This is a genomic window from Halalkalirubrum salinum (assembly GCF_005543295.1).
Classification (GTDB): Archaea; Halobacteriota; Halobacteria; order Halobacteriales; family Haloferacaceae; genus Halalkalirubrum; species Halalkalirubrum salinum.
Map to the genome: position 1 here is coordinate 1 of NZ_SRSG01000014.1, position 47,820 is coordinate 47,820.

The 47,820-nt window shown below is 59.3% G+C and carries 49 protein-coding genes and 2 pseudogenes; 22 read left to right on the forward strand and 29 right to left on the reverse strand.

The genetic code is table 11. The features are described 5' to 3' along the window. Positions 1-41: 41 nt before the first annotated feature. The 5 genes from E5K03_RS05920 to ahbB all read right to left on the reverse strand — a co-directional run bounded on the left by E5K03_RS05920 (position 42) and on the right by ahbB (position 4,071). Positions 42-629, reverse strand: a complete 588-nt coding sequence (locus E5K03_RS05920; RefSeq protein ID WP_138005433.1) for an HAD family hydrolase — start codon at positions 627-629, stop codon at positions 42-44. After that, a complete protein-coding gene (locus E5K03_RS05925) occupies positions 611-883 on the reverse strand; it encodes a 4a-hydroxytetrahydrobiopterin dehydratase (protein ID WP_138005434.1) in 273 nt (90 codons plus the stop codon). The genes E5K03_RS05920 and E5K03_RS05925 overlap by 19 nt, the downstream gene beginning before the upstream one ends. A gap of 82 nt (positions 884-965) precedes the next feature. Next, the gene (hemA, locus tag E5K03_RS05930) at positions 966-2,306 is read right to left on the reverse strand and encodes a glutamyl-tRNA reductase (protein ID WP_138005435.1); all 1,341 of its coding nucleotides are present in this window, start codon (positions 2,304-2,306) and stop codon (positions 966-968) included. Further along, positions 2,306-2,992, reverse strand: a complete 687-nt coding sequence (locus tag E5K03_RS05935) for a precorrin-2 dehydrogenase/sirohydrochlorin ferrochelatase family protein (protein WP_138005478.1) — start codon at positions 2,990-2,992, stop codon at positions 2,306-2,308. Before E5K03_RS05935 ends, hemA begins: the two co-directional genes overlap by 1 nt. 17 nt (positions 2,993-3,009) lie before the next feature. Beyond that, complete coding sequence (gene ahbB, locus E5K03_RS05940; protein ID WP_138005436.1) at positions 3,010-4,071, reverse strand: siroheme decarboxylase subunit beta; 1,062 nt, start codon at positions 4,069-4,071, stop codon at positions 3,010-3,012. Between the two features lie 55 nt (positions 4,072-4,126). On the opposite strand from ahbB, the gene E5K03_RS05945 reads away from it, so the two are divergent. Genes E5K03_RS05945 through crcB form a run of 3 tightly spaced genes read left to right on the forward strand, consistent with a single transcriptional unit; the run spans position 4,127 to position 5,632 of the window. Beyond that, positions 4,127-4,879, forward strand: coding sequence for a hypothetical protein (locus tag E5K03_RS05945; RefSeq protein ID WP_138005437.1), 753 nt, complete (start codon positions 4,127-4,129; stop codon positions 4,877-4,879). Beyond that, positions 4,880-5,287 carry a fluoride efflux transporter FluC gene (locus E5K03_RS05950; protein WP_138005438.1) on the forward strand — a complete coding sequence of 136 codons (408 nt, stop codon included), beginning with the start codon at positions 4,880-4,882 and terminating at the stop codon, positions 5,285-5,287. It begins immediately after the preceding gene. Further along, positions 5,288-5,632, forward strand: coding sequence for a fluoride efflux transporter CrcB (gene crcB / locus E5K03_RS05955; RefSeq protein ID WP_138005439.1), 345 nt, complete (start codon positions 5,288-5,290; stop codon positions 5,630-5,632). Positions 5,633-5,676: 44 nt separating this feature from the next. Here crcB and E5K03_RS05960 read toward each other — a convergent pair whose 3' ends face one another. Then, the gene (locus tag E5K03_RS05960; protein ID WP_138005440.1) at positions 5,677-6,069 is read right to left on the reverse strand and encodes a DUF5778 family protein; all 393 of its coding nucleotides are present in this window, start codon (positions 6,067-6,069) and stop codon (positions 5,677-5,679) included. A gap of 158 nt (positions 6,070-6,227) precedes the next feature. Here E5K03_RS05960 and E5K03_RS05965 point away from each other — a divergent pair, with 158 nt between their 5' ends. After that, positions 6,228-6,869, forward strand: a complete 642-nt coding sequence (locus E5K03_RS05965) for a hypothetical protein (protein WP_138005441.1) — start codon at positions 6,228-6,230, stop codon at positions 6,867-6,869. Positions 6,870-6,951: 82 nt separating this feature from the next. Further along, positions 6,952-7,890, forward strand: a complete 939-nt coding sequence (gene uppS, locus E5K03_RS05970; RefSeq protein WP_138005442.1) for a polyprenyl diphosphate synthase — start codon at positions 6,952-6,954, stop codon at positions 7,888-7,890. Positions 7,891-7,924: 34 nt separating this feature from the next. Here uppS and E5K03_RS05975 read toward each other — a convergent pair whose 3' ends face one another. Next, positions 7,925-8,533: an undecaprenyl diphosphate synthase family protein gene (locus E5K03_RS05975; protein ID WP_138005443.1), complete on the reverse strand. Its 609-nt coding sequence runs from the start codon at positions 8,531-8,533 to the stop codon at positions 7,925-7,927. 81 nt (positions 8,534-8,614) lie between these two features. On the opposite strand from E5K03_RS05975, the gene E5K03_RS05980 reads away from it, so the two are divergent. Next, positions 8,615-9,934, forward strand: coding sequence for a DUF92 domain-containing protein (locus tag E5K03_RS05980; protein WP_138005444.1), 1,320 nt, complete (start codon positions 8,615-8,617; stop codon positions 9,932-9,934). A gap of 2 nt (positions 9,935-9,936) precedes the next feature. Here E5K03_RS05980 and dnaG read toward each other — a convergent pair whose 3' ends face one another. After that, positions 9,937-11,589 carry a DNA primase DnaG gene (gene dnaG, locus E5K03_RS05985; protein WP_138005445.1) on the reverse strand — a complete coding sequence of 551 codons (1,653 nt, stop codon included), beginning with the start codon at positions 11,587-11,589 and terminating at the stop codon, positions 9,937-9,939. 354 nt (positions 11,590-11,943) lie between these two features. On the opposite strand from dnaG, the gene E5K03_RS05990 reads away from it, so the two are divergent. From E5K03_RS05990 to E5K03_RS06005, 4 genes are all read left to right on the forward strand, one after another. Next, positions 11,944-12,147, forward strand: a complete 204-nt coding sequence (locus E5K03_RS05990) for a DUF3311 domain-containing protein (RefSeq protein ID WP_240729956.1) — start codon at positions 11,944-11,946, stop codon at positions 12,145-12,147. Continuing rightward, a complete protein-coding gene (locus E5K03_RS05995) occupies positions 12,140-13,642 on the forward strand; it encodes a sodium:solute symporter family protein (protein ID WP_138005447.1) in 1,503 nt (500 codons plus the stop codon). Before E5K03_RS05990 ends, E5K03_RS05995 begins: the two co-directional genes overlap by 8 nt. A 110-nt stretch (positions 13,643-13,752) precedes the next feature. Beyond that, on the forward strand, positions 13,753-14,583 hold the full coding sequence (locus E5K03_RS06000) for a YqcI/YcgG family protein (protein WP_138005448.1): 831 nt from the start codon (positions 13,753-13,755) through the stop codon (positions 14,581-14,583). A gap of 16 nt (positions 14,584-14,599) precedes the next feature. Continuing rightward, the gene (locus tag E5K03_RS06005) at positions 14,600-15,202 is read left to right on the forward strand and encodes a cysteine hydrolase family protein (protein WP_138005449.1); all 603 of its coding nucleotides are present in this window, start codon (positions 14,600-14,602) and stop codon (positions 15,200-15,202) included. 90 nt (positions 15,203-15,292) lie between these two features. Here the strand turns inward: E5K03_RS06005 and E5K03_RS06010 are convergent, their stop codons facing one another. The 5 genes and pseudogenes from E5K03_RS06010 to E5K03_RS06025 all read right to left on the reverse strand — a co-directional run bounded on the left by E5K03_RS06010 (position 15,293) and on the right by E5K03_RS06025 (position 20,769). Beyond that, positions 15,293-16,486, reverse strand: coding sequence for an inorganic phosphate transporter (locus E5K03_RS06010; protein WP_138005450.1), 1,194 nt, complete (start codon positions 16,484-16,486; stop codon positions 15,293-15,295). An 89-nt stretch (positions 16,487-16,575) separates the two neighbouring features. Beyond that, positions 16,576-17,670, reverse strand: coding sequence for a hypothetical protein (locus tag E5K03_RS06015; RefSeq protein ID WP_240729957.1), 1,095 nt, complete (start codon positions 17,668-17,670; stop codon positions 16,576-16,578). Between the two features lie 189 nt (positions 17,671-17,859). After that, positions 17,860-18,027 (reverse strand): hypothetical protein, encoded by a 168-nt coding sequence (locus E5K03_RS17120; protein ID WP_171006610.1) that lies wholly within the window; start codon positions 18,025-18,027, stop codon positions 17,860-17,862. Between the two features lie 132 nt (positions 18,028-18,159). After that, positions 18,160-19,410, reverse strand: coding sequence for an RNA-guided endonuclease InsQ/TnpB family protein (locus tag E5K03_RS06020; protein WP_138005451.1), 1,251 nt, complete (start codon positions 19,408-19,410; stop codon positions 18,160-18,162). A gap of 505 nt (positions 19,411-19,915) precedes the next feature. Then, positions 19,916-20,769: pseudogene (locus E5K03_RS06025) on the reverse strand (IS5 family transposase). A 257-nt stretch (positions 20,770-21,026) separates the two neighbouring features. On the opposite strand from E5K03_RS06025, the gene E5K03_RS06030 reads away from it, so the two are divergent. Next, entirely contained in the window at positions 21,027-21,323 is a 297-nt protein-coding gene (locus E5K03_RS06030) for a DUF6517 family protein (protein ID WP_138005452.1), read from the forward strand. After that, positions 21,323-22,504, forward strand: a complete 1,182-nt coding sequence (locus E5K03_RS06035) for a DUF6517 family protein (protein ID WP_138005453.1) — start codon at positions 21,323-21,325, stop codon at positions 22,502-22,504. Before E5K03_RS06030 ends, E5K03_RS06035 begins: the two co-directional genes overlap by 1 nt. A 116-nt stretch (positions 22,505-22,620) precedes the next feature. Here the strand turns inward: E5K03_RS06035 and E5K03_RS06040 are convergent, their stop codons facing one another. The 6 genes from E5K03_RS06040 to E5K03_RS06065 all read right to left on the reverse strand — a co-directional run bounded on the left by E5K03_RS06040 (position 22,621) and on the right by E5K03_RS06065 (position 28,202). Beyond that, entirely contained in the window at positions 22,621-23,415 is a 795-nt protein-coding gene (locus E5K03_RS06040; protein ID WP_138005454.1) for a class I SAM-dependent methyltransferase, read from the reverse strand. A 346-nt stretch (positions 23,416-23,761) separates the two neighbouring features. Continuing rightward, complete coding sequence (locus E5K03_RS06045; protein ID WP_138005455.1) at positions 23,762-23,977, reverse strand: hypothetical protein; 216 nt, start codon at positions 23,975-23,977, stop codon at positions 23,762-23,764. A gap of 203 nt (positions 23,978-24,180) precedes the next feature. Further along, on the reverse strand, positions 24,181-25,290 hold the full coding sequence (locus E5K03_RS06050; RefSeq protein WP_138005456.1) for a deoxyhypusine synthase: 1,110 nt from the start codon (positions 25,288-25,290) through the stop codon (positions 24,181-24,183). Between the two features lie 64 nt (positions 25,291-25,354). Further along, positions 25,355-25,630, reverse strand: coding sequence for a ubiquitin-like small modifier protein 1 (locus tag E5K03_RS06055; protein WP_138005457.1), 276 nt, complete (start codon positions 25,628-25,630; stop codon positions 25,355-25,357). Between the two features lie 59 nt (positions 25,631-25,689). Further along, positions 25,690-26,979, reverse strand: coding sequence for a TrkA C-terminal domain-containing protein (locus tag E5K03_RS06060; RefSeq protein ID WP_240729958.1), 1,290 nt, complete (start codon positions 26,977-26,979; stop codon positions 25,690-25,692). Then, positions 26,976-28,202 carry a potassium channel family protein gene (locus E5K03_RS06065; protein WP_138005458.1) on the reverse strand — a complete coding sequence of 409 codons (1,227 nt, stop codon included), beginning with the start codon at positions 28,200-28,202 and terminating at the stop codon, positions 26,976-26,978. Before E5K03_RS06065 ends, E5K03_RS06060 begins: the two co-directional genes overlap by 4 nt. A gap of 131 nt (positions 28,203-28,333) precedes the next feature. Between E5K03_RS06065 and E5K03_RS06070 the strand changes: the two genes are divergently transcribed. Beyond that, entirely contained in the window at positions 28,334-29,482 is a 1,149-nt protein-coding gene (locus E5K03_RS06070) for an NAD-binding protein (protein WP_138005459.1), read from the forward strand. Positions 29,483-29,515: 33 nt separating this feature from the next. Here the strand turns inward: E5K03_RS06070 and E5K03_RS06075 are convergent, their stop codons facing one another. The 4 genes from E5K03_RS06075 to E5K03_RS06090 form a co-directional block, all read right to left on the reverse strand. Beyond that, positions 29,516-30,241, reverse strand: coding sequence for a nucleoside phosphorylase (locus E5K03_RS06075; protein ID WP_138005460.1), 726 nt, complete (start codon positions 30,239-30,241; stop codon positions 29,516-29,518). Between the two features lie 67 nt (positions 30,242-30,308). Then, on the reverse strand, positions 30,309-30,794 hold the full coding sequence (locus tag E5K03_RS06080; protein ID WP_138005461.1) for a hypothetical protein: 486 nt from the start codon (positions 30,792-30,794) through the stop codon (positions 30,309-30,311). 197 nt (positions 30,795-30,991) lie between these two features. After that, positions 30,992-31,840 (reverse strand): DUF63 family protein, encoded by an 849-nt coding sequence (locus tag E5K03_RS06085; protein WP_138005462.1) that lies wholly within the window; start codon positions 31,838-31,840, stop codon positions 30,992-30,994. Positions 31,841-31,889: 49 nt separating this feature from the next. Next, on the reverse strand, positions 31,890-32,858 hold the full coding sequence (locus E5K03_RS06090) for an aldo/keto reductase (protein ID WP_138005463.1): 969 nt from the start codon (positions 32,856-32,858) through the stop codon (positions 31,890-31,892). 111 nt (positions 32,859-32,969) lie between these two features. On the opposite strand from E5K03_RS06090, the gene E5K03_RS06095 reads away from it, so the two are divergent. From E5K03_RS06095 to E5K03_RS06110, 4 genes are all read left to right on the forward strand, one after another. Continuing rightward, positions 32,970-33,854, forward strand: coding sequence for a DMT family transporter (locus tag E5K03_RS06095; RefSeq protein WP_138005464.1), 885 nt, complete (start codon positions 32,970-32,972; stop codon positions 33,852-33,854). 138 nt (positions 33,855-33,992) lie between these two features. Then, positions 33,993-34,256: an AbrB/MazE/SpoVT family DNA-binding domain-containing protein gene (locus tag E5K03_RS06100; protein WP_138005465.1), complete on the forward strand. Its 264-nt coding sequence runs from the start codon at positions 33,993-33,995 to the stop codon at positions 34,254-34,256. Beyond that, positions 34,253-34,666, forward strand: coding sequence for a putative toxin-antitoxin system toxin component, PIN family (locus tag E5K03_RS06105; protein WP_138005466.1), 414 nt, complete (start codon positions 34,253-34,255; stop codon positions 34,664-34,666). The genes E5K03_RS06100 and E5K03_RS06105 overlap by 4 nt, the downstream gene beginning before the upstream one ends. A gap of 139 nt (positions 34,667-34,805) precedes the next feature. Beyond that, positions 34,806-35,084, forward strand: coding sequence for a transcriptional regulator (locus tag E5K03_RS06110; RefSeq protein ID WP_138005467.1), 279 nt, complete (start codon positions 34,806-34,808; stop codon positions 35,082-35,084). A 6-nt stretch (positions 35,085-35,090) separates the two neighbouring features. Here E5K03_RS06110 and E5K03_RS06115 read toward each other — a convergent pair whose 3' ends face one another. Continuing rightward, on the reverse strand, positions 35,091-36,020 hold the full coding sequence (locus E5K03_RS06115) for a DMT family transporter (protein WP_138005468.1): 930 nt from the start codon (positions 36,018-36,020) through the stop codon (positions 35,091-35,093). A 138-nt stretch (positions 36,021-36,158) separates the two neighbouring features. Here E5K03_RS06115 and E5K03_RS06120 point away from each other — a divergent pair, with 138 nt between their 5' ends. Genes E5K03_RS06120 through E5K03_RS06140 form a run of 5 tightly spaced genes read left to right on the forward strand, consistent with a single transcriptional unit; the run spans position 36,159 to position 42,044 of the window. Continuing rightward, positions 36,159-37,760: an ABC transporter substrate-binding protein gene (locus E5K03_RS06120; RefSeq protein ID WP_138005469.1), complete on the forward strand. Its 1,602-nt coding sequence runs from the start codon at positions 36,159-36,161 to the stop codon at positions 37,758-37,760. A 30-nt stretch (positions 37,761-37,790) separates the two neighbouring features. After that, positions 37,791-38,783 carry an ABC transporter permease gene (locus tag E5K03_RS06125; RefSeq protein WP_138005470.1) on the forward strand — a complete coding sequence of 331 codons (993 nt, stop codon included), beginning with the start codon at positions 37,791-37,793 and terminating at the stop codon, positions 38,781-38,783. Then, positions 38,783-39,802 carry an ABC transporter permease gene (locus E5K03_RS06130; protein WP_138005471.1) on the forward strand — a complete coding sequence of 340 codons (1,020 nt, stop codon included), beginning with the start codon at positions 38,783-38,785 and terminating at the stop codon, positions 39,800-39,802. Before E5K03_RS06125 ends, E5K03_RS06130 begins: the two co-directional genes overlap by 1 nt. Continuing rightward, positions 39,799-41,001, forward strand: coding sequence for an ABC transporter ATP-binding protein (locus E5K03_RS06135; RefSeq protein ID WP_138005472.1), 1,203 nt, complete (start codon positions 39,799-39,801; stop codon positions 40,999-41,001). Before E5K03_RS06130 ends, E5K03_RS06135 begins: the two co-directional genes overlap by 4 nt. Further along, positions 40,998-42,044, forward strand: a complete 1,047-nt coding sequence (locus E5K03_RS06140) for an ABC transporter ATP-binding protein (RefSeq protein ID WP_138005473.1) — start codon at positions 40,998-41,000, stop codon at positions 42,042-42,044. The genes E5K03_RS06135 and E5K03_RS06140 overlap by 4 nt, the downstream gene beginning before the upstream one ends. Here the strand turns inward: E5K03_RS06140 and E5K03_RS06145 are convergent. From E5K03_RS06145 to E5K03_RS06165, 5 genes and pseudogenes are all read right to left on the reverse strand, one after another. Next, positions 42,032-43,291: an ABC transporter ATP-binding protein gene (locus tag E5K03_RS06145; RefSeq protein WP_138005474.1), complete on the reverse strand. Its 1,260-nt coding sequence runs from the start codon at positions 43,289-43,291 to the stop codon at positions 42,032-42,034. The two genes, E5K03_RS06140 and E5K03_RS06145, sit on opposite strands and share 13 nt — an antisense overlap. Then, entirely contained in the window at positions 43,288-44,481 is a 1,194-nt protein-coding gene (locus tag E5K03_RS06150; protein WP_138005475.1) for an ABC transporter ATP-binding protein, read from the reverse strand. The genes E5K03_RS06145 and E5K03_RS06150 overlap by 4 nt, the downstream gene beginning before the upstream one ends. Positions 44,482-44,483: 2 nt before the next feature. After that, positions 44,484-45,503 (reverse strand): ABC transporter permease, encoded by a 1,020-nt coding sequence (locus E5K03_RS06155; RefSeq protein WP_138005476.1) that lies wholly within the window; start codon positions 45,501-45,503, stop codon positions 44,484-44,486. Further along, a complete protein-coding gene (locus E5K03_RS06160; RefSeq protein WP_138005477.1) occupies positions 45,500-46,489 on the reverse strand; it encodes an ABC transporter permease in 990 nt (329 codons plus the stop codon). The genes E5K03_RS06155 and E5K03_RS06160 overlap by 4 nt, the downstream gene beginning before the upstream one ends. A 204-nt stretch (positions 46,490-46,693) precedes the next feature. Continuing rightward, positions 46,694-47,734: pseudogene (locus tag E5K03_RS06165) on the reverse strand (ABC transporter substrate-binding protein); the annotation flags it as partial. Positions 47,735-47,820 lie beyond the last annotated feature (86 nt).

Sequence of the window (47,820 nt, forward strand, 5' to 3'; positions counted from 1 at the left end):
GTCGCTATAGTTCGGTCAAGTTCTTCTACAGCCAGTACCCCTCAGTAAAATTTCACAAATAGGGTCTCCAGATTCACACTTCGCTTGGAAGTACGCGCTGCGCCGACATCGCTTTCAGCATCACCCGCGAGCACCCCCGCATCGGCGGCTGACACACCCAGTTCATCCATCGCAGCGTGGACGGGGGTCGGATCGGGCTTCCAACCAAGTTCCTCAGTACAACACACGATCGTATCGACGCGCTCGCGAAGGCCGAGCGTGTCAACAACCGGCGCTGTGAGGAACTCTTGACAGTGGGTGACGATTCCGATTGGGGCGTCGATCGTCGACAGTAACGCATCCGCGTCGGGATGGAGATACGTCGCGTCCGCCCGCGCCCGTGGATCCTCGATCGCGTGGAACGCAGGCCAAAAGACCCTTGGGTCGATCCCCCACGATCGAAGCACCGCATTTCGAGGGCCACCGAGGCCGTGCCACAGCACCTCAGCTTCCCGGTCGCTGAAGGGGCGATCGAGCCGCTCGCCGACGCGATCGAATACTTCGCGAGTGTAGGCAGGGTCGACGTCGACGAGCGTCCCGTCGAGGTCGAACAGCCAAAAGTCGTACCCGGTCACCGTTCGTCGTTGCACAGCTCCGCGAGTCTGATGTCGTCGTCGGTGATTCCGCCCGCTTCGTGGCTGGTAAAGCGAACCTCGACCGTCTTGTAGCCGATGATGATCTCCGGGTGATGGAACTCCTCTTCGGCGAGTTCGCCGACAGTGCCCGCAAAGCTCACACCGTCGAGATAGTCGTCGAACTCGTACGTCCGGACGATCTCGTCGCCGTCGCGGTCCCAGCCACGAGGCAACGCTTCGTCGATCTCCTCGTCAGATAGCAGTGACATACACCCAGATACGCAGGCGAGGAAAATAAGTATGCGCCATGGAACGATGCGCTACCCGTCTTTGCGCGTATAAGTCGATCAGTTAATCGTCGGATATGCGCTCGAGAACGTGTTGCGGGATCTGATCTGAGCCGGTTGGTATCTCCGAGCCGGCTATGTCCGAAGGAGACATCGGCGGGTCGTCGAATCCAGGATCGAACAGCTTCATTGCGGTCTGGATCGTCGTCCAGTCGTCTTCGCCGGCGGCTTCACGGAGGCTCTTGGTCGGCGCGGCGAGCAGCTGTCCGACCAGCGCGTCGGCGAGCGATTCGACAATCGCTCGCTGTTCGTCGGTGAGGTCGCCGTTTGCCTCGAGCTTCGTGAGTGCCGTTGCCACCTCGCGGGTCTTGACTCGTTCAGCCCCTTCGTACATCGCGCGGATCGCCTCGTCGGCCTGCTTGCGTTTGAAGCTCGCGAGCAGCCGATCGAACTCCTCGTCGATGATCGCCTCGACCGCCTCGGCGGCTGCTTCGCGATCGGATCGTGTTTCCTCAGTCACCGCTTCCAGTGAATCAATGTCGTACAGCGACACGCCGTCGATTGCGTCAGCCGCCGGTTCGATATCGTGTGGTTGGGCGATATCGATGCAGACAATCTGGTCTGTCTCTGTGAGGTCCGCCTGCGAAATGAGGTGCTCGGGGCTATTGGTCGCTGAAATCAACACGTCGACATCTGCGGCCGCCGCTTGGATGGCATCAAGGTGGACGGCGCTTGCATCAATGTCGAGTTCAGCCGCGATGTGTTCGGCGTGTGGGACGGTCCGGTTAGCGATCGTGAGTCGATCGACTCCCGCTGCAGAGAGCGCCCGTGCCGAGAGCAGCCCCATCTCGCCAGCGCCGACAATGAGCGCCGATGACCCGTCGAGATTGAGCTCCCGTTGGGCCAACTCCACAGCGGCGCTGCCGAGTGAAAGCACGCCCTGATTGATTGCTGTTTCCGTCCGTGCGGTCTCGCCGACGTGGACTGCCTTCATTAGCGTTTCGTCGAGAACGGTGGCAATTCCACCGACTGCACGGGATTCGTCGATCGCGGTTTTGAACTGGCCAATGATCTGGTCCTCGCCGAGTACGAGCGACTCCAACCCGGCGGCAACGCGCATCAGATGTCGGATGCTCTCCTCGTGGGACAGCCAGGTCACCGCGTCCGAGCGAACGTGGCTGACGCGATCTGAAAGGACCGATCGGCCATCAGCCGCGCTGTCGACAACGACGTACGCCTCCGCGCGGTTACACGTCTGCAGCGCAAACGCCTCGCTGACGCGGCGATCGGCAAGTAACTCGGAGACGACCGCACGGACACTGTCACCGCTGGCGGCGTCGATCTCCTCGACGCGCGCATCCACATGTGAAACGCTTACCCCGGTGATGATGCCTGTCTGGAACATTAGGTGTCACCCACAACCTGGTCAATGACGCGTTCGGCTTCTTGTTCGCCCTTCGAATCACCCGTATGTAAAGCCTTCCAAACCGCGTCGGATCGGACGACCGCCCTGATCGCCGCCCGGCGATCCGACGGCGAAAGCCCTCGGTCGCGCAGCGAATGCCTGAGTCCGCCAGAGAGTTCGGCCATCGCACCCGCGCCGTCGATCTCGGCTTCGATCCGCTCGCGGAGGTGTTTCGCCAGCGCCGGACTCTGCGCCCCAGTTGAGATCGCAACCGAGACCGGACCGTCCGTGACGGTTGCTGGAATCGTAACGCTTCCCGGATCACGGCTGCCCGATCGGACCGCGTTGTTTCTGAGCACACCCCTGTTGCGGGCTGCGTCAACCGCGGCCGCGTTTACCGCGTCGTTATCGGTCGCAATCACGACAAGCGCAGGCTCGAGACGATCGAGCCACGCGTCGACGTCTGCGGGCGACGGCGCAGCGCGGACCAGTTTGATCGAGCCACGGTCGTTGCCCCCATCCACAAATCGATCGTCGTCGACATCGTCGAAGCGATCGTCAAATTGGGGACTGACGACGACAACATCGGCTTCAGCGGCAAAGCGTCGCGCTTTCCGATAGCCGACGCTGCCGCCGCCGAATACAAGCACCGTTTCGTCTTCGAAGTCGTGATAAAGCGGTATCATTTCACCCGTCGGATTGGTTACTCCGTGTTTGCCTCGGCCCGTTCGGCGAGTCTGATTCCTGTCTTTTTCAGGATCTGGGTCGAGAACAGTGTGTCCCATGCCTCGGGTGTTACGTCCCAGTACTCGTCCATAGTATCGCGAACGTGTTCGATTCGGCGCTGACTCTCGGCCTCACTTCGGCCATGTGTCATCGCAAAGAAGTTGTACGGCCACACGCCCTCGTGGCGTGGCCGTTGATAACAGTGGGTCACGAAGTCCAACGAGGCGACTGCAGGCCCGACATCGCCGATCAGCTCGTCAGGAACATTCCAGACGGTCATTCCGTTTTCGGTATAACCGAGCGCGTAGTGGTTCGGTACCACACCAATCCGTCTGATTTTCCCCTCGAGGTTGAATCTCGCGATCGTCTCACGAACCCATGCCCGATCGGCGTCGATCGCCGTCGCAACATCCGCATACGGCGTCTGTGTCAACGGGAGCCCGCCTTGAATTTCGAGCACAAGGTCGCGTTCAGCCGGCGTGAGCGTCGTCCGGCCCGACGGTGTCACCGAAGGACCAAGCTCGGTCAGATCGAAGTCCCCGTCGGCGATCGGGCCATCCAAGAGGAATTTGGCCTCGACACGGAACTCTTGTTGTTTCGGGAGGTTGTACGTCTCTTGACCGGTTTCGGCCTCGATTTCTTCGAGGACCGTCTCGATGCGATCGGCGTCGGCGACCGACACGACGAACCACATGTTGAGATACGGGTGTTCCCGTTCGTAGTTGTGAGCAACCTCGAGGAATCCGTTGACCGATTCGGCCACCTCGTCGAAACGCTCCGGCGGCGCGTGCATCGCAACAAGTGAGGCGTTTCCGCCGATCTCCTGGGCGTTGACGAGCGCGCCAAACCGCGAGAGCACCCCTTCTTCGTCGAGGTGACGAATCCGATCGAGGAGTACAGGACCGTCAAGATCGAGCCCGCGTTCGGAAAGCGCCGACGCGGTCGCGTCGAACGGTCGCTCGACGACCGGAAAGCCGCCCTGTAGGGCATTTATGATACCCCTGTCTGTCGTCGAGAGATCCGCGTCGATTCGCTGCATACTGGTGTTCGGGGCTACGGAGGAATAAGGCTCTCGGAGCGACAAAATCGACCGCATGCAACGTGGTTTGGCAGAAACGGATCGCCACGACGCAAGACTCTTGATCCCGCTCGCGGACGTACACGTGTACATGGTCTCGATCGCCCGCCGGCAACTCCTGTCGGCGCTCGCTGGTTCAACACTCACCGCGATCGGTGGGTGCACCACCCCTCGAAGCGACGACGCGCCCGATACCGAGCCCACGACTGACCCAGACGACTGTGAATCGCCGTCGATTATCCCAGAGGGAATCGATCCAGACGAGGGCTTTCCGTTCGCTCGGGTGGTGAGCGATCCCGTCGAGACCGACGCGTTCGCGATCGACGCGGAAGTGACTCGAGCGTTCAGAGAAGATCGACCCGCGTTGGTTGTCGTCCAGTACCGGAATAAGCGCTCGGAGCCGTATACATTCGAGGGCGGACTGACACCACCGTACAGTGTCTACCACGGTCGTCACGAGTCGATCGATGATGCCGGGCTCGTCGCCATCCCAGAGGTCGATCGTGATCTCGAAGCGGCGATCCCAAATAGTCCGGAAGAGGGCTGCTGGCAGCTGCGAGAGCCGATTGAGATCGAACCTGTCGAAACGGTCACAAAGCTCGACGAATGTGATACGATTACACGGACGTATCGACTCTACGCCGACACCAGCACTGACACCGAAACCGAACAGTGTCTGGTACCGGGACGGTATGTTTTCGAAGCGCGTGCGTACGATGCGGACCAGCAATGGGCGCTCGAAATTGAGCTCTCCGCCGAAAGCGAATAGATGGTCGAAAGCCATCCCCTCGAACGGGTTGAACCCGTCCTCTTGATCGCAATCGGCGGCTTCGCCGGCGCGAACGCACGCTTCGCGATCGACACCATTCTCGCGGGAGCTTTGCTTTCGACGTTTCTCGTAAATGTGGTCGGGAGCTTTGCTCTCGGGGTGTTAGTGTACGATTCGCTTGCCCGCGGCGTTGTTGGATCGAAGTCACGTCTGGTATTTGGAACTGGATTTCTGTCGTCGTTTACCACCTACAGTACCTTCGTTCTTGCAACGGTGACCCATCCGGAAACTGCTGTCGTCTACGTCCTCGGGAGCTACGCCTGTGGGTTTGGAGCTGTCTTCGTAGCACGAGAGACCATTGGGTGGATGAACGGACATGCTCTCGAAGAGCGCGTGGGAGGGAGCTAAATGGAGCCAGCGTTTCTCGTCGGTACCGGTGGCGCGATCGGGGCAGTTGCTCGCTACGCTGTCGGCGAATACATTGGGACCGCGGAGTTTCCCCTGGCAACACTCATCGTGAACCTCCTCGGCAGTTTTGTGCTCGGGGCGATCACCGCTGCAGGTGCCGGAAACGATGTGGTACTGTTTATCGGAACCGGTGTGTGCGGCTCGTTCACCACGTACTCGTCGTTCAGCGTCCAGACTGTGCTCTTGTTCGAAGAGGGCAACCGCGGGGCAGCCATCGCCAACGCGATCGGCAATCTCACGCTCAGCGCAGGGGCGATCGGGCTGGCGTGGCTACTCGTTGGGTGAATATAGACAGTGGTTGCAACACCAACAACCCGTTAGGACACCGATTACGGAACGGGCGTCACGTCGTAGCCCATGTCTTGGATTTCCGCAACGATCGCGTCCTGATCGGCGCTGGCCTCGTAGTAGAACACGAGTTTGAACACGCCGTCACGGATCAACTGTTGGCACTCCCATACGAACGCCTCGTCTTCCAGTGTGCGGCCGTGGAACTGGTTAGAGGCGAAATCAGGGTCATCATTGCCGGCGTAGATGTACGTCTCGCCCTTTCCGGCGTGTTCGGCGATCACGTCGTTCAACTCGACGGTGAGTTCGTGCATTTCGAGATCTTCTGCGCTCGTGTATTCAGTGTGGACGATCACACCGACGAGATCGATCTCGCCGGGTTCGAGCAGCGCTTTAGTCCGATTGTATAGGTCTTTGTCGAGAACGCTGGTCATTGAACGATAGTTTGGCTGGTGGGATTAAACGACTAATGATTTGATCGCGTCAGCGGAGACGATCGAGATTTGATCGCGTTACTAAGCATCACAGCCCGAAATATCAATCGTGTTAATTAGAGACGTAGATTTATATTTTCAGCCGAGTACATGTGTGTATGTTCGGCCCGTTGCGTCGATTTCTGATCGGCCGCGATACTCACGTCGCGGCCCAAATTATGGCGATGACGCTGCTTTTGACGCTCACGGCGTTCGGGACGCTTGCGCTGCCGGCACTTTGGGAACAGCTCGGTGGCCCAATGGGATCGGCGACAATGCAGTACACTGCCGCAGCTGCGTTCATTGTAACAGTATTGGCGTCAATTTATATTCTTTCGGAGGCTGGGGGAATCGATCCGTGGCTCCCGACCGGAGCCGTCCTGATCGTGCTCACCGGCTACGGCGTCACCGGGATTGTTGACGGCCCGGAGCTGGTGTTTTTGATCGGTCCGTCGCTGCTTTTGGGAGTCCTCGCCGCACTGGCGGGATACGCAAACGACGGTGCGCTCGTCGCGTTTTCACTCGTGTTGTTTCCGGTGTTCGGCTACATGGTCAACGCGCCGTACGGCCCGATCGCCGAGGGCGACCTGCTCACGCGGGTCCGGTTAACACTGCTTTTTGCGCTGTTGTTTACGTTTGCGATTGGGACGGCCGGCTTCCTAGTCGGAGTCGCACTCAATCGTGCGGGCACCTACAGTGCCGCGGGACTGGCCGACGAACTCACACATCCCGACGAAATCACGGCCGAGTCTCAAGAATGACCGACAAAGTCCTTTTATCAGAAAAATTGAAAACGATCTGAAGCGGAAAGTTCTCATACGAGTATCAAGAATAAACTGACAGATGTTGGGATCGCTTCGCCGCGCATTCGTCGACGGGTACGAGCGCTTGCTTCGGCGAGAGATTGGCCAGACCCCAACCCACGTGGCAATCATCCAGGATGGGAATCGCCGCTACGCCCGGTCGAACGGCGAAGACGCGCCAAAAGGACACGAGGCCGGAGCAGACACGACCGAGCAGGTCTTAGACTGGTGTGCAGAGCTTGGAATCAAGGAACTGACCCTGTACGCGTTCTCAACGGAGAATTTCGAACGGCCAGATGAAGAACTCGAACCCCTATTTGATCTGATTGAAAACAAACTCTATGAGTTCGCCGACGCCGATCGAGTCCATGACGAGAGCGTGCAGATCCGAGCGATCGGTGAGATTGAACGACTGCCAGATCGAATCCAGGACGCGGTCGAATACGCCGAAGCGCAAACATCGGAGTACGACGAGTTCCGGTTGAATATCGCACTCGCATATGGCGGTCGAAACGAGCTTCGGCGTGCGGCCCGCGACGTCGTCGCCGCGGTCGATCGCGGTGAGCTCTCGAGTGAAGCGATCGACGTCAGCGAGATCGAGTCCCGGCTGTATCGAAACAGTGTCAGGGACGTCGATCTCATTATTCGAACTGGCGGTGACGAGCGCACGTCGAACTTTCTCCCGTGGCACGCAAATGGCAACGAAGCCGCAGTGTACTTTTGTGCGCCGTACTGGCCGGAGTTTTCGAAACTCGACTTCCTGCGTGGGCTCCGAACGTACCATTCTCGCGAAGAGTCCTGGCAAGACACACAGACACGTCGAGCGATCGCACTCGTCAGGGCGGTCGCTACGGTCGAGCTTGAGGAGGCACGATCGGTTGCCACGCGGCTCCGCGAGACGCTTCCGGCCGGAAACAGATCCACACTCGCCGACGAGCTCGACGAGGTAGACGTTCGGAGCGACGAGTCCACAAATTAACCGCAAAAACAAGTGGTCCGAAACCAAATGTTGACTACCGGCCGAAGCGGCGCTGACGGTTCTTGTAATCGAGAATCGCTCGCAGATAATCGCGTTTGCGGAGGTCTCGCCAGTTGACGTCAGTGAAGTACAGCTCGGAGTATACCGACTGCCAGATCATAAAGTCCGAAAGCCGCTCGGCACCGGTTTTAATGAGTAGATCAGGATCGTCCGGAAAGACCAGCCGATCGGCGATCGTCTCGTCGTCGATATCTGTAGTGGTAAGCTCACCAGCTTCAACATCCGCAGCGATCCGAGCAACTGCGGCCGCAAATTCGTGTTTCCCACCGAGGCCAATATTCACCCGGATCGGCGTATCTGCTGGGTCAGTGTCGTCGGGGCCACGAATTGCGATCGCTTCTGTCGCGTCAACTGCGGCAAGCTGTCGACGAAGTGTTGGAATAACGGCCTCGTCGAGCACACTCACAGAGATCGTGACGCGCGAAGAGCCGTATTCGAAAACCCAACCGAGTAAGGACTCGAGGGTCGAATATGCGCCTTTTTCCAACAGATCGCGTTCAGTGAGAACAATTGCCACGTGTTCGGGCGGTGGGGCGTCGTGTCGAGTAACCCGAATGCCAAGATATGTATCGTACAGCCGCACTGGCGGACCAACGCGGCGGACCCGAATAACAGCTTCGACGATGTCGGGAATATTAAGTACGCGACGGCGATATCCGAGAGTGTGACCGGACGGCTCCGACGGGCAACGGCGTTTGCAGCGATCGGCTCGCTGACAATAGCCGCGCCGTCGCTCGGACTCGTGAGTGCGGTTCCGTTCGCTGTGATCGCACTCGTGGCCGTATTCGTCGTCTCTTCAGGACCGGTGTTTGAGCTGTTCGCCCGGCCTACCGATCGAGAATCCGGACAGCTCTATGGGCTCGCTGGCTTTGCGTTTGCGGCTGCAGCGCTCACAATACTCGCAACAGCACCCCGATCGTCGATGCCAGATGCCGTCCTCGTGGCAACCGTCGTCGCAATTAGTGCCGGCCAGGTCGGCAGCGAGCTCTGTCACCAGTGGACGGATGATGAACTGATTCGCGTCGGCGGCTTCGTCGGCGGGGGAACCGCAGCAGCAATGCTCGCCCAAGGGCTTGTTGCGCTTCAACTCGGAACGCCGATCGACCCTGCACGCTTCGGCTTTCTCGGCGTCATTGCCTCGCTCATCGCCGCGATCATCAGACAGTTGTTGTACGAACGCGACGATCCAGTTGTCGTGATCACGACGGGGCTGCTCCTGTGGGGGGCCGCGGCACTCGTCTCGTCGCACGATCCGGTGTACCTCCTCAGCGCATTGATCGTGACTGGTGCACTGGGATATGTCTCGTACGCACTAGGGACGGCATCAATAGCCGGCGCGCTGACAGGGGTCCTCCTCGGACTCGTGACGATCGTCTACGGCGGATTCGGCTGGTTCGCCGTGCTCATCACGTTTTATGGAACGGGCGCACTCGCCTCGAAGTTCCGGTATGAAAAAAAGTACGAACGCGGCGTCGCCGAAGACAACGACGGCGCACGCGGCACCGGAAACGTGTTAGGAAATTCGACGGTTGCGCTCGTCGCCGTACTCGGATTTGCGGCCGCAGACGGCATGGAGGTCTCGACGATAGTGTTCGTTGTTGCGTTCTCAGGGTCGCTCGCGACAGCGCTCGGCGATACGCTGTCGAGCGAAATTGGTGGCCTCTTCGATACACCGCGACTCATTACGACCCTCGAGCAGGTTGAGCCAGGGACCGATGGCGCGATCACGTGGCAGGGAGAAGTCGCCGGGCTGGCCGGCTGTGTGGCGATCGGTGCGGTTTCGGCAATCGCATTGCCTGTCACAAATGGGCCGCTGACGGCGGCGGCGATCGCGATCGGCGGCGTAGTCGGCATTACAGTTGACAGTATTCTCGGGGCAACCGTCGAGGGCGGTCGGATCGGCAATCAGGGCGTGAACTTTCTCGCCACTGTGGGAGGTGCAGTTGGGGCGATCACAGCGGCGATCGGACTCGGACTGACGTAAACTCAGGCGGCTTGCATGAGCTGATCGGCAGTCAACACTCGGGTCGCGATCGGTTTTTTCACGAATTCACCGCGGGCGGTCCCGATCACTGTTTTGACCCCTCGTTGGGCTGTGAGGTCCAAGAGTCGTTGGGTAACCGTGCCGTCGAGCACGATTGTCTCTGGAACGACATCGCTGGATTCGAGCGCAGCAAAACAGTCATCCACAGGGACCGTTTCGATCGGCTCGCCGTCGGCTCGCAAAAATCGGGCAGTTTCGGAGTCCGCAACAACCTCGCTGACGTGCTCTCTGAGCGTCATCGGCGGGACTGACTCATCGGTTGCGTCCGGCTCACGCGTCCCTGTAGCAGATTCCGCGTCGTCTGTAGTAGGAGTGGATTTCGCGTCGTCTGTAGTAGGAGTGGATTTCGCGTCGTCTGTAGTAGGTGTGGATTCCGCGTCGTCTGTGGTGGGTGCTTGCGTATCCGTAGCCACGTCTTCGGGATCTACCGCTGGGACGGCACCGCCAGTAGCCTCCGGGCCGAGCGGAGCGTCCACTGATGGATTCGGTTCAACAGCCGTCTCACCGGATGATTGACGGTTCGCAGATGACGGTTTTGTGGTGTTTGCAGAAACAGCGGCCTCAGCACTGCCAGCGTTGGTCGCTTCGGGATGTTCAGTGTCTTTAACCGCGGCGTCGACTGCGAGATCTTCAGATGGCTCGTTCGGAACGACGTCTACGGCAACAGAAATATCTTCGTCGGTCGCAGTGCCGTCCGTATGGGTCGCACTCGGGTTACTCTTCGAGTGCGACCCGTTTCGAGGGCCCGCAGCACCCTTGTGTCCGGACATAGCCGCCCTGATATCAGACTCGTCGGCGAGCAGATCGAACGGCACCTTCTCGCGGAGTGCGGCTAACACTGCAGTCCGGTCGAGATCTTCAACAGAGCTGCCAGGCGGGGCGAAGGCGACATAGTCGACCGATCCAACTTGGGCGAGTTCCTTGAGGATGAGTTCGCCGCCGCGATCGCCGTCGAGGAACGCCGTTACCGTGCGCTCTTCGGTGAGGTCAGCGACGGACTCGGGGACATTCGTCCCCTCGACGCCGATCGCGTTCTTGATGCCGTATTTTAACAGCTGTAACACGTCTGCGCGCCCTTCGACGATGACGATCGCATCAGAGTCGACAACCCGCGGCCCCGCGGGGAGTCCCTCGTACTCGGTAATATCCTCGACACGTGCGGATCGGCGAACCTCCGCGAGTAACTCCTCCGAAGACATGATACTCTCGTCGAAGCCCTCCGCGAGCAGCTCCTTGGCTCGATCGACGACGTCACGGCGCTTTGCCGCTCGAACGTCTTCGATCTCCGATACTTCAAGCTGTGCTCGGCACGGGCCGACCCGTGTGATCGTTTCGAGGGCTGCGCCAAGGATCGCCGTTTCGGCCTTATCCAGACTCGTCGCAATCGTGAGTTCGCCGAAAGACTGGCCGTTTTCGGAGTCGATCGAGACATCGATCCGACCGACTTTTGAAGACTGTTGGAGATCCCGCAGGTCAAGTTCGTCGCCGAGTAGTCCCTCCGTCTGTCCGAACACCGCGCCGACGACGTCGCTTCGTTCGACGACGCCCTCGGCGGCGATCCGAGCGTGAATGAGATATTTGGTTGTATCGTCCATGTGTTGTGAAACCTCGTGATGATGATGGTGAGATGCTGTCCACGTGATGCGATCGACAGTGTCGATCGCCCGGACGTTTTATATACTTGTCCAGTCGGCAAATAGCTGTCGCAGTGACCCGCCTCGGGGTCGAGCCCCGAGGCACTCGGCCTGCCCCGCCTGTAGATAGTTGCCACTGCGAATCTCCGGTCGATTACGAATTGGTCTGGTTAGTTGATCCCGGAATCAACGGTATATATTTGGAACCCCCATCGATCGTTTTGAAGAAAAATTTTCATCGATAAATTATATCGTTGATAAATAGCAATATTTAGGTAGAACCGTCTACTATTTGCTGGTGATATGGGTTATCGAATGACCGATGTACTGTGGATCGCCGTCTTTGCGATCCTCGTCGCGTTCGCGGTCCCGTGGTTTCTCTGGGGAGACGCGACCGTGATCGCCGGGCTGCCGGTGTGGTTGTGGTGGCACATCGGCTGGATGGCTGTCGCGAGCGTCGTCTTCTGGGCATTCACGAACCGTGCGTGGGATCGCGGTATGGGGGTGAAACATGGCTGAACTGGCCGTCCAGGTCGGCGTTATCCTGGGCTATCTACTCGTTGCGTTGATTGTCGGCGTCGTCGCCTATCGCGTCACCACGAACGCCGCCGAGGATTACTACCTCGCTGGGCGATCGATCGGAACCGTCGTATTGCTGTTTACGACGTTCGCGACACTGCTGTCGGCGTTTACGTTCTTCGGCGGCCCCAACGTCGCCTACGCGGCGGGCCCCGAGTGGATCCTCGTCATGGGCGTCATGGACGGTGTGCTTTTTGCCATCCTGTGGTACGTTCTCGGGTACAAGCAGTGGCTCGTCGGCCGCAAGCACGGCTACGTAACGCTTGGGGAGATGCTGGGCGATCGATTCGGGTCAACGCTGCTCCGCGGGACGGTTGCCGGGATCAGTCTCCTGTGGCTGTTCCCCTATGTCATGCTTCAGCAGATGGGAGCAGGCGAAGCGCTGGTTGGACTGACAAACGGCGCGATTCCCTACTGGGCGGGCGCGGCGCTCATCACACTATTCATGATACTCTACGTGACAGTCGCCGGGATGCGCGGCGTCGCCTGGACGGACACGATCCAGGGACTGTTCATGCTGTCAGTCATCTGGATCGCCGTCGTCTGGGTACTCTCGTCAGTTGGCGGGCTTAGCGGTGCAACAGGCGCGGTTGCGGCGTCGAACCCTGAGTTCCTCTCACTCGGTGGCGGGCTCTACACGCCGGCATACATCATCTCAACGGCGGTAGTGATCGCGTTCGGGGTAACGATGTTCCCACAGATCAACCAGCGCTTTTTTGTTGCCAAGTCCGATCGCGTGTTGAAGCGATCGTTTGCGCTGTGGCCCGTGCTCGTGATACTACTGTTCGTGCCGGCGTTCCTGCTCGGCACGTGGGCTGCGGGGCTCGGAATCTCCGTGCCGGAGGGGGCGAACGTACTTCCGGTGTTGTTGAACGAGTATACCCCGGCGTGGTTCGCTGCACTCGTGATCGCCGGCGCGATCGCCGCAATGATGTCCTCGTCGGACTCGATGTTGCTGTCCGGGTCGTCGTATTTCACCCGCGACTTGTACCGGCCGTTTATTGAGCCAAGCGTCTCTGAGAGCCGCGAGGCGACGATCGCCCGCGTCGGCGTCGCGGTCTTTGCGATCGGCGCGTTCTTTGCGAGTCTCACCCGACCGGGGACACTCATTGAGATCGGCAACACCGCCTTTGGCGGCTACGCCCAACTCGCGCTGCCGGTCATGCTCGCACTGTACTGGGACGGCGTAACGAGATCTGGGATGTTCGCGGGGATCCTCGGCAGCCAAGCGCTGTATCTCGCGCACGTGTTCGTTCCCTCGGTCCCGATCGAGATCGCAGGAACAACGGTCACACTGTTTGCGCGGGCCTATGCCGGCTGGGACGTTGCGCTGGCCGGAATGGTTGTCGGGCTCGTGCTCACCGTCGCGGTTTCGGCCGCGACGACGGCAACTGCAGCCGAGCGGCCCGATCGATTCGTCACCGGTGCAGACTAGGACACAATCAACGGGGTTCGATCTGGCGGTCACAACAGCGACCACCCCCAGCACTCTCACGTGATGGAGATTCCCGAAGGATACTATTGTGCGGACACCCTACTGAATTTATGAACGAACCCGGCGTACAGGTGCTCCTTGATCAGGAAACGATCGAGTCCCGGATCGAAGACGGATCGGTCCCCGACTGGGTGAAAAAACACTTTCGGACGTTCAAACGATCGATGCTCGGCGAGCGCAACGATGCGCCGTTTCCGTGCTATTTCGGTATCGAGGTAATGAAACAGGGAGATCTATTATACACCGCAGTTGGCTCACCGACCGACAAGGAAGACCTGCTGCGATTTCGGGACACACTACTGGAATACCTTGACACGTATCCTGGCCACGCCGATCGGGCACCCCTCGTCGCGTTCTTTCGACCGCCAGACCGAGAACTCTCAGAGGCAGCGTATCACGAGCGGCTGTGGAACGTCCTCCAGTTTTTGCACGTCCACGATCCAGAACCATGGCCCGAGGATATCCCGACTGATCCCGACACACCGCGATGGGAGTTCTGCTTCGGTGGCGAGGCGATGTTTCCGACGTCTCGGGCGCCGTTTTACGACGATCGGATGAGCCGGTACTGTCCGATCGGCCTCGAAATCACCTTCCAGCCAAGGGCTGTTTTCGAGGGGATCACTGCCGATACTGTGGCCGGACAGCGCGCCCGCAAAGTGATTCAGGATCGACTCGAGGACTACGACGGCGTCTGTCCGCACGCGAACATCGGCGACTGGGGCGTAGAGGGCGATCGCGAGTGGCACCAGTATCTGCTCCCATCGGACGACGAGCAAGCACCAGAAACGTGTCCAATGGAACCGAGCCGTGAGCATCCAAAAGTGTCCGAGAGACTGCTCACGCCAGGCCGACAACGATCGCCGCCCGTGGAGGCCGAGTAGCGTGTGCGATCGCACAATGTCTGCCGGTGGCACCAGCGCCGCGTTGACACTCCCAGCAGATGCCGTCTTGGTGTTGATCGACATGCAGCGGGGATTCGACGAACCGAGGTGGGGCACGCGGAACAACCCAGACGCCGAATTCATCGCAGCGACGCTGTTAGACGCGTGGCGCACAGCCGATCGACCCTGTGTCCACGTGAGGCACAACTCGACAGAGTCGAATTCACCACTCCGAGCAGATACCGCGGGGTTCGCGTTCAAGCCGGAAACTAAACCCGTTGACAACGAGCCTGTCTTCGAAAAACGCGTCAACAGCGCCTTCATCGGAACGGACCTGCAAGCGTGGCTGGACGACCGCGGCTACGAGCGCCTCGTAATCGTGGGGTTGACCACTGATCACTGTGTCTCGACGACAACCCGGATGGCAGAAAATCTCGGGTACGCGCCGGTCGTGGTCTCGGATTCAACGGCAACGTTCGATCGAACGGGACCCGGCGGGGAGCACTTCGATGCGGAGACAATTCACCGGACTGCCCTCGCCCAGCTCGACGGCGAGTTCGCGACGATCACCGATTCGGACGCGGTGCTGGCGGCGATCAGAGCACCTGAGACAACGTAGAGCCGTATCCCACAATTGGCTACCAAGAGTGGACCCGATCAACAGGTAGCTGCGTGTTCATCGTAGGCGCAAGCGGTTCCGAAATCATGGTCAGATGAGCCCCGAGGCGAGACCGAAGCCCACGTAGCCGACCAAACATGAGCCGCCGAGCGCAGAGAGCCACGCCGCAGCGGTGATTGTGATCTTCCGTACGGAGACACCCTCGGCACCGACAACGAGGCCGCTGCCGATGACACTCGAGATGATGATGTTGTTGAGCGAAATGGGAAAACCGAGAAGAATACCAGTCTGGGTGATGCTGAATGCAGGGACAAGCGCAGCAATGGACCGGCGGATTCCGAGCTGTGAATACTCGTTGGCGACCGCCTGGATGATCCGAGGCGCACCAGTCCACCCCCCAATGAGGAGTCCGGTAGCACCAACCAGCACGACAGTTCTCGGCGTCAAAATTGCTGCGTCATCGGCAAGGACACCCAGTGGCCCGATCGCAAGCCCGACCTGACTACCCCCGCTAGAGAAGGCGACTAGCCCCCCGAGTGCGATCAAAAACCGTCGGACTGCGACGTCGACCGACCGACTCGCCTGATAGCGGAGCACAAGGAATACTCCGGCGCCACAGACGAGGCTAGTTGTGGCCATAATGAGATCGTATGAGCCGAGGATCGTCGGGGCCGAGCCCAGCGAGCGAGAGACCATGTTGGCGATCGTCGGCCGAGTGCCGGAACCGGCGGGGAGGATCTCAAGCGTGACGTTGGCGACGACGATCCCAACGAAACCGCCTAACAGTGGAATTGCGAGCGTGTCAGGCACGCTCTCGCGGCGGAGCATCGAAGCCGTGAGATAGGCGATCGACGCGCCGGTTGGGGGAACGAGCACGCAAAAGAGCGCCAGTTCGCGGTAGGTCGCGGTAGCCGGATCGCCACCGAGTGCGAGCCCGACTCCGATGATTGCACCGGTCGTCGCGAACGCGGCAGGGATCGGATAGCTGGTGGCAACCCCAATGGCGATGAATCCGGCAGCGGTGAGCAACCCGACGGCAACGGCAAGGGGCGTCAGCGACGTGCCGAGAATGAGATCGTTCCCAACGGTCTCCGAGACGGTTCCACCCTGGAGCATCGCGCCTGCCGCTGCGAGGGCGCCGACCAGGAGCGCTGCTCGCATCACAGAGAGTGCGCGGGCCCCGACTGCAGGAGCCAGCGGCGGTGACGTACTACTGGCACCGAGTGCCCAGGCCAGCGAGATGCTGGCAAGCAACGCGATCGTCAAAAGCGCCACCGAGGACATCTATTCGTAATTTTTCGTCGTATTACAATAAATGTACATTCCAGTGCCACGGGTTCAGCGATGGACGTACGAACCGCATTCAGTGTGTGCTACCGATCGAACTCGAGTTCGACATCGGAATCGAGCGTGAACACAGTTGACTCCAGGGAGTGTTTCGACACAGTGAGGATACGAAGCAAGTATGAACTAAGCAGGACGTACGGAGAGAGCGCAATAACGAACGCGAGATTAACGTAGAGGAGACGGGATCCGAGCCCCAAAAGGGTCGTTTGTGGAAAGAGTCCGGCATCGATCGCGAGCAAGACGTACGCTGTGAAAACAATGACAGGGAGCGAGAGGATAAGGAGGCTACTCGAGAGGTTCCGAAGTTCTCGCTTGAAATACAGCGTCGTGAAGTACTCCCGACCAGACGCAAGGACTGTGAGTACCTGAAGCAGCGTCGTGAGCGAACTGTGATCCGCGTTCGTGAGTTCGTCTCCGTGGACAGATTTGAGCCGCCGAGTCACGTTAATGTGGCGGGCGTAGGGGTACTCGAGTGTGCTCAAGAGGACGATAGAAACCTGTGGGTTTGTTTTTCCCATACGATTTTCGATCAACGACAGTTCGGTCTCGATCTCGTCGGCAAACGCTAACAGATCCGCCCGAGCTCGCTCGTCGCCCGTAGAGTTCTCTGCGGTCCGCAGCGATTCCGTTTCGGTGTGGATTCCCTTGATAACGTACTCAAGAAACGGCTGTAGTCCAGTCGGGCTGACTCCTCCTTCAACCAGTCCCTCCAGTTCGATCTGGAAGTCGATGGAATCCTCGATACGTGCCAGTTTGACTTGGAGAGGGGCAAACTCCTGGGCAAGCGCCGCAGTATTGATCGAGATCACGACCGAGACAAAGAGGATGATCCCACCGAGCAACGTGTTGAACAGAGCTTGGACCGCTCGCGTCTCGGTGACGAGTCGTTCCATCTCGAATTCCCAGACGGTTCCGACGAACAACAGCGCCGACAGAATGACGATTGTGGTGACAATTGCGAGGATCCGCCGATCGCCGTACAGGAGAATCCACCGAACCAACCAACTGACCGGATTCTGTAGAGTGCCTCCAGACGCGTCGGCACCGTCTTCCGGATCGGTTGTATTTGTAATCTGGTTGGAAATAAACACATCACGTCGATTGATTCCACTAATCGGCATGCGCTAATTAGTAATTAGCTGTTAGAGACGGTAGGATGCAGATATCGGGGGAGTACCACCCAGGAGTGTATGAGCATGCTCGCTTACCTTCAAAAATAGATGAGATAAAACGGGCTCCGCACTCACGATCGACCGATTGAACTGTGTGTCGCGGCTCGATCAAGGACCCGTATCGTGCTTCAGCCACTATCAGACGTTGAGCCGAATGGTCGTGTCGGTGATGTTCGAGATGTACTGGTTAGGCAAGCCATGGCTCTGCTGGTTTACTGTTCCGTCCCAGTTCAGTTCTGAGAGCGTCTCCGGATCGGCGTCTGGGCCGACTTCGACGTATAGCTCGCCGTTGCGTACGTCGGTCACAGTCCCGATCTCGATGCCGCTCTGGTCGACAACCCGCTTTTCGATGTGTTTGTCGGTGTACTGCGCAACCGTGACATCCTCCCCGTCGTAAACGAAGGGGCTTCCCGTACCGCAGTTGGGATATTTGCCGGTCTACGACACGACCTGCTCTCTCGTGCGAAACATTCCGCTCTCGCGGTCGAACAAGTATGTCGATGGCTGTGCCACACAGCCGTTACTCCTATCCTCACCATGAGGACTCGGAGTTATCTTCTGACGCATATTCTCCGCCCCGTTGCAATCCGCGTTCCCGACTAACCCGCACGACGAGCAGACGTACAGGCCACGTTCGGCACGGTTCGACTTCGTGTCATCACCACACTTTGAGCAGGTTTTCGACGTATCCCACTCGTTCTCCTTCAGTACCTCGACACCACGAATCTCACCTTTGTATTCGAGGTACTGGTAGATGCGGTCGAAGGCCCAGGTGTGGAGTTTCTTATTGCCGGTCTTGCCCCAATCAGATTCGCGCACGTCTTCGGGCCAACTTACTGCGAGCGTGCCAACACCGCGTTCGACACACTCTGTGATGATGGTGTCCGTCAGTGTGTGGTAGAAGTGCGTCTCACGGTCAGCGAGTTTCCGGCGTGCCCACATCGACCTCTCGGACGGGCCGTTCTCTCCCTCCGTGTCGTATTCAGCGCGTTTGAAGTAATGCTTGTCTTCTTTGAGCGAGTTGCCGGGGTAGAGAACGTATTGGTTGGGGAATGCGACTGTGGCGATGTTCTTAATGCCAAGGTCGATACCTGCCACTTCATCGCCTGCCAGGTCGTTGGTTTCGAGTCTGACTTTGCAGACGAAGTGCAGTTCCCACTCGTCGCCGTTCCAGACGGCGCGAACGTTCTGTACCGACTCAACCTCTGAGAGGTCAACGTCCGGGCGAGTCTGATACTCGCAGAGCAGGAAGTCCGACCAATACTCCTTGAGATTCTTCCCCTTGCTGAGTCGAACGCGGTTGTTCTCAGGGTCGTGGTTGAATCCGTCTGTTTTGAACGTGACCGTGGCACGCGGTCGAGAGTCGCCGTGTTTGCGGTAACCGGGTGGATTCGCCTCGTCAAACTTGTGTCTCAGGTCAAACCACGACTGGAAAGCGTCGGAAAGTTCTTCGATGACTTTCTGACTGGATTGTGCGTTCAAGTCTTTCCAGCACGACTGGTTCTTCATATACGATTTCAGCACGCCCTCGTCTGGGATTTCGCCAGTTGCGTTCCAGATGCGGTCGGCTGTCCATCGGGCGACGTTCCAGATTTTCGAGGCGGAGTCTCCGAGCGAGTCAAGGCCATCGCAGACCTGTCGGTGGTTCTGGATGGAACCAACGTAGGTACGAGTGGCCTCAATCGCCATACATAGCCTATGTAGACAAATCTACTTAATAGTGTGGATTAGCGTGGAATATCCGGTCTGCCATCGACGGTGGATTGGGTAGGAGTTGTCGGATTCACTCCCGCCGTAAACGGCGGGATTCTCTCCTCGAAGAAAGATAGAAGAACATACGCACGCCAACGGGGAATGCGTTTGGGAGGGGGGTGCTGGCAGCTGTCGCTGGGAGTCTCTGCAGGGTTTCGGTCCCGATCGGAAAGTTCGGCGGCGAGGGAGTATGGGTCTGTACGCTCGATTTTGTCCCGGCCGATGTGTGCGATCAGGCTACCGCCGATATTACTCGAAGTAACAAAGTATTGCCCGTTTATTTCAATAGCGGCGCGATCATAGTAATAATCAGTTACACCTGACTAAGCCCGGCTTGGATTTTTGTAAGCACAGATGGGCGGAGTTATATTTTAATAATTTGATAATAACAATACTGCAATGTTTTAGTTGGCCGTGGTGAATTGTCAGACGTAGCTTAATTTCATGGGTTTAGAGACTGCTTGATGTTGTGAACCGTACACGTCAAGACAAGTTCACGAAATTCACCGTACCAAGTTCGCGCACGCACGGCGTCGCCGAGCGTGCGCTTGATCGTCGAAAAGACGGTCTCACACATCGCTCGTTGGCGGTAGCGAGGCCCATCGATCCGCGCGTTGTGCTCGTGATCGATGGGCCGGAACTCCCGATGTTTAATCAATGGTCTTACCCCCTCTTCGCGGAGTTTCTCGCGTAACTCCATCCAGTCATAACCTTTGTCGGCGGCGAGGCTGGCGAGGTCGCCTGCGTTGCGGCAGGCGACCTGCCAGCCGAGCTGTGTGTCGTGACGTTTCTCGGTCGTACAGTGAACGTCAAGAATCGCTTGGCTTTCTGTGTCGACGAGAGCAGTCGTTTTGATTGTCTGGACACGGTAATTCGTCCGACAACAATAGTGTTTGCTCGCGTTTTCGCGGTCGAAAAATGTCGCGTCAATGGCGGCGTGATCGCTCGGGTCGTGCAGCTGCATCCCAAAATCGTAAACGATTTTATGGGCTCGCAAAAGCAAGCTTTTGCGAACGCCGAAAGGCGCAGCAGCACTCGCCAGAGTGCTGTCTTGATCCTATCAAACCATTTTACTAACGTCGAGTGATGCGGGAGATCGGTCGGTTCGAGGCCGATCTCCCCGAGAATATGTGGCATCTCACTCAGCAGATCTAACGCCTCTCGGTAGGACTTCTCCAAGTAAACCCGAAGACAATGGAGCGATACGACGGCGTAATCGGCGACTTCGCCTCGGCCACCGACAGCATTTTTAGCTAACTGAACCGCTTTCTTCGTGAAGCGGGAGCTCTTCAACATGGATCATCGGCGGTTTCCCGCTTCATTCCACTAGTTCTGACGGTCGAAGCTGACGCAGTCTAGCGATTCACTAGAGCCGAATTACTGCTTTTTGATCGGGGCTCTATTCTTGACCCACCGGAATCTGTCCCTTCTCTCTTGGAAACGTTTCGTATGACTCTCGTCGGAAAATCCTGCCAGTTCAGGTGATAGGCTGCAGCCAGTTCAGAGCAATTATATGTATATTTATATAATATGACGTATATTTTATCGAGAAGATGGGAACGATTGACAGGGTTGGGAAGACCACAGAGGAGGATGTGAAACCGACGAGACGACGCCTGCTTGCAGGGATCGGTCTTATCATTGCAGTTGGGTTGGCGGGGTGTTCAGATCTCAGGAACCAACAATTCGAAGCGACGTCTGTGATACTTCCGGAAGCTGATCGTGAGGCGTTTGGATACGCTATCTTGGCCGACGAGTCGACCACTTTCGAGCGCGAGCAAGCCGGCGTCTCCGTGACAATCACAAGCCATGGGGCCGTGTACGTACCCGACTTTGAGGATGATAACTGATGGCGGCGAGAAAAAAAGGGATCGTTCTTCATAGTGTTGGTGGTAGTTTCACCCACGAAACCAACGCAGGTGGCCTCAGCGACGGTGGCCTCGTCGTCACACCAGCGGCGGTCGGCATCGAGACGGTCGAACTCGGCTTCGCCGACGGCGGCGCAGTTGACCTTCCTGGCACGGAGGCGTCGTTCCTTGTTCCGACGGAAGCACGTATGACGGACGGTGCGCCCCTGCCGGGCATGTTGTTCGCGAGCGCAACATCCACTGGAGTCGAGAAGTTCCAGAACACCGGTGATGAAGGCCTCCTCATTGAGCAGCCGTGGCGCGTGTTTCCAAACGAGTCCTGGGTCGAGGAACACGACGAGGAGACTGGCGAAGGCTGGAGCCCAGCCGCATCGTGGATCCCCGGTAGTTCCTGGAGCTCCGACAAACAGCGATCCGTGTCAACGTTCGTCCCGACTGATGAGGCCACGTTTGCCGCGCGGATGGGTGTCGAGACCCGTGAGCTCCGCGATCGGTTTGGCCCGTACCGGACAGTCGAGGCGGACGAGGAGCTTCGAACCGACGAGCTCTTGATCGCTGCGTTTACCGACGAACGCACATTCCCATCAACACCGCTGACGTTGCCCGACGAGATCGATATTGGGCAGTTGTTCAATGCGGGCGTGCCTGCCCCGTTACCGGGAGCGACGTTCGGCTTCAGCGTCCTCGCGACGCCCAACGCGAGTGTCGCCGGACAGAACCTCAACCCCTTTGCCGGGCTCGCATTCGAAGAGATCCTCGCCCGCGAGGAGGTTCGCAACTTGCTGTACCGGGCGGGAGTTACCGACGCGCGAACGGTCGAGTGGCTTACCGGGCCCGACCCCGTCGATGGCGACCGGGTCCCGCCGCTCGTCGCGGATCCGGACCCAATTCTTGCGGCCGACCCCACGACGCCACTGCTCGGCGACGAGGTCGACCTCCGGACCTTTGTTGGCGTGTTGAACGGACAAGCCCAGCCCTGGGCGATCGCCATCCACGCCGCGCGGTTAACAGATGACGACCTCGTCTTTGTCACAGGCATCAACCGCCGACCCGTAGCCGACGCGGACGCAACTGGTGTACTCGACGGAGAGACACTCACCAGAGCACGTGAACTGACTGCGGCGACTACAAGGACACTTCTTAAAGCCGATGGCGGCGAGTGAACTACCCCTGGCGATCTACTTGCGGCGACTGCTGCTCAGTGCTTAAGATGGGGTCAGAAACCCTCTGATCCAGCTAATTCATTGATAATCTCGGAAACACCGCCGCTGACTTTTGATTATTTTGGTTTTCTCGCGACGAGCGCGTCACCACTTTCGGGCGGGGACTCAACCAGTGCCGCTTCCGTGAATCCGACATCAAGTGCCGTCCGCAACACGCCGGTCGGCCGGTATCCTCGGATTGAGGCGGTCGCACTCACCCGGGCGGTTCGGTTGGTTCGGTGATCCTGGATTTTGTAGGCGTACGTATACCGACCGGCTGGTCCGAGTCCGCCTGCGTCCGGATCGGTCACTCGTGTCACGATCGTACGCGTAATCTGGTATGGATCATCCGTCGCGATAGCTTCCATGACGTGCCCGTCGATCACTGACGATGGAGAGATGAAGTCACAAAGCAGTACGCCGCCTGGTCGAAGCGATTCGAACACATTTGAAAACGAAAGCTCGAGTGGGTCGGGGCCATTGTTTTTAGGAGCGAGGTGGGCGAGCGAGTTGCCGAGGATCGTGATAACGTCGAACCGGCCCTGAACGACGCACGTGCGGAGGTCAGCAACGACGATCGCTGCGTCGGTCCGTGCGGTCGCCTGCGAAACCATCGCGGAGCTCCTGTCGAACCCCACCGCAATATCGTAGCGGTTCGCGACGGTCGCAAGGAGCCGGCCCGTTCCGCAGGCGAACAACCCAATGGCGGACGTATCCTTGGGCTCGTGCCTTCTGATGAACGATGCATACGCATCGTAATCAATCGTCTGTGCGAAAACGTCATATACCGGTGCAAGAAGGCTGTAAACGTCATCTGATGGAGGTCGGCATTCGGCTGAGGCAGCATCAATCACGTCGGCCACGGTTTGCATTCGTCAATAGAGGTGAGATATGTATTTATATTCAGCGAGCGCAAATCGATCGACGCATAAGGAATAGTCCGGCCGCGGCATTCAGAATGTACTCTACTCAACAGTTACCAAACCCTACATGACCTCTATCCTCTCTCAGAGGGTAGCGTAACGGTAGTAGACGCAATTCTCTGACGTTTGTTCACTTCTTGCCGAAAATGTGCAGATAGAACGCTGGCCTCGGCACTCATAGGGATCGTCACCACGGGCTGCCACACCCGATCGGATCGGTGTGCGTCGTCATCGGCCGATCGATATTTCTAACCGAAGCCAAAAGATCGTATCGTCTCGATCGCCGCCTCCTGAGTCACCCATCTTGCGGATCGACCATCGCCTGATTATTCCGATCGACCAGATTCCCAAGCCGCCGAGTACACCTGGTGTCAAACATCGCCGGGGCGCGATCGCACGCCGATCGCTCCGGAGCCTCGATCGTCTCTGGGTCCGGGCCGATCGCTCGCGGAGTCGAAATGCTGTCTGGAGTCTGTGCAACGCCGGTGGTCGCTGTCGAGTGTGTGTGCATGTTGGTCGGTGAAACGGTCAGCAGTCGGTACAGCCTGCGAAAAGGATCGTTACCGTCCTACACCTACGACCAACATTTGTATTTCCACCAACAACCCAATACTACATAAACTTTCGTTATAGATCAAAGCCTGCCGATCGGCGGGTGGTCGATCGCGGATGGCAGTTCCGCGAACGCTTCGAAGACACCGCTATCGGGCCGCCTCAATCGTCGATCCGTTCGCGTGCGGCAGCCACGAGCATCGGGAGGAAGACCGTCGCATCGCCAGTGATCGTCGCGTTCCGCGCGTCTTTGCGGAGTTTTCCCCACGATCGCGCCTCATCGAGCGACGCCCCCGAGAGCCCGCCCGTGGCAGCGGGATCCATCGTGATCTGGACCGCGTAGTCGTATGCCCCTGGCGTGACGAGCATCGTCTGCAGCGTGAAGTTCTTCGGGACGCCCCCGCCCACGAGCAGACAGCCGGCCCGATCGGCGTAGTAGGCGGTGTCGGTGAGCGCAGTCATATCGGAGAGCGCATCGAGCGTGAGCCCGGAGGTTTGTGCGTACATCCACGCCTGCAAGCCCAGAATGGAGTCCTGGACGGCCGGACAGTAGATCGGCACGTCCGATTCGTACGCCGCCGCGGCGATCCCGGGGTCCTCCGCGATGTCGTCGCGCTCGTTGGCCTCGGCGTTCGCTCGACCCAGTTGCGCACACAGCTCTTCGATCCCGACAGAATCCTCTTCGGCCAGCGGCGGGAACACCGACTCCCGGAGGTGGCCCTCGAAGAGCGTGAAGTGCTCCTGTGGGAGATAGACGTTGTAGATCCGATCGACCTCCTCGTCGCGCAGCGATTCGTCGAACTCGCGTTCGTCCATGTCGGGATGGTGATGTCTGCCGTGGTGGTGTTTACCGCCGATCGCCTCGATCGAGTCGTGGGTGAGGTTCGCACCAGTCGTCACGAGCACGTCGACGTAGCCGTCGCGGATGAGTTCGGAGACGACCCGCCGCATCCCCGTGGGAACCATCGCACCCGCCAGCGACATGAACACCGTACAGTCGTCGTCTGCGAGCATCTCCGCGTAGATATCGGCAGCCTCGTGAACGCTTTGTGCGCCGATCCCGGCATTACCGTACTCGGCGACGAGGTCCCCGACCGTCATCCCGCCGCTGACGCGGGTGTGGCCGATCGGATCGTGATCGAACTCCGATCGCTCCGGCGGTTCATACCCGCCCGTGTCGTGATCGTTGTGATCGCCGTTGGCATCGTGATCCCTGTGATCGCCGTGGCCCCCGGCTTCGTCTGGCGAGCCGTGGTTCTCCTCGTCAGTCATGGCTTCGTCTCCGGCGGCGATCGGTTTGAAGCGCACGGATCGCGATCGGGAAATTCCACAGCCGTCATCCGCCGCTGACGGGCGGGAACAGCGCCAGTTCGGTGTCGTCGTCGATCGGGGTGTCGAGCCCATCGAGTGCGGTGACGGCGGTTCCGTCGACGAGGAGATTGATGTGGTCGGCAACCTCGCCGTCATCGTTCAGTACCTCTGCAGAGAGGTCGGGATACGCATCCAACAGTGTGTCGAGGGCGTTGCCGACCGTTTCGTCTGTGCCACGATCGAGTTCGATCGTCCGATCCCCAGCGGCTTCCGCCAGGGTTGCGAAGAGCTTCCAGTGCATATTCCAGAGAAACCACCCCCACCGTATGAGCGTTGTGCCGGCGGCGAAGGAGACAACTGCTACGACGTTTGTGAATCAGTGGACGTGGTAGTGTTCGCGCTCGTACTTTCGGCAGGGGATTCCGGTGATTCCCCGGCAGAATCGCCGTCACCAGCGGACCCGTCATCTGTAGAGCGCTCGGCCTCTTTCGGGGTGTGTGCACGCTCTTCGAGCCGCCGCAGCACGTCCGGGCGGCCGAGGGCGTACACCGTGTCGCCGTCGGCAAAGCGCCGATCGCGATCGGGGATTGGCGCAGTCGTGCCGTCGGCCGATCGGATCGCGACCACGATCACGCCCGCCTCTCGGACGACAGTGCCTGAAAGTTCACTTCCAGGGTCAACGTCGATCGCCGCCATCGTCTCGTCGACACCGCGAAGCAGTGTCGCAAACTCCCGATCTGGCTGCGGTTCTTCGGGTAACGTGACGACCCGATAGCGCTCGGTCGGATCGATCCGATCGGCATCGGCCGAATCAATCGCGACGGTGACCACGTCAGATGCGACCCCACGGAGCTCCCCAGAGACGAGCCGCTTCGGCTGCTCGCCGGTGCACCAGATCTGTATCAGATCACCCGGAGAGGCGTTATTCGGTGGGTCTGCGGACAGCGCAACCGCGACAGTTCCCGGTGCAAGCGTCGGACCGACGCCAGCCATCCGCGAACCGACCGCGAGGTACTCAACATCCCCCTTCTCTGTTAGATCGACATCGACGTAACCGATCGCGTAGTCTTCTTTGATCCGCGATATGAGTCGTTCCCGAAGCGCGCCAACGGTGAGCCGACGCGGGAAGACGAGCTGTTTGCCTGCCATCTCCGTTTTTGTTTCTTCAGGGACTGGATCGTAGCTTACCATGTCTTCGATCTCATCGGGGAGCGTTACTGTGGTGGCGCGGCCGGCCGATCGCACGACAGTTCCCATATCTCCTTCAAACTGTCTGAGCGCCGGCATCGACAGCACGTTCGTCGCAACCGCATCTCCGGCCCGCCTGCCAACCGGAGCCGCAAGGCTTGCGACACCCAACACGACCACGTTGAAAAGCACCGTCTCTATCTGAAAGAGATCGGTGCCGCCACTGCTGACGATTGCACCGAGAGAGGCGGTATTAATGTACAACGCGACCACAGCGACACCGATCAACACCGCAATCCCCTCTGGAACTTCCTCTGCGAAGTACCACCGGTACACGAGCGCGATCGCGGCCGCGCCGAGAAGTGACAGCAACGCGAACACGACAAGCGTGACGATCGCTGCCAACGGATCCCCAAAGGTGACGCCCGTCTGGCCCACACCGATGGCAAATGTCTTGATCACGCTGCGGCCTCCGTGAACGTCTTGATCGCATCGGGTGCACCGATCACGTACAGTTCGTCGCCTGCTGACAACAGCTGAGATCCCTGCGGGGCGACCTCCCACCGCTTGTGTTTGACTGCGAGAATCGCCACATCGTAGACCTCCCGGACGTCAACCGCACCGATCGTATGACCGGCGAGCGGCCCGACAGCGTCGACAGTAACCCGCTTGAACCGAACGCCCGCTCGCTTGAGCAGTGTTGTCAGTTCGATCTCATGGTGCGTCCCACGGGAGAGGACGACGACCTTCCCGTGATCGACCCCGAGCAACCGTTTGGCCTCTTTGGGTGTGACCGCAACCGTCACGCGGCCCTCCCCACCGGTGGTGACTGCTGCAGCCGGAGCCGCTTGTACCTCTTCGGAGCCCCCGTCAGTTACGACCGGCTTCGGATCCGACGTCGGCTGGTCCTCTTTCGATTTCGCTCCCGTTTTGGCGGCGATCAACACGCCTTCGACGGTTACGTCCTCGGCGACAATGCGGACCTGTTCGCCGCGGGCTAATCCGGTGGGAACGAGCGCCGAGATCGACACTGCGCGTTTTCCCGCTGGGACGCGCTTCGATATCGTCCCGGTCGGCGGGGCCGCAGAAACCACCGCCTCCGCGTTAGCGTTCAACTCCACGGAGACGGCCGCGAGGTCAAGTTTGGATCGAAGCCGATCGGCGAATCGGGTCTCGAGCTCCTCGACGGGGAGGTCTGCGGGGAACCGCCACTCTCCGTCGCGGATTGCAGCCCGATCGGCCGCCGAGAGCGGCGGATATCCTTCGAGGTCGCCGATCTCGCCGATGACCGTGATTTTGACCTCGTTTCGACCACCTACGAGTTCGATCACGTCAGTGTTGAGTGTCCGGTCTCGGAGTTTTCGAAACGAGACCCGCCGGGGTACGCTCGCGCCGAGTTTGTCGCCCTGTGCGTGTGCGTACAGTGCGAGCATCAACACGACGAGAATCGCCGTCACGATTGCCGTTGCGTTCTCCGAAGAGCGGATTGTCGGGTCGTTGAGTGCCATCAGGCCACCGTTGATGCCGGCGATCGCCAGCGCCAACACGACGACACCTAACCCGGGGATCGTCACCCCCGTGAAGTATTTGAATACGAACCCGAGCACCCCAGCGATTACGGCCGGGATGATCCCGGTAATGATCCCTAAATAGATCCCCAGAAGGATTTCGAACGGAAGCGCCATATCCACCCAGATAGTCGCCATTTATAAAAGTCATCGCCCGCTGACTGCGAGCAACCTGACTTACCGCACGCTGATTGGTATCCTCGCTGGACGACGGGCTATTTATTTATACTGAAAAAAGAGGGCAGGTAATGGCGTGGAGTCGCGAGCTCGTAACCGTCCGGGCGTCGGTCCTTTTGACCTTCGCAGTGGCCACGCTCTCGATCGTCGTTGGGTTGGTCCATATCTCGACCGGCGGTGTCGATAGCGCATACGCACAGATCGTCCCGCCGGCGATCCGCCGAACGGTTGGGTTCACCGGGACCCTGACTGGCTTCACCATTCTCGCGGGCGCGTGGGCGCTTCGGAGTCGATACCGGATCGGCTGGTATGTGACCGTGGTGTTGCTGCCGATCACGGCCGCACAGGGGTTGTTGCAGGTTTCGCCGTTTTCAGTGCCGCTGGTCATCCTGTCGGTCGTGTCCATCCCGGCGCTTGTCTACAACCGAAGCCGGTTCGATCGGAACTTCTCACCCTCGATGACCCAGATGGCCGCCAGCCTCTCGCTCGTCACAGCAGTCGCGTATGGCACGCTGGGATCGTATGCGCTGCGCGAGGAGTTCAACAACCTCAACACGATCACCGACGCGTTCTACTACACGATCGTCACCGCAAGCACAGTCGGCTACGGTGATATTACTCCCGAATCCGAACTCGGCCTGTTGTTCGGGATCTCGGTGCTCGTGTTGAATGTTTCCGCCTTCGCGGTCGCACTCGGTGTCCTCTTGACCCCGGCGATCGAAGCACAACTCTCCAAAGCCCTCGGACGCATGACAGAATCACAGTTCAACCTCCTCGACGACCACATCCTCATCCTCGGCGATGGGGATCTGACTGAACCGATCATCGAACACATTGACAACGGAACGGATTTTGCGATCGTCACGACGAACGAAACACGAGCGCGCCGGTATGCCGATAACGACTATCCAGTGCTTACGGCCGATCCAAGTGACGAAGAGCCGCTCGTTCGTGTCGGCATAAAAGACGCCCGCGCCGCGATCGTCGCGACCGAAAACGACGCCCAGGACGCCCTGGCGATCCTCACAGCCCGACAGCTCAATCCCGACCTCACGATCCTCGGGGCGGCCACCCAACGAGAGAACGTCGCCAAACTCCGCCGGGCCGGCGCGGATCGAGTCATCAGTCCGGCAATGATCGGTGGCCGACTGCTGGCGGCTTCGGCGATCGGCGGCCGCGACGCCGAAGATGCCTCCCAGCAGCTACTCGGCGAGGATTGACCTCCCAGAGCTGCCAACCAGACGTCGGTCCTACTACAGTGTCGCAGCCGCCGAGAGCGTGATCGCGATCGCCCGCTCGACGTTGTTTTTCGCCTTCTCGGGGAGTTCCTCGTCGCTGTCAGCTCCTTTTTGTGTCCCCTCGACGAGGTTACCGTCGACCGTACAGATCGCGCCGGCGCGCATCCCCTTGCGGCGAGCGATCGAGAAGACCGCCGCTGCCTCCATCTCGATCGCGAGCAGATTCGCGGCCTCCCAGTCGCGAACGTACTCGTCAGACTCGTTGTAGAAGGCGTCGTCGGAGACGATCGGGCCGACGTGGACGTCCTCGTCGTTCGCCTCGGCGGCGTCGACGAGCGCGGTCAACACGCCATAGTCAGGAACCGCCGGGTAGGTCGCAGACTCGTAGCGCTTTGACGTGCCCTCTTCTTTCGCCGCGCCGGTCGCGACGACCATATCGCCGATCTCGATCCCGACCTGCAGGGCACCGGTTGTTCCACAGCGGACTACCGTTTTGACGCCGGCGGCATTGAGCTCCTCAACGGCGATCGCGGCAGACGGACAGCCAATCCCTGTCGAGCAGATCGTGAGCTCACGGCCCTCGTAGGTCGCGTTGACGAGTTTGTACTCGCGGTTTTCCGCGATCGTCTCGGCGTTCGTACACTGGGCGGCGATACGATCGACGCGGCCCGGATCGCCGGGAATGATCGCGATGTCGTGGACGTCGCCTTCCTCGATGAGCAGATGCGGCTGTTTTGCCATGTGCAGTCACTCGTGCGTCCGCGAGAAAAACGGTCCGATCGCGGGCCTCCACGCCGGCGGCGTTCTGTCACGCGACGACAGTGGTCGCAAGCACCGGAACCGCGACAGTCATTGTCACGCCAAAAATGAGAGACGAGCGGAGCCACTGTCCACGAACCGCCGTCGACTGTTCCTCATAGATCTGTCCGCCCGCGTGTGGGAGGACAATGTGTGCAAAGAGGAGGTAGATGAATCCGACGACGATCGCCGTCGCGACGACGTGAGCAGCCACCTCAACGCCGGACAGCGACAGCGAAACCGCAGCGGGAATCGTCCGACCGAGCCCGGTTACGAGCACGCCGTACAGTGCTCCGGCGAGGACGCCGGCGACGTGGTGGGCAATCACGGCGTCGCGAAACGGAACGGACTCGGGCGATCGACGGGTGGCGACCGCTGCGGCTACGTACGCGGGCGTAAAGCCGTCGTCCCATGCCCGCATCGGCCAGTTCATTGCAATCGCTGCAAGGAGCCCAGCGGCCGAGCCGATCACAAGAAAAAACAACAGCTCGTTCATTCGCTATCTCTTCGGGTGTTGTCTCCCAGCGGCATAAACGTTCGTCGGACATGATCGACGGTGGCGATGGAGGTGGACGCCGATCGTCGCCACAGGGCTACGCGCCGCCCGTCGCTACAGGGCTACGCGCCGCCCGTCGCTACAGGGCTACGCGCCGCCCGTCGCCACAGGGCTACGCGCCGCCCGTCGCCACAGGGCTACGCGCCGCCTGTCGCAATGAACAACAGCACGTTGTGAATCCCCGGACCAAGACCCACCGCCGCAATGAAGCCCAACAGTAGCCGGCCCTCAGTCGGTTCAGTTTCGACGTACTCCGCAAAGAGGACGACGATCGCTCCCGCGAGCCCCAGTTTGACGAGGATGAAAAGCCACCCGGTGCCGAGGATCGCTTCGGTTGGCAGTGATTCTGCGATCGACAAAATCGCCTGCGACAGCGGCGTTCGCTCCCCAAAGCCGAGGATGTCGACGCCGACCGCCGTCGTGGCGGCGTCAAGTGCGTGTCCAAAGAGCACAAATATCCCGACCGAGCCAGTCACCGCCGCAGCCTCCGGGCGTTGGCGATCGAGGATCGTCCACGCGATCGCAGTGAGCGGGATCGACACGAGTACCCCGGCGAGCGGCCACGCGACCGCCAGCGTTCCGCGCGCGGCGCCGTTCGCGAGGATTACCCCAGTCAACGCGAGCGCGATGATTCCACCCAGTACAGCGAGTGCGAGCGGAACCCGCTCTGGAGGGCCGATCTGGTCGATCGTGAGCCACGCCGCAGCGGCGATCGCACCTGTTGTGAGATACACCGCAGGGGTGCCGCCGAGCGGTTCGATCGCCGGCGGGAGCGCACCCAACACGAACAGCACGTGGCTGGCCGCCCCCACCGCGATCCACGGCCCAAACGCGAGGATGTGTGCGGCGGTGACCGGCGGGCGACGGCGGATGAGGCCGAATCCGACCGCGGCGATCGCGGCCGTGAGCACGAGCAGATACGGATGCGGCGGTAACGCAAAGCCCGCAGGGAGAAATGGGACCTGTCCGAGAACCGGCTGAGACATGTCTCGACAGCCGACGCGATGGGGTGAAAGCGTTACGAAGGGGACCGAGCTATTTTGCAGCCGCAATTCGCTCGAACTGCTCGGCCGACAGCGTCACCTCGGCGGCTGAAAGATCCTCTTCGAGCTGCTCGACCGTTCGCGCGCCGACGATCGGCGCGGTGACCTGCGGATGCGCACACAGCCACGCAAGGCTGACCTGTGCGGGCGTTGCGTCGACCTCGCTTGCGACGGATTCGACAGCATCTAAGGCGTCGAAGTTCGCCTCGGTGAGGTACGACGTGGCGAATCGCTCGTCAGTTGCGCCCCGGGAGCCCGCTGGCGGCTCGGCGTCGCGGCTGTATTTTCCCGTCAAGAAGCCGCCGGCAAGCGGCGACCACGGGACCACGCCGATGTCGTAGTGATCGCACATCTCGAGGTAGTTGCCCTCGATCTCGCGGTTGACCGCGTTGTAGCGCGGCTGGGCGATCGTAAACGGCTCGTAGCCGCGGCGATCGGCGAGTTCGTTCGCCAGCGTCACCTTCCAGGCGTTCGGCTCGAATGTGGAGGCACCGAGATAGTTGACCTTCCCGTCGCGGACAAAGCCGTCGAGGGTCCGCATGAACTCCTCGACCGGCGTGTCGTCGTCCCAGCGGTGGATATAGAGCACGTCGAGATAGTCGGTGCCAAGGCGATCGAGGATGCGACCGATCGTGTCTCGGAGGTGTTTCCGGCCGAGTCCGCGGCCGTTTGGATCCTCGCGCGTTGGCCAGAAGACTTTCGAGGCGAGCACGAACGCCTCGCGGTCGCGATCGGCCAGCCAGCTACCGATGTACGACTCCGCGCGGCCGTCGCCGTACATGTCGGCGGTGTCGATAAACTGCCCACCGGCGGCCGCGTAGGTGTCCAAGAGCTCGTGGGCTCGCGGCTCGTCGATCTCGATCGCTCCGGCGTCGTTCTCGCGGCCGAATCGCCACGTCCCGAAGGCGATCTCAGAGACCGCTGTCCCGGTTCGTCCCAACGAAACCGTATCCAGCGACATACCGGCCGTTCGCCTCCAGGGCGATAAAATTGCCCGATCTTCGCTTTGACCGCCGGCAACGCTCGGGGGCGATCGCGGTACTTACCACCGCGGCGGCAGAACCAGCGATCGATGGATGCCCAACGGAGCGGAGCAGTCTTTGTGTTGATCGCGTCGGCAGGATTTGGGACACTTGCGATATTCGGCAAACTCGCCGCAGAGGCAGGATTGAACACAACGACACTGCTCGCGTTTCGGTTCACGATCGGCTCGGCGTTGCTCTGGATCGGTTTGCGGCTTCGCGGGCCGATCCAGCTGCCGCCCGCTCGTGAGTTTCGGGTCGCGGTGGCACTTGGTGCGTTGTATGCGGTCTTTTCGGCGCTGTACTTCTGGGGGCTGTTGTACGTCCCCGCGGGGGTCGCCGGAATCACGTTTTATACCTTCCCGGTGTTCGTCTACGCGCTCTCGGTGACCGTACTCGACGAGCAGCTCTCGCGGTACAAGCTCGCGGCGCTCGCGTGTGCGATCGTCGGCGTCGCGTTGATGATCGGCGCGGACACCGCGTCGATCGACGCGATCGGCGTCCTGTTGATTCTTCTGGCCGCCTTTGGCTATGCGACGTACATCACCGGCAACCGCGCGGCGGTCGCGAACACCCCGCCCGACATGCTGGCGGCGATCGCGCTCGTCGTCACCGCCGGCCTGTTCGTCGTCGGTGGCGGTGTGACCGGCCGGCTGTCGGTGCCGAGTGGTCCCGATCAGTGGGCGATCATCGTCGGCATCGCCGTGATCGGCACTGCGATGCCGCTTTTGTTGTACGTAACCGGCCTCCAGCGGATCGAGGCCAGCCGGGCGGCGATCGTGAGCACCTCTGAACCGGTCGTCACAGTCCTGCTCGGAATCCTCGTTCTCAACGAACTGCTCACAGTCTCGGTCATTCTCGGTGGCGCACTCGTCCTCATCGGTGTGTTGCTCGCACAGACTGATGTGACCGGGAAAGTGCGCACCCCACAGTGAGTCGAAGGGATCGTTCCCACAGTGAGTTGGCTCTGGTGAAATCCTATTCTTCAGACACAGTATCGTCTGAAACAACTGTTTGCTAAAGACTGCATATTGATCGGTAGTTTCATTCATCTCCGTAAGGAATTCTTACGTATGAGTGTAGACGACCCCGAAGTGACGACGGTTACCTCGAAGGGACAGATCACAATCCCAAGCCGGCTTCGAGACCAGTTCGGACTCGAAAAAGGAACGAAGCTAATGGTCGTTCCGACGGACTACGGCCTCGTGTTGAAAAAGATCGAACTCCCGTCAGTTACGGAGTTCCAAGAGCGCATTGCCGAACGCGCCGAGGAGAACGACCTATCCATCGAAGAGGTGAATCAACTGGTTCACGCCGCGCGCGATACCGACCAATGAAGGCTGTCCTCGATACAAACGTCCTTATTTCCGCGGTTATTGCGACCGGGACACCGCACGAGATCGTCGTGGCGGGCTATACGAACGAGTACCAAATCGTTGCATCTGTGCCGACGCTCACGGAATTCCGCAAAACATTGCAAAAATATCCCGAACGCTTCGGATTGGACGATGAAGAGATTCAGACCGAAGTCGAAACGCTTCGATACTTCGCGGAATTCGTCGTCCCCGATGAAGAAATTACGGCCGTCGAAGCGGACCCGGATGACGACAAGTTTCTAGAGGCAGCTGTGGCAGGCAATACGGATTACATCGTATCCGGTGACCACCATTTACTTGATCTGCAGTCATTCCGTGGGATCGACATCGTTACACCTAGAGAATTTTTCGATGTGCTAAACGATCGATGAGCCACCTGTACCGCCGGATACGGGTCGAAATGTGTCACTTGCTGAGGATTTCAACAAAACCGGTGAGTTGGAAGTGTCTCACCCGCGATGATCCGCACAGAAGACAAGCTATTCGTGAATATCGACCGTACACCAGTGCATGGCAGATCTGAACCCGATCGCGAAGCGAATTCACAGCATCACTCCCGATCGCGTCCGTGTCACCCTCGACGATGGCACCGAGGCGACGTTTCAGTTCTCCTGGACGGAGTTCTTCCAGCAGGAGTTCCAGGCCGAAGGAACGAGAGACGGGGACGATGCCGACTACCGACTCGTGTCGAGCGAAGACAACGAGACGATTCTCGTCGGTCGGCAACGGACGGGCGAGGACGGCTGGGAGATGATCGGTGCGATCGAATCGGTGACGCGCGCGGAGTGACCGCGATCAATCTGCTGCCGGCGTCTGTCGGTACCGCCGCAGCTCCGCGCGGATTGCCTCGCGTTTGATCAACACGAACCCCGAGAAAATCAGCACAAAGCCGACGACTGTTGTCGCGGTGAGTCCTTCACTGAGGATGAGCCAGCCGGCGATCGCCGCAAAGACGGGCGCGACGTAGGAAACGAGGTTGATCTCGATCGGCCCGAGTCGGTCTAACAGGTCGAAGTAGATCAGAAAGCCGATCGCGCTGGCGGCGATCGAGAGGTACCCAAGCGAGAGGATAGCGTCTGTCGTCCAGGCGATCGCCGCGACCGATTCACCGCGGACCGCGGCGATCCCGTGCATCAACACACCGCCGAGCAGCATCGACCACGCCTCCATGGGTTCAATTCGAAGGTCGGCGTCGATCCGGCGAGTGAGCACACTGCCAAGCGCAAACGCGATCGCAGCCACAAGTACGAACAGCTTCGCGATCGCCCCCTCGCCGAGAAGGTCATTCGGATCTGGATTCGCGAGCACAACCGCGCCGGCGAACGCCAGCGCCAATCCAACAATTCCAACGAGCGTGAGCCGCTCGCTTGGCAACAACAGCCGCGAGAACGCAGTCGTGAGTACCGGGCTGAGGCTGACAATCGTGGCGGCAATCGCGCTCGTCACGAGCGGGTCCGTCTGGCCAATAAAGAGAAACGAGTGATACCCCGCGATGAGGAACGTCCCGCCGACGGCGACGAGCGCCCACTGGCCCCGAGACCGCGGGATCGGATCGTCGAGGACCCAGACGGCGTACGCGAGCATCAACACACCAGCAATGTCGTAGCGAATCGCGGCGAACAGGACCGGCGGGAAGAACTCGAGTCCGAGGTTGATCGCCATGAAGGCCGAGCCCCAGATCGCCGCGAGGAGTAAAAACAGCGAGAGGTTTCGATACGTGGACACATCCGATCTCTTGGCGGTAGCGAATAGAAGCTTACGAAGCCGGGTGAGGTCGCCGAGTCGTCAAACAACCGAGACGATCACGACAAAAACGCAGGTCGCTGCGTTAGGTTCAAGACGTTTGGTCGTATTTGGAGGTCTATGGCACCGAATGACACTAATGACATAAACCGACGAACCCTTCTCACCTACGCTGGGAGCGCAGCCGCCGCGGTGACTGTGGCTGGGTGTACCGGTGACGGAAACGGCGGAAACGGCGGAAACGGCAACGGTGATGGGAACGGCGACGGGAACGGCGACGACGAGCCGTTCGAAATCGGTGTGACAATGGGACAGATGGACTCTGGATTAGACCCACAGGACCACGCCGAGACCAACACCGAAATCGTCGTCGGACAGGTCTACGAGGGCCTGCTCGATCGCGACAAGGTCGGCGAGATCATCGAGGGCCTCGCAACCGACTGGGAGCGCGGCGACGGTAACTCAGTCACCTTCACCCTTCGCGAGACGAACTTCCACAACGGCGATCCACTGACCGCCGAGGACGTAAAGTTCAGCATCGAACGAATTGAGTTCGAAGATGTGGGTATTGCGAGCCCACAGGCGGGCGATCTTGGCAGTGTTGAGGAGGTTGAGGCCGGTGACGGAGAGGTGACAGTCACATTCTCGGGATTCAATCCGATTGCTTTCCAGCTATTTGCGACGAACGGCGAGATTATGCAGCAGTCGTGGGTCGAAGAGAACAGCCGCGACTACATCAACCAGAATACCAACGGTACTGGACCGTTCCAGGTTACTGAGTACGACTCGGGTAACGAAGTGGTTTATGAGCCCTACAACGACTACTGGGACGGAGAACCCGAGGTCGACGAGCTCACCATGGCGTCCTCGAGCGAATCGAGCACTCGGGTCAACCGCCTCTTGGCTGAGGAGACCGATATCGTGACCAACGTCCCCCCGAACGAAGTATCACGCATTGAGGAGGAGGACGTTGCCACCGTCGAGTCGGTGCCAAGCGCGCGGATAATTTTCTTGCAGATGCGCTACGACGTCGAACCGTTCTCGAGCCAAGAGTTCAGACAGGCGATGAACTACGCGGTCGATGTCGAGAGCATCATCGAAAACGTGCTCAATGGCTTCGGAGAGATTACTAGTCAACCAACCCTTCCCGAGCACGTCGGCTACAATCCAGATCTCGATCCATACCCCTACGATCCCGAAGAGGCAGAGCGATTGGTCGACGAATCCGGCCACGCTGATGTCGAGATTACGCTTGAGACGCCGATCGGCCGGTACCTTCGGGATGTCGAAATCGCCCAGGCGGCGGCTGACCAGATCGACCAGCTCTCGAACGTCTCCTGTGAGCTCGAACAGCGGGAGTTCTCGTCGCTCGTCCAAGATATTACGACAGGTGACATCGAAGACAAACCCCACTTTAATCTCCTTGGGTGGGGGAACGGCGAGTTCGACGGCAGCCAGACGATCGGCCCCCTCATGACGACAGGCGGTTCGCTCACTATCCTCGAAAACGAGGAGCTCGATCAGCTGATGACTGATGCCGAGAACGCGACTGACTCAGACGATCGGGTTGAAATCCTCCAGGAGGCAAACGAGCTGGCACACGAACTAGCGCCATGGGTATTCCTCCACCAGCAGTTCAGTGTGTACGGCGTCTCCAACAAAATCGAGTGGGAGCCACGGTCCGACGAATTTATCGACCCCGACACGGCTACGAGACAGTAACGCGGTACGAGTATTCGGTCGCCAGTATACATGTCATTTGGGAGATTCGTATTCACACGGAGCCTGCAGGGTCTCGGGGTAATCTGGGGCGTGATTACCGTTGTATTCGCCCTCCGGTTCGTCACGCCGGGGGATCCGATCAACGCGGTCGCGCCGTTAGACGCCACCCAGGAGACGCGGCGGGCGATCGCCGCCGAGCTCGGGCTCGATCAGCCGCTGTACATTCAGTACGGACAGTACCTGTTCGACCTCATGGTTGGCGATATGGGCTTTTCGTACATTAAGGGACAGGAAGTCACGGGGCTCGTGTTCGCACGGGTACCGGCGACCGTCGAGCTCGCAGTGACGGCGACTATCGTTGCGATTGCGTTGTCGATTCCACTCGGGGTTATCAGCGCGACACGGCGAAACGAGCCTGTCGACTACGGCGCGACGCTGTTTTCGCTTGCGGGAATCAGTACGCCGAACTTCTGGCTCGGCATAATGATGATCCTCATCCTGGCCGTTGAGTTCGGAATCTTCCACACAAGCGGACGAGAGACGGACCTCGGCGATGTTGTCATTTCTGTTGTCGGTCCCGAACCGTTCATTTCGACGCTTGCGTCCTGGCTGAAGTATATCACGCTGCCCTCGATCGCGCTTGGCACGTACTTTATGGCCCTCATTACCCGGTTGACTCGATCGGGTATGCTGGACGAACTCGGCAAAGCATACGTCACCGCGAGCCGAGCGAAAGGTATCCCCGAAACGCTCGTCCGGTACAAACACGTCCTTCGAAACACCCTCATCCCAGTCATCACGGTTCTCGGCCTCCAGCTGGGGACGCTGATCGGCGGGGCAGTGATTACCGAAGCCGTGTTCTCGTGGCCGGGGCTCGGGACGCTCGTCATTCAGAGCATCAACCTCCGCGATTGGCCCGTCTTACAGGGTAGCCTCATCGTGATCGGCACCAGCTTCGTCTTAGTAAATATCCTCGTAGATACGGTGTACGCGTATCTCGACCCCCAGGTTGTGTACGACTAATGGTTTCAGCACGTGTTATCCGGAATCTCAAATCAGAGTTCAAAACCAGCGCGCTCGCAAAGATCGGCCTTGCGCTCGTCGTCGGGATCATCCTCGTCGCGACGTTCGCGCCGTTTATTGCGCCGCACAATCCGACCGAACAGCGCCTCCCAGAGAGCGAACTGCCACCGATCGGTTTCACCGACACGAACGAAAAGACGAGTTCGGAGATGGTCGATGGTGAGATCCAAACTGTTACCGAGACGGAGGTAATCCGCGCAGACAGCGACTATGTCCTTGGAACCGACGGGCTTGGCCGAGATATGCTGTCACGGATCATCTACGGCGCACGAACCTCACTCGCGGTTGGCGTCCTAGGAACGCTGCTGGCTGCGGTGATCGGCGTCCCGGTTGGGATGTACGCCGGCTATCACCGCGGACGGATCGACGACACACTGATGCGGATCGCTGACGTCAGCCTCGCGTTTCCCTCGCTCGTGCTCGCAGTCGCCCTCATCGGACTGTGGGGGCGCGCAGCGATTCGCGTGCCGGATCCCTTCGTTGTCACCGGAATGGTGTCAGATATGCCCGAATTCTTTGTGTTGCCGATCACAGTGGTGATCGTCGTCGGCCTCGTCAACTGGGTGTGGTTTGCCCGTGTCGCCCGTGGGGAGGCGATGTCGCTTCGCAGCCAGGAGTACGTCAAGGCTGCACGAGCGCTCGGCGCGAGCGACAACCGGATTATCTTGAGCCACGTCCTCCCGAACGCGATCACCCCGATCATCGTGCTTGGAACCGTCCAGGTTGCGGCGATCATCCTCCTCGAAAGCGCGCTGTCGTTCCTCGGGTTTTCCGGGACGACGCTCTCGTGGGGCTTCGACATCTCGCAGGGACGTGACTACATCTCCTCTGGACAGTGGTGGATCGCCTCGATCCCCGGGCTTGCGATCATGCTCTCGGTGATTGGCATCAATCTCCTTGGCGATTGGCTCAGAGACGCCCTCGATCCAGGAATCCAGGGTGAAGGGGGTGCCGCATGAGCTACGAGCAGACGAGCCGGCCCGCAGCCGATTCTGTCCTCAGCGTCGAGGGGCTTTCGACGCGGTTTTTCACCGAGGAGGGACAGATCAACGCGGTCGAATCAGTCTCGTTCGACCTCCGCGAGGACGAGATCCTCGGGATCGTCGGCGAGTCCGGCTCCGGAAAGTCGGTTACTGCACTGTCGCTCGTCGATCTCGTTGGGTCCCCCGGGCGGATCACCGCGGGATCAGTGTGGTACCGCAACCCCGATCTCGCCGAGGAGTTTCGTGGAAACGACTCGGTCGAAGTTTCGGGCGATCACGTCGATCTGCGGACCCTCCCGCCGCGAGTTCGACGATCGCTCCGTGGCCCCTCCTTTAGTATGATCTTCCAGGACCCGATGAGCAGTTTCAATCCCTCGATCACCGTCGGCGAGCAGATCGCCGAAGCGGTTGAGGTCCAACGCCGTGCGCGGGCGAACCCGCGATCGACCCGCTCGCGCACACAGGGGTACGGTCTGTCGAACTACTTACTCGACGGAATCGTCCCCGGTCGGAGCTATACGAGCAAAGCGAGTACCGAGCACGCAGTCGAGTTGCTCGAGCAGGTCGGCATTCCCGATCCCGAAGAGCGCGTCGACGAGTACCCAAACCAGTTCTCTGGGGGCATGTTACAGCGCGCGATGATCGCCCAGGCGCTGGCTGGCGAGCCAGACGTGTTGATCGCTGACGAGCCGACAACCGCGCTCGACGTGACGATCCAGGCACAAATCCTGAACCTCTTACGCGACATTCAGCGCGATCGAGGGATGAGCATCGTCCTGATCACCCACGACCTGGCAGTCGTCGCCGAGATGTGCGATCGGGTCTGTGTGATGTACGCCGGTGAGGTCGTCGAGCGAGGGCCGCTCGAGACGGTGTTTGGTGATCCTGTCCACCCGTACACCCAGGGATTGTTGGGCTCAATTCCGGAGCCAGATGCGGCCAAGTCGCGGCTTGAACCAATCACCGGCAACGTGCCCGGACTGCTCGATTCGGAGATGGGCGATCGGTGTTACTTCGCCGATCGCTGTCCGAAAGCGATGCAGGCGTGTTTAGAAAAGCCAGCCGATCTCCCAGCATCGGCCGATGGCGAACACACCGCAAAGTGTGTGCTCGCAGAGCAGCCGTACGATCCAGACGAGGCGCTCCCAGACGAGTACTTCCGAGGTGACGAATGAGCGAACCGCTGTTGCGCGTCGACGGGCTCAAAAAGTACTACGACGACGGCTCGTCGATCGTCGATCGGATCCTCGGCGCGGAGACCCAAAGTGTCAAAGCCGTCGATGGGGTCTCTTTCGAGATCGAGCAGGGAGAGACACTCGGGCTCGTCGGCGAGTCCGGCTGTGGGAAGTCGACAACCGGCGAAACCGTGCTTCGGTTGCGGGAGGCGACCGCCGGCGAGGTTGTCTTTGACGGCGACGACCTCCTCTCGATGGGGCCGGACGATCTGACGGAGTTTCGCACTCGTGCACAGATCGTCTTTCAGGATCCGTTTTCGAGTCTCGATCCACGGATGACCGCCGGTGACATTATCACCGAGGGATTGCGGATCCACGACATTGAAACCAAACAGGAGCGCCGAAACACCGCCCTCGAACTGCTCGAACAGGTCGGGCTTTCGGCCGATCAGATCGATCGATACCCTCACGAGTTCTCGGGCGGCCAGCGCCAGCGGATCGGGATCGCGCGGGCGCTGGCGGTCGATCCAGAGTTCGTCGTTCTCGACGAGCCAGTGAGTGCCCTTGACGTCAGCGTTCAGGCGCAGATTCTCAATCTGCTCGACGATCTGCAGGCGGAGTTCGGTCTCACGTACCTCTTTATTGCCCACAATCTCGGGGTAGTTCGACATATCTGCGATCGGGTCGCGGTGATGTACCTCGGCGAGATCGTCGAGATTGGGCCCGTCGACGAAATCTTTGGAAATCCCGCACACCCCTACACCGAGGCGCTCTTAGAGAGCGTCCCGAAGTTGGATGCCGACGGCAGCGAACGACGGATGCAGACGCTCGAAGGCGACGTCCCATCGCCGCGGAATCCCCCAGCTGGGTGTCGGTTCCACACCCGCTGTCCGCACGCTCGTGAGGTGTGCCGAAACGAAGCACCGCCGACCTACCAAGCCACAGAGACCCAGCAGGCCGCGTGCTTCCGGGTCGACAGCGACCACGAGTACTGGGAGAGCGAGCCGATCGCTTCGGAACAGTATCCCGATCAGTCGAGATGACACGCTGCGGAATGTGTGTCCCCGTCGAGCTCTGGATTCGATCGTTCACAGATACTAGTATACGCCGACATCGCATCGGCTGCGGCATCCCATTTGCCTTCGGCTATTGACTCGAAGGCCGTTTCCAATCGCTCGCGGTGCACCGCTGGGAGTGGGCTGTCAACGGTACGATCGTACAGCTGTTCGACAGTCGTCTCAACGGACGCGTCCTCGGGGATTGTAAACGCCCGATCGTCAATTCGCTGTCGAATTGTCTGGATCGCGCGATAGCTCTGTTGATCAATATCCATTTCATCGGGCGGGATGATGTGTGGACATCGTGTTCTAAACCGGCAGCCAGATGGCGGCTGTCGAGGTGAGGGAACGTCCCCAGAAATCACAGTGATATCTCGTTGGGCCTCTTCGGTTGTCGGCCGCGGAACACTGTCAAGCAGTGCTTCAGTATAGGGGTGTCGTGGTGCAGTAAAGATCTCTTCAATCGGCCCCATTTCGACGATTTCGCCGAGATACATCACTGCGACACGATCACAAACCTGACGGATGACCGAGAGATCGTGGCTAATCAACAGGTAGGTGAGGCCGAACTCCGTTTGCAGTTCGTCGAGTAGGTTCAACACCTGTGCTTGCACACTCACGTCAAGTGCGCTTGTTGGCTCATCAAGGACTACAAAGTCAGGATCAAGCGCGAGTGCTCGTGCAATCCCGATCCGCTGGCGTTGGCCGCCGGAGAACTCGTGGGGATATCGATCGAACTGATCCGCTGAGAGTCCGACACGCTCGAGTAGGTTTCGAACTCGCTCGTTTCGTTCGTCGAGTGTTCCCCGGCCGTGGACATCGAGCGGCTGTCGGACCGTTGCGCCAATCGTCTGTCTGGGGTCGAGACTCGAAAACGGATCTTGAAAGACGATCTGTGCCCGTTGTCTGAATTCTGTGAGGGCTGCCCCCCCGAGCTCGAAAACAGGCTCTCCGTTGAACGTAACAGATCCGTCGGTCGGTTCCTGCAACCGTAAGACGGTCTCGCCGGTTGTCGACTTCCCACAACCGGATTCGCCAACCAACCCGAGTGTTTCTCCACGAATAACGTCAAAAGAGACGCCATCGACTGCACGTACCGGTGAAGTCTCATCGCCAAAGAGTCGATCGAGAAATCCAGGCGCAGTCTCAAAGTATTTTTTGAGGTTTTCGACAGAGACCAGTGTGTCACCACCCGATGTAGTGTCTGCGTTGTTGTGCTCGAGGGTGCTCATGAGTCACCCCCGGAACTCTCGAAGTATCCTGCCGGTAGCGCCTCCTCCTCGGCGTATCCATCGGAGACGAGATAACACTGTGCGGTGTGCGATTGGCTCCCCGATGCATCAAGCTCCGAGGGCTCGTCAAGACAGCGTTGCATCGCTTTCGGACAGCGATCAGCGAAGGCACACCGAGTTCCCATCTCCGAATCGAGCAGGCTTGGAACGTTACCGGCGATCGGCTGCAAGCGATTGCCACCGGGCGTGTCGATATCTGGGATACTGCCGATCAGTCCCTCTGTGTAGGGGTGTGCTGGTGTATCGAAGATATCACTAACAGTACCACGCTCGACAATTTTCCCGGCGTACATGACCCCGACACGTTCGCACATCCGCGCAACGACACCGAGGTCGTGTGTAATGAGCAAGATTGACATCCCGAACTCTGCTTGGAGATCGTTGAGTAACTCGAGTACCTGCGCTTGAATGGTTACATCTAGTGCTGTCGTCGGTTCGTCAGCGATCAACACGTCGGGTTCGCCTGCCAGTGCCTGCGCGACCATCGCGCGCTGTAACATTCCCCCAGAGAACTCGTGAGGATACTGTCCAACCCGCTCTTCCGGATCGGGAATCCCGACCTGTTCGAGCAGCGAGATTGCCTCTTGTTTGCTCGATTCGGAGACGTATCCTCGCGAGGGGAACACGGTCGACAACAAAAAGTCGCTAAAGCGATACTCCGGCCGCGTACTCCGTGCAGAGACCGATCGTGGTCGCGTGGTTGCGCGGCGTTGGACCTCAACCGCTTCCGCAATCTGCTCGCCGACAGTGATTGAGGGATTAAAACTACTCTCTGGATCTTGGAAAATCATACTAAATGACGTTCCGCGAAGCGACCTGCGGACATGTTTCGGGACAGCCAGCAAGTCCACGTAGTCACCATCGACTGCGTCAGGATGGCGTTCGGCAATAGACGCGGCAAACTCCGGGTTTCGGTACCTGACGGTTCCGGCAGTTATTTTTCCGGGATCTTCGACCAGATCCATAATCGACAAGGCAGTCACACTCTTGCCGCTGCCGCTTTCACCGACGACGCCAACTGTCTCGCCCGGATTGATCGTGAGATCGACGTCGGAGACCGCATTTATCTGTCCTTCACCGGTGAAAAATCGGGTTGTAAGGCCTTCTATATCCAGAATTGGATCTACCATCGTTAGGCACCTCGCGTGCTGTTGTCAACATTCGGATCAAGCGCGTCTCGAAGCCAATCACCAATCAGATTGACGCCAATCACAGTGAGCATGATCCCAATACCAGGAACTACTGCGACCCACGGTCTGGTACGGAGCACATCTTGGCCACGTTCGATCTCATACCCCCAAGACAGTGTCGTTCCTGAGAAGCCAAGATACGCGAGCGACGCCTCAAGGAGGATAATAACAGCCACCTGAATCGTTGCGAGAACGATGATCGGAGTGACACTGTTGGGCAACACGTGTCGCCACAGGATCGATCGATCCGGCGTGCCGAAGCTCTTGGCGGCTTTGACGTACTCTTCGCTGCGAAGCGACAGTGCCTCGCCACGGGCAATTCTCGCAAACCACACCCACGTCACGAGCGCGGCGACGATAGTTACCGTCCCAGGGATCGGGATCGCAGTGGGCATCCCATCGGCAACGCCGATATCCAGGAACGAATCAACGTACACGATCGGATCGGGCACAAAAACGGGCGATTCACCAAACACACCGATAAGCGCAAGCGCGAGCACGAGTGCAGGGAACGCCAACATCACGTCTGCGTTGCGCATCAATACGTCGTCAACCCGGCCGCCGTAGTACCCAGCGACGAGCCCAAGCGGGACCCCAATTGCGAGTGCCATGAGTACGCCAAGTATGCCGACTACCAACGAAACCCGCGCGCCGTACAGAAACCGTGAGTACACATCCTGGCCAACGGTGTTCGTTCCGAGTAGATGCTCGTCGGATGGTTCGATGGCTACCTCGGTTATTTCACCGTCCTGTGAGATCTGCGTCTCATAGGACGTACCGGTTGGGGGGTATGGTTGTCCGCTATCATCATAGTATCCGGTGCGCGTCGGATCGTGGGTCGCGAGAATCGGTGCGAATATTGCGAATAACACGATGCAGATCAGAATCGCGACGCCGAGTTTCGGCAGCAGACTCTCGGTGAACGACTCTGAGAGATTCGACTTAATCCGTTCAGAGATCATTCGAGAGCCACCTCGGGATCAACGTAACTGTACACCGCGTCGACAGCGATATTGATCGCGACGAACGCGACGGCAATGAAGACAATAATTCCCTGCATCAGCGGCCAATCACGCGCGTCAAGCGCGTCAATGAGCCGTTGACCCAGTCCAGGCCAGTTGAACACCGTTTCGGTGATAACCGCCCCTCCCATCAGCGTGCCGAGTTGCAGACCAAGGACAGTGACAATTGGGATCATCGTATTTCGGAGGACATGTTTGTACCGAACAAGCAGTTCGGGAAGGCCTTTCGCCTCGGTGGCAGTGACGTAGGGCTTTCCGAGTTCGTCAATCATCCCACTGCGAGTCAGCCGGGTAATAAGGGCGGTAAAGTACGTCCCTAGGGTGACAGCTGGCAAGGCAATGTAGTGTATCCAGGTTGTGAGCTCGCTGATCGAACCAGTTTCGGCGAGCGTCAAAACCGCCGGGCCCAACCCAACAGGTCGACGGCCGGTCGGAAAGAGTCCAGCCCAGACACCCAACACCAAGATCAACATCAGCCCGAGCCAGAAATTCGGCGTACTAATTCCCAGCAGTGAAAACAGCGTCGCGCTGTAATCTGCGGGGGTGTCCCGTCGAGTCGCGCTTATTACGCCGAGCGGAATCGCGATGACCATTGCGACGACTGTTGCCGCGAGTGCAAGTTCGAGCGTCGCGGGGATTCGTTCGATAACCATCAGCGCGACATCGCGCTCTGATCGCCACGAATAGCCCAGGTCACCGACGAGCAGTCCTTGCACATAGTCTGCGTACTGGATGTACACCGGGTCGTTCAGTCCCTCTGCCTCCCGGACCTGTTGGATTAACTCCCTGCTCGCGCCCTCCCCGAGCATGAGGGTCGCCGGATCACCCGGAGAGACTGCACGGAGCCCGAAGAGAATCGTAACAACTCCCCAGAGGACAAATATCCCCTGCAAGAGCCGTTTAGTCAGAAACTTTGCTATCGACATGTATTGGCTGATTCAGGTGTGACCACGATGATTATCTTTTCGTTTCAGTCGAGCGTTCCGTGATCGATCCGAGGTTGTGGGCCCATCAGACGATACGTTCGATCGCACGGTCCCAGCATCTGTCGATCGACCGTGATGAGCCTACAGAGAGCGATCGCCGTGAACAGAGGGTAAGGCTACCGACAGCTCCCCCAAGAGTGCTGTTTACGCGTCCATTCCCCAGATGTAGACCGTCTCGTCTTCTCTGGGTTCCCACTGAATGGCATCGTTGACGCCGTAAATGCTCTCTTGGGTGTGCAAGAAGACGAAGGGGCACTTTTCGTGGGCAAGTTGGTTGACCGCTTCGAGCTGTTGGACGCGCTCTTCGGGGTCTTCGATCTGTTGACTCTCGAGGATCGCATCGCTGAGCTCCTCGTCTTCGAACGTCCGCGATTCGTTATCAGGAATCGTAAAGAAGCCCTGAACACCGTAGTCGGTGTCGCCCGTGATCGTCCCCCAGCCGATCATATAGAAGGGGATCTCCCACGTCTCGCCATACTCGTCAGGATTAACTCCCGCCTGGTTGGCGTCGGAGACGACGCCGAAATCAACAATGCTCGCCTCACACGAGACGTTGGGCAACTGATCGATCATATCTGCACACGTCTCACCAATATCGGCGTCGTTGAGGTACCGGCCTTGTGGCGCGACAAGTTCGATCTCGATGTCACCGTAGCCGCTTTCTTCGACGAGGCTCTCGGCCATTGCGAGGTCTTGCTCGTACGGCTCGATGTCCGAATTAAACCCGTTGATTCCCGGCGCGACGGGCTGTCCCCGCGCTTCGCCGAAGCCGCTCAGAACGGTATTAACGATCTCTTCATTGTCCACGGCGTAGTTCATTGCCTGCCGGAACTCGAGGCTGTCGAACGGCTCGACCGTGTTTTTCATCGGCAAAAAGATGTTCCGGAAGCTCGTGACCTGTCGAATCTCGACACCATCGGCGTTCTGGACAGTCGAAGCATCCTCTGGGAGGATGTTTATTGTCAGATCGGTTTCGCCAGTTTCGAGCGCCGCAACCCGGCCGCTGGACTCGCCGTCGGCGTTGATGACGACGCGCTCGAACGGCGGCTCTTCTCCCCAGTAGTCGTCGAAGGCTTCGAGCACGACCTCCTCGCCCGAGGTAAATTCGACGACCTCATACGGGCCTGTTCCATTGAAGTCCTCTGGGTCCGCGCCAGAGATCGCATCGTTCTCAGCAGATCTATCCAAATGAAGTGTGATCGTGGAAGCTACACAGAGACTCCTCTCAGAACTCAATCAGGAATACCGCGTTCTGCTAAAGAAATAACGGA

Coding starts and splice junctions, on each gene's coding strand:
- E5K03_RS05925 (WP_138005434.1), bottom strand. CDS start 883: ATGTCACTGCTATCTGACGAGGAGATCGACGAAGCGTTGCCTCGTGGC.
- hemA (WP_138005435.1), bottom strand. CDS start 2,306: ATGTTCCAGACAGGCATCATCACCGGGGTAAGCGTTTCACATGTGGAT.
- E5K03_RS05935 (WP_138005478.1), bottom strand. CDS start 2,992: ATGATACCGCTTTATCACGACTTCGAAGACGAAACGGTGCTTGTATTC.
- ahbB (WP_138005436.1), bottom strand. CDS start 4,071: ATGCAGCGAATCGACGCGGATCTCTCGACGACAGACAGGGGTATCATA.
- E5K03_RS05945 (WP_138005437.1), top strand. CDS start 4,127: ATGCAACGTGGTTTGGCAGAAACGGATCGCCACGACGCAAGACTCTTG.
- E5K03_RS05950 (WP_138005438.1), top strand. CDS start 4,880: ATGGTCGAAAGCCATCCCCTCGAACGGGTTGAACCCGTCCTCTTGATC.
- crcB (WP_138005439.1), top strand. CDS start 5,288: ATGGAGCCAGCGTTTCTCGTCGGTACCGGTGGCGCGATCGGGGCAGTT.
- E5K03_RS05960 (WP_138005440.1), bottom strand. CDS start 6,069: ATGACCAGCGTTCTCGACAAAGACCTATACAATCGGACTAAAGCGCTG.
- E5K03_RS05965 (WP_138005441.1), top strand. CDS start 6,228: ATGTTCGGCCCGTTGCGTCGATTTCTGATCGGCCGCGATACTCACGTC.
- uppS (WP_138005442.1), top strand. CDS start 6,952: ATGTTGGGATCGCTTCGCCGCGCATTCGTCGACGGGTACGAGCGCTTG.
- dnaG (WP_138005445.1), bottom strand. CDS start 11,589: ATGGACGATACAACCAAATATCTCATTCACGCTCGGATCGCCGCCGAG.
- E5K03_RS05990 (WP_240729956.1), top strand. CDS start 11,944: ATGACCGATGTACTGTGGATCGCCGTCTTTGCGATCCTCGTCGCGTTC.
- E5K03_RS05995 (WP_138005447.1), top strand. CDS start 12,140: ATGGCTGAACTGGCCGTCCAGGTCGGCGTTATCCTGGGCTATCTACTC.
- E5K03_RS06000 (WP_138005448.1), top strand. CDS start 13,753: ATGAACGAACCCGGCGTACAGGTGCTCCTTGATCAGGAAACGATCGAG.
- E5K03_RS06005 (WP_138005449.1), top strand. CDS start 14,600: ATGTCTGCCGGTGGCACCAGCGCCGCGTTGACACTCCCAGCAGATGCC.
- E5K03_RS06010 (WP_138005450.1), bottom strand. CDS start 16,486: ATGTCCTCGGTGGCGCTTTTGACGATCGCGTTGCTTGCCAGCATCTCG.
- E5K03_RS06015 (WP_240729957.1), bottom strand. CDS start 17,670: ATGCCGATTAGTGGAATCAATCGACGTGATGTGTTTATTTCCAACCAG.
- E5K03_RS06020 (WP_138005451.1), bottom strand. CDS start 19,410: ATGGCGATTGAGGCCACTCGTACCTACGTTGGTTCCATCCAGAACCAC.
- E5K03_RS06030 (WP_138005452.1), top strand. CDS start 21,027: ATGGGAACGATTGACAGGGTTGGGAAGACCACAGAGGAGGATGTGAAA.
- E5K03_RS06035 (WP_138005453.1), top strand. CDS start 21,323: ATGGCGGCGAGAAAAAAAGGGATCGTTCTTCATAGTGTTGGTGGTAGT.
- E5K03_RS06040 (WP_138005454.1), bottom strand. CDS start 23,415: ATGCAAACCGTGGCCGACGTGATTGATGCTGCCTCAGCCGAATGCCGA.
- E5K03_RS06045 (WP_138005455.1), bottom strand. CDS start 23,977: ATGCACACACACTCGACAGCGACCACCGGCGTTGCACAGACTCCAGAC.
- E5K03_RS06050 (WP_138005456.1), bottom strand. CDS start 25,290: ATGACTGACGAGGAGAACCACGGCTCGCCAGACGAAGCCGGGGGCCAC.
- E5K03_RS06055 (WP_138005457.1), bottom strand. CDS start 25,630: ATGCACTGGAAGCTCTTCGCAACCCTGGCGGAAGCCGCTGGGGATCGG.
- E5K03_RS06065 (WP_138005458.1), bottom strand. CDS start 28,202: ATGGCGCTTCCGTTCGAAATCCTTCTGGGGATCTATTTAGGGATCATT.
- E5K03_RS06070 (WP_138005459.1), top strand. CDS start 28,334: ATGGCGTGGAGTCGCGAGCTCGTAACCGTCCGGGCGTCGGTCCTTTTG.
- E5K03_RS06075 (WP_138005460.1), bottom strand. CDS start 30,241: ATGGCAAAACAGCCGCATCTGCTCATCGAGGAAGGCGACGTCCACGAC.
- E5K03_RS06080 (WP_138005461.1), bottom strand. CDS start 30,794: ATGAACGAGCTGTTGTTTTTTCTTGTGATCGGCTCGGCCGCTGGGCTC.
- E5K03_RS06085 (WP_138005462.1), bottom strand. CDS start 31,840: ATGTCTCAGCCGGTTCTCGGACAGGTCCCATTTCTCCCTGCGGGCTTT.
- E5K03_RS06090 (WP_138005463.1), bottom strand. CDS start 32,858: ATGTCGCTGGATACGGTTTCGTTGGGACGAACCGGGACAGCGGTCTCT.
- E5K03_RS06095 (WP_138005464.1), top strand. CDS start 32,970: ATGGATGCCCAACGGAGCGGAGCAGTCTTTGTGTTGATCGCGTCGGCA.
- E5K03_RS06100 (WP_138005465.1), top strand. CDS start 33,993: ATGAGTGTAGACGACCCCGAAGTGACGACGGTTACCTCGAAGGGACAG.
- E5K03_RS06105 (WP_138005466.1), top strand. CDS start 34,253: ATGAAGGCTGTCCTCGATACAAACGTCCTTATTTCCGCGGTTATTGCG.
- E5K03_RS06110 (WP_138005467.1), top strand. CDS start 34,806: ATGGCAGATCTGAACCCGATCGCGAAGCGAATTCACAGCATCACTCCC.
- E5K03_RS06120 (WP_138005469.1), top strand. CDS start 36,159: ATGGCACCGAATGACACTAATGACATAAACCGACGAACCCTTCTCACC.
- E5K03_RS06125 (WP_138005470.1), top strand. CDS start 37,791: ATGTCATTTGGGAGATTCGTATTCACACGGAGCCTGCAGGGTCTCGGG.
- E5K03_RS06130 (WP_138005471.1), top strand. CDS start 38,783: ATGGTTTCAGCACGTGTTATCCGGAATCTCAAATCAGAGTTCAAAACC.
- E5K03_RS06135 (WP_138005472.1), top strand. CDS start 39,799: ATGAGCTACGAGCAGACGAGCCGGCCCGCAGCCGATTCTGTCCTCAGC.
- E5K03_RS06140 (WP_138005473.1), top strand. CDS start 40,998: ATGAGCGAACCGCTGTTGCGCGTCGACGGGCTCAAAAAGTACTACGAC.
- E5K03_RS06145 (WP_138005474.1), bottom strand. CDS start 43,291: ATGAGCACCCTCGAGCACAACAACGCAGACACTACATCGGGTGGTGAC.
- E5K03_RS06150 (WP_138005475.1), bottom strand. CDS start 44,481: ATGGTAGATCCAATTCTGGATATAGAAGGCCTTACAACCCGATTTTTC.
- E5K03_RS06155 (WP_138005476.1), bottom strand. CDS start 45,503: ATGATCTCTGAACGGATTAAGTCGAATCTCTCAGAGTCGTTCACCGAG.
- E5K03_RS06160 (WP_138005477.1), bottom strand. CDS start 46,489: ATGTCGATAGCAAAGTTTCTGACTAAACGGCTCTTGCAGGGGATATTT.